Source organism: Mesorhizobium sp. M1182, assembly GCF_040318335.1.
Taxonomy (GTDB): Bacteria; Pseudomonadota; Alphaproteobacteria; order Rhizobiales; family Rhizobiaceae; genus Mesorhizobium.
In genome coordinates, this window is record NZ_JAMYMD010000048.1 from 1 (window position 1) to 40715 (window position 40715).

Consider the following 40715-nt stretch of genomic DNA (forward strand, 5'->3'; position numbering starts at 1 on the left):
CAAGTGCGGCACCAGCAATCGCACCCCGCCAGAGAGCGCTCATCTCATCGTCGTAATATCCAGCAACGCTGATCGGTTCATCATTGTCGTTGTAAGATCCGACCACGCTGATTTGCCGGCGGCGAATCCCGGCAGCCTGAAGCTTGGCCACGGCACGTGCTGCCCGGGCATGGGAATTGAACAGTCTGCTGATTGTTTGCATTTACGCCCAGCCCCGACGCCCGTTCGGAGCGTCGGGCCTCTCCTCCTGGCTTGAACTCTTCCGCCCGGACGCATCTTCGTCGCGCCAAAAGCTCACCACAACGTGAGCCAGCCGGCTACGTTCCTCAGCCGGGGCTTCGGTCCAATCCCAGAGCGTCTCGCTTGGGACCTAAGTCTGACCAGCTTGGGCGTGCTGAGGCCATGCCGAGCGGGGACGGTCGCCGGCTCGAAGAGAGGGTTCAGGATGCTATCGCAGACCCAAAAAGCTCAAAATGGCGATTACGATCACGATCGCGCCGACCAGCCAGATAATGTTGTTCATCATTGCACTCCTTCGCCTCCGGGCGGGGCGCACGCCGGGGCGAAGCCCGCCACGCAAGTAGAATATTAGATACGGCTAAAGGTTCCTCGCGGGGCCTCTCGAAAGAGCCCACCGCACCAGTCGGCACGGCGGGCGACGCAAAGTTTCACCCCGGTGGGGGCAGAAGACGGCGTTGCGTCCAAGGCTCAGCTGATGCTTCTGGACCAGTTGTCAACCTGGCGCTCTGCCTCTTCCTTGGCGATGCCATATCGCTCCTGGATACGCCCCAAGAGCTGGTCCCGGTTGCCCTCGATCCGATCAAGATCATCGTCGGTGAGGTCACCCCACTGCTCTTTCGCCTTGCCTTTGAACTGCGTCCATTTTCCCTTGATTTGATCCCAGTTCATATGTTCCTCCTGGCTTCCTGGGCCGGCACTGAAGCGGAGCGCGGACCGATCGGCATTGCAATGTCGGTGACGAATGAAGATTAGCAGCCGCTAAAAGTTCCGGTGCCGGCGCAAAAAGCCCGCCGTGCCCGTGCCTGACTGTGAGCTGATGTTGATGATGGCCGGAGCTTGATGCTCTTTCGCGGCAATATCTTATGCCGTTGAAGGCGCTGAGCTTCTTGCTGGTTGGCCTTGGCTGGCAAGCCTCGACAGGCTGCCCAGCAGCATTGTTCTGTCCTTGCCGATCATCAGCACTCCGCTGTCGGGCGCCAACAGTGCCGAGAACGGCAGCATCGCCGCGCCGATCGGCGAAGCCTCGGGGCCGAATTGTCCCGAGACGATTTCCGGCGCCACGATGCCGATGGCGCTGATCCTGTTGAACTGGGTCTGCACCTTTGCCAGCAGCTCGAGATGAATCGGCCGCGGCAGGATGCTGTCGAGGACGATCGCCTCGATGTCGATGACGGAGGTGATGGCGATGATCGCCTCGACCAGCGCATTGGCACAATCGTCGATCCATTCGGACAGCGGCTCGCGCGCCCCCGGCGGCAAGGGATCGAGTTCGCGCACGCGCGAGCGACCGTCGCAGATTGAAGGTAGTGGCGAACTCGGCCGGTGTCTGCCAGGCGATTTGGGAATGCGGCCGCGCGGTGTTGTGTAGTCGGCGCGCCACAGGGCGATGCGACGCGTGCCTGAGCCAGCGAAGTAAACAGCGTCTCGTTGAGCAGTTCATCGCGCAGTCGGCCGTTGAAGCTCTCGATGAAGCCATTATCCGGCATGATGTTCTTGGTGCCATCGTTTGTTCGGTACGTCAGGTTCGGTAAGCTTGGCGCATCCGGGCCACGGGGCACCGGGAGCACGCTAGTGCGGGCAGGTCCGTCGTATGCAGATGAACTGCGAGTTCGAGCACATTATCTGGCCGCCCCTACGACTCGCCCGGATGCGCTGCGAGCGCGGATCCGTATTTGTCGTGTTGCCCGCTCGCTCCCTGTTCGTGACCAACGATGGAGGGAGCCGTGCGTATTATCGGCATGGACATACACCGCGTTGTAATGGCATTCGACGCGGTTCTGATCCGCCCAGGAGAGGATGGCGTTCGAGGTGAACTCGCTGCCATTGGCGGGGGCGAGCAAGCAAAGCAGGTAGTCTCGAGAATAGTATTTGCTCGCCGTACCTCCGCGTGGCTCGCCGAACCAGACTTCGCAATCGGCCTGGTCCCAGCCCCAGAGGCACGTCGCCCACGCCGTTGACGCAGAATACGATGTTCGGGTTTGCTGTTTTTTGGGTCTGAGAGTTGTGGGAAGGGCTACGCCGCCCGCGGTATGCGCGACGTGAACGTTGCCCTGGACACCGATACGCTCGTGCCGTTGGCGTCGCTGATAACATCCACCCGGGCCTCGAGCTGCTTCACCAGTGCCTCCACGATGGCTGTTCCCAAGCCGCTATTTGGTGCGCGGCCGGCTGGCTTGCCGGTGCCATTGTCGGAGACCGTCAGTTTCCAGTCGCTGCCATTGGTCTCGTAAGACACCTGGATCAGGGCTGCGGTCTTCTCCCGGGGGAACGCATATTTGATCGCGTTGAGGATAAGTTCGGTGACGATCAGCCCGAAGCTGACCGCCTTCTGCGAGTCGATCCTGCCGGCTTCCGCGGTGACTTTGACGGCGATCGGCTGTGCATCCCCGATCATCGACGAGGCCAGACTGCTGCACAGCTTCGGCAGATAGGAGCCGACGTCGATTTCGTCGATGCCTGCTGAGGTGTGGAGATGGCGCTGCACTTCAGCCACCGACATGACCCGCTGGTGGGCATCTTTCAGATGCTGGCGGGTTTCCTCGGAGGTGACCGAACGGGCCTTCAGCAACAGGATGCTGGCGATAATCTGCAGGCTGTTGGCAACCCGATGCTCCATCTCACGTAGTAGCACATCCTTTTGCCGCAACAGGTCTTCGGTGCGGCCGAGAAGCTCTTCCTTCTCCCGCTCGATGACACGCCGCGCCGTTATGTCGTTGAAGGCGAGAAGGATGGTGACGGCCGAATTGTGGTCGTAAAGTACCTTTCGCGCGTTGAGCAGCATCGTGCGTTTGCCGATGTTGGGGAAATCATACTCGACCTCGAAGCCGTCCATGGCGGTCTTCTCAGGGATGATCGTCTCTAGGAGCAGGCGCAGTGCCGGAATGTCCCACTGGCCGTCGCCTAGCGCATAGAGAAGGGCGCCGTGTGTCTCCTCGGGGTCGACCTTGAAGGTCTGATAGAAAGAGCGGCTGGCCGCCAGCACATGAAACTTTTCGTCGAGGACGAGGAACGGTTCGGCGATCGTGTTGACGATGGCCTGCGACAGCGTCTGCGCGTCCTCGATATTCGCAATTGGGTGGAACAAGGCTCAAGGCCGATCTGGAGGCGCCTTCGCCTCCTCTTCGGCCCTTGTTACACACTTGACGGCTCGTGTCGCGGATTGAATCTAACCGGCGCAGCACGACAACGTGCGAGCCGGACTGTTCGCTGAATCCGGCAAGCGCGCGTAGACCCACTGATGTTGCACGCCAGCTAAATATGCCCAATATCATGGCGGCTGGCAGGGCGAGGTATTCAGTGGCGGCAAATCGTCTAAACGGAATTTACCCATCAGAGCCCGGGCTGGTGGGCATTCCGTTCGCCCCCAATGCCCGTCCGCGCACTTCATTGCCCACCGTCGCTACCATCGTGACGGCGGTTGCGGCGCTGTATTTCGGGCGCGAAGTGTTCCTGCCGATCGCTATTGCGCTGCTTTTGACCTTCGCGCTCGCGCCCGTGGTGTCGGCTCTGAAGCGCGTCGGCATTCCCCGCCTTCCTGCCGTCATCGTCAGTGTGCTCGGTGCATTCGCGGCACTCGCTCTGTTCTCCTTCATTGCCGCGTCGCAGGTCAGCGAACTGGCGCAGAACATCCCGGCCTACCAGACAAATATCCTGACCAAGATCCGCTCGCTCAAGGAAACCGGGGCAGGAGGAGGGATCATTGCCAGATTGAGTCAGGTGATCCAGCGCGTCGGGCAGGAGATCGATCTGCAGGAACCGTCACCGCCCGCCGCCGACGCGCCGAGGCCCGAGCCCGTGCCGGTCGAGATCGTCGCGAGAGAACGGCCACTCGAGATCCTGCAGAACCTCATGGGTCCGTTGATCAGCCCGCTGGCCTCGGCGGTTCTGATCGTCGTTGTCGTCATCTTCATGCTGCTGGAGCGCGAGGATCTGCGCGATCGTTTCATCCGCCTAGTCGGCTATGGTGATCTGCACCGCACCACCCAGGCGCTGCAGGATGCCGGCAAGCGCGTCGGCCAGTATCTGCTGATGCAGCTGGTCCTCAATATCGTCTATGCCATACCGATCGCTATCGGGCTCTGGATTCTGGGCATCCCCAATGCGCTGCTGTGGGGCCTGCTGGCGCTGGCGCTGCGCTTCGTTCCATATATCGGCCCGGTCATCGGGGCGCTCGTACCACTGTTCCTGGCGCTGGCGGTGGCGCCCGGTTGGTCGCTAGTGCTGTGGACCGCCGCCCTCTTCATGGTGATGGAGTTGCTCACCGGAAATGTCATCGAACCCTGGCTTTATGGCGCGCGCACGGGACTCTCGCCATTGGCCATCATCGTTGCGGCGATCTTCTGGACTTGGCTGTGGGGCCCGCTCGGCCTGGTCCTGTCGACGCCCCTCACCGTCTGTCTGGTTGTGCTCGGCAGGCACGTGCCGCAGTTCGAATTCCTCGACGTGCTGTTCGGCAACCAGCCAGTGCTCGAACCGCATGCCCGGCTTTACCAGCGGCTCCTGGCCGGCGATCCGGACGAAGCCACCGACCACGCCGAAGAGATGCTTGAGAAATATCTGGTCGAGTTCTACGACAAGATCGTCATTCCCGCTTTGTTGCTCGGCGAGCAGGATCGTGTCCGCGGCGTCATGGACGACCAGCAGAGACGGCAGATGGCAGCCAGCGCGCTGACGCTGGTGGCAAATCTCGACGACAGCGCACACGAAGAAGCGGTCGAAGAGGATGAGCCGGCTTTCGCCGAGTATGGCAAGACGGATGTGGGAAAGGAAACAGCCGGGGAGGGCAAGGAAGCCGAGGACGAGATCGAACTGCCTAACGGCGTCGGCATGTCAGTGCTGTGTTGCGGCGGGCGCGGCGAGCTTGATGATGCCGCCGCTGCCATGCTGGCGCAGGTGCTCGAAGTTCAAGGCGCGACGGTGTCGACGGCGGGCTTCGCCGATATGGACCCGGCGAGCATTCGCCGGCTCGATCTTGCCGCTGTCGATACCGTCGTTGTCGGCTTCCTCAACCCCGATTCCGTCAAGCACGCCCGCTTCCTGGTGCGCCGGCTGAAGCGCGCCAGGCCGGCGCTCAGGGTTGGCATCGCGTTCTGGTCGGAGGCCGGCAACGACGACAGCCAGGCGGCGGCAGCACTGGCCGGCGACATCAATGCCGATTTCGTTGCCCATAGCATCGTCGATGCAGTGCGCGGCGCGCTGTCAAGCGAGCCGCCGGTAGCGCTCAAGCTCGCAGCCAAGCGTCGCTTGCGCCGGCAGCCGTCCGTCACGAAGAAAGCGCCGCTTGCGGTTGCAAGCTGAGGCCGCGGCGACGACACCGCGGGGCACTCCTGGCGCGCGGGTTATTGATCCCAGCGATGGCCAGCGGTCAGGCAGACAGCTGCTCAACACCAGTACGGCGAACGAAGAACCGACCGCACAGCCAATGACGCCAAGCATCTGGCCATCCAGTTCGAACTCGTCAAGGACAGTACGATAGCAGGCCCAGCCCGCCGATGGACGGGCACGGCCCTCTGTGCGCAACGGCGCACTATGTCGCCGTCCGATCAGCACGCACAAATACGAGCGGCAGGCTTTTCTAGGGTCGGAACAAGAATTGTTCCCAGCGACACGATAAGGTCGAACGGAGCATGAACTTCATGCGGCGTGGCGGAACCGAGCCGGAAATCTGAGCGGCCGGAAGCCTTCTGGCATCTGATGATCTGCATACCAACTGTAGATGTGTAGATGCCGGTCACATTGATGTGTTCCCAGCTCAGCGGCGAGACGCGCTTCAGCAGGTGATCCGGAACCTCGCGATGCATTTTGCCCAAGTGAGTGACGGCCCGTTCGATATAGACCGGATCCCAATGCACGATCGCGCTAACGACGAGGTTGAGGCTGGAGGCGCGGAACGCTTGGCTTCGAATGATCGGTCGCGGGATTTCGCCGCGCTCGTGGAAGAAGACGGCGCACTTCAGTTAATGCGCACCTTCGCCCTTGAGGCCGGCTTGGCAGCGCGGACGTCGCACCGGTCACACACTTGGATTTGAAGGCTAGCGGGACATTAGCAATCAAGCAATTAAACCGGAAGGAGTACGCCAGCCGCAGACTGGCCGAGGAGTCCAGCATAGAGACCCGCGAATCTCGGGTCTTTATACGAATTACGAGATACGAATTACGAGCAAAGTGCAGCGCTCAGAAAAGTACAATGCCGGCGGCGAAGGAAATGTTGCAGTAGCGTGCATCGGAACGAGCAAGTAGCGCCAATTGTCGAGCGCCCGCGCGGCGCGGCAGAAGCTGCCGTGGTCCGCCGCCGCAATGGCGTAACGAAGCTGCGGATGTCGAACGTTATGCTCAAAATTGGCTTTTCGATCGAAGAGGTGGCGTTGCTTTTCGGCCACCGCCCTCTTCAGCCTGAAGTGGCGATCAGCCCAATTATGAGGGGCAGGGACGTAGGCGGCCTCCGGCTTCTCCTCCTGAACCACGGCTGAACGCCGCCTTCAGCATCGGTTCGAACGGCATCTCCTAAAACGAAGCCGTTCAACTCGCGGTCCCGTCCGCCAAAGGAGACGCCCTCATGATCCGCAATTCTTTCATCGCAACCGCGCTTGCCGCTCTTGTCGGCATTGTCGTCGCTGCCCCAGCCATGGCCAACGACGTGAGTATCGAGCAGTATGGCTGGTCTAATTCGGCTGGCGGCGCCCAGAACGGCTTCAAGAACCGTATCCGGGTTTACCAGAACGGCCGCTTCAACAAGGTGATCGGCCAGCAGCGCGGCCGCCACAACCTTTCGGCCATTGGCCAGCAGGGGATCGGCAACCACGGCGCCACCTATCAAAATGGCAACCGCAACGTGGCCGGCATCGCCCAGTTCGGCTCGAACCACACCACCATCTTAACCCAGGACGGCAACGGCAACATTGCTGCCGGCGTGCAGGCGGGCCACGGCTGCGACGCCGATGTCAGCCAGGGTGGCAGTGGCAATGTCGCCGCTTTCGTCCAGGCCTGCCCATAAACACGGCAATGCCGGGCGGCCCGTAGTCCGCGGCCGCGGCCCACGAACGCCAAGGAGACGAATATGCCACACATCGTGAAGCATCCCCGCCGCGTCATGGCCGCGCTCGCCCTGGTTCTGATCCCGGCCGGCGCGCTGGCGGCCATGGCCACCGCCGATCAGTCCCCCGGGCCGGTGCGCTGCGAGATCCGCGCTACGCCGGAAGTCGACATGGTCTCGTTGGAGGCGCTCGCCTATGCCGACAAAAGCGTGAGCGGCACCTACTCGTTCCATGTTGAAAGTGCCGCTCGCACCGGCGGCACCAATATCGAGCAGGACGGCGCCTTCAGCGCAGCGCCCGGCAAGCCAGCTACGCTCGGCGCCGTCACCCTTGACGCGAAGGGCGCCGTCTATGATGCTAGGCTCGAGCTCACGGTCGATGGCAAGAGCATCAGCTGTGCCGAGCGGCTCGGCGGCGCGACCTGATCGCATCGCCAGATTTACGAAAAGGGCGTCGGCAATCGGCGCCCTTTTTCTATGTGCGTCAGGCCGGGAGAAAAAATGACTGAACGACAGCTGAACGAAGGATTCCGGGAGGGTTCAGCCACCAAATGAGAAGGTTGGCCATAGGCTGGGCAGCCGGAAAATGGAGACCAAAGATGACCCGCAATATGTTCAAAACTCTTGCCGCCGTTCTCGTTGCCGGCAGCATCGGCCAGGCGGCGTTGTCCGCACCGGCTTACGCGGGCGGCTGGGTTTCGGCGACATTTGCCCCCGGCAACGCCCGCGACGCCCGCGCTCTGGCGACTGGACTGCGCTTCTATTCGTTGTATCGCGGCCTGCATGGTGCCAGCATTCGTCAGTCCGGACAGCGAAACGCAGCTGGCATCGGACAAAACGGTCGCGGCAATCTGGGCATCATCCAGCAGGAGGGCAATGGCCATTCCGCCACGCTGCAGCAGAACGGCAATGAGAACGCCTACGGTATCTTCCAGTTTGGCCGAAACACCGACGCCAATGTCGCGCAGAACGGCAATGGCAGTGGTGGCGCTACTTTCAGCTATGGCTGGTAGCGGCCGACCGATCGAGACTCGGGCCCAGAGAATCGTTGCGCGTCGCCCAGCGGCTCGCTTGCCTGGCGGCAGTTTCCAATGTGCTGGCGGTCGCACCAATGGGCGCGCGCGGAGTAGGTGCGATCCGAACGCCTGCCAGCTGCTTCCCGCTCTTTTCCGTGAACGACCATGTGAGGTCTAGAACGCGAGGGCGGGCATTCATCGCGCTTTAGGTATCCAGTCCCGGAGCGCCGACTGACAACGCCACGTGGCGCGCTCGCGCGGTCTTATGACGCTTGAGCCGAATCCCATGAACCTTCATAGTTCCATTTTGACTGTTTCATGCACGGCGAGATAGAAGTCTCGCTTTCAATTGCTGGATACCGCCGATCTGAACCGCTTTTTTTAGACGAAATTGTGCCGCAAAGCGGCGCGAGATTCTGTTTTGCAACGTCTGCGGAAGATTTCTGTCTCTGCAGCGTTATTGTTTGTACGGATGGCGGATTGTCATGCTGACGCTCCAGAAATTCCTCTGCCTCTTCCTCCTCGTCGTTTTCGTGGCCGCTTCGGCGACGGGGGCTCACGCCCAGGGTGAAAAACGCCTCGCTTTCGTCATCGGCAATGCCGCCTATCCTTCGGGCACGCTCGTGACGCCGGCCAATGATGCCGGCCTGATCGCACAGACCTTGCAGGCGGCGGGGTTCGATGTGGTCGGCGCCCGCGATGTCGACCAGGAATCGCTGCGTGGCGCGCTGCGCGATTTCCTCGGCAAGGTTTCCGCCGCCGGTTCCGATGCGGTCGTCTTCGTCTATCTCGCCGGCCGTGGCGTGCAGTTTGAAGGCGAGAACTATTTCTTGCCAATCGATGCCCAGATCGCCAATCCAACCGACGTCCCGCTTCAGGGAATGCGGCTCTCAGATGTCTCGAAGTCGCTGGCCGGACTGCCGACCAAGGTCAACATCGTCGTGCTAGATGCGGCGCGGCCGAATGCATTCCCGCAGATGAAACAGCCGCTGGCCGGCGGCCTCGCGCTGGTCGATCCCGATCCGAACATGCTTATCGCATTCAATGCCGCTCCGGGAACCGTCGCGCCAGAGGGCAAGGGACCGTACGGCGCCTACGCCCAGGCGCTGGCCGAGATGATGCGCGAAGGCGGTCTGCCGCTTGACGATGTTTTCGATCGCACGCGCCTTCGCGTCAACGGGGTGACCCAGGGCGCGGAAGTTCCGTGGAACGCCTCAAAGATCACGGCGCCCTTCGTCTTCTTCGACCGCGCTCCGGATGCGCCCGCGCCCAAGGTCTCGGAGGCTGAGTCTCGGGCCAACCGGACCAGGGAGATCCGCGACTTCGACGCCCACGACGCCTATGTTGCGGCCCTCGACCACGACACGCTCCGCGGTTACGAGGATTTCGTCGGCGCTTTCCCACACGATCCAATGGCCAAGCGCGTGCGTGCCATCATCGCTGCGCGGCGCGAAGCGATCACTTGGCGCGAAACCTGGCTCCAGGATACGCCGGAAGCCTACTGGTCGTACCTCAATCGCTATCCGCACGGTCCGCACGCCTGGGATGCCCGCCGGCGGCTGGAGCATTTCGATGCAGCGCTGGAGCCGCCGGAGGATTTCACCGTATACGCCTACGATGTGCCGCCGCCGGAGGAGGAGGAAATCATCTATGTCGATCGGCCCGTACTCTATTTCGGCGATCCCGATTTCCATTTCGAGCCGCCGCCGCCTGTCGCAGTGATCTTCCTGCCGCCGCCTCCGCCGGACTTCATTGTGTTGGCGCCACCACGGCCGGCAGTCGATATTTTCGTGTTGCCGGTGCCCCTCTTCGTGCCGGTGCCGGTATGGGTCAACCCGCCGCGCAACATTGTGCCACCGCGCGATAACATCGTCTTCAACAACATCCACAACACCACCATCATCAACAACAGGACGATCAACAACGAGACCAACGGTGAGGCTGGGCAGGCCAATGGTAACGCGCCGGGCGGCCTTACTACCGCCCAAAAGCTAGGCGCTGCCGAGGGTCTAGGAGCGGCCGCGCTAACGGCAAAAGTGGCGCTGCCGCCGCTGCTGCAGAAGAAGGCTGCACTCTCCAACCGGAACTCTGCCGCCCTGGGCAAGCTCGGCCAGGGGGCTGCGCAAGGCAAGCAGCCTGGAGGCGCAAAGCCGCTATCGAAGACGCTCTCAATGGATCATGCTTTGCCGGGAGCGAATGGCAGGGCGCTGCCGCTCGTCAACGGCAAACCGCCGGTGCTCAACGGGCAGAATTTACCCAACAACAGGTCCAAGAAGCTGCTTAGCGAGCGAGGGATCTTGGGTGGCAGCCAGCAGTCTACGGGAAATGCCGGCGCTGGCGTTACCGGACAGGGGAATGGTCAGCAGAACGGAGCCGGCAATGGGCTGGGCAAGAACGGCAAGTTCCGCAAGCTGCCGACCGTCAACGGTGCACCGGCCGGGCAGAGCCTGAGCGCGCAGGAAAAGTTCAAGAAGAACAACCCAGCTGTCCTCTCCGACCAGGGTGGCGGCAAGCCGAAGAAGCTGACCCGCACGGATCTGTCTGCAGGCCAGGCCGTTGTCGGACCGAGTGATCTGGCGCCGGGCAACGGGAACAAGAAGTTTCGCAAGCTGCCGACCGTCAACGGTGCGCCAGCCCGGCTGGGCCAGAGCGCGCAGGAAAAATTCAAGGAGAACAATCCACCTGACTTTTCCGACCAGGGTGGCGGCAAGCCGAAAAAGCTGACGCGCAAGGACCTGTCCGCAGGCCAGGCCGTTGTCGGACCGAGTGATCTGGCGCCGGGCGACGGGAACAGGAAGTTTCGCAAGCCGCAGAACGGCGGTGGAGGTTCCGCCGGCGCGGAAGTCAACGTCCAGCGGAACTTCAAAGTCAACAAGCCGAACGAGGATCCGCAGCGCCAGCTCAAGCTGCAGGAAAAGTCGAACCTGCAGGTTTTCTCCAAGCCGCAGAAGTCTGAGTTTCACGCGCCGCCAAAGCCCCAAACGCAAGAGCGAGGCCTGCCGCAGAAGCCGGAGTTTCATGCCCAGCCGAAGCCGGAATTCCATGTCCAGCCCAAGCCCCAGATGCAAGAGCGACGACTGCCGAAGCAGCCGCCAGGCAAGAAGCCGTCCTGCGGGCATCCGGGCGAGCCGGCCTGCAGCAAATAGGAGCGCGGAAGCAATCGGGGCGCCGCAGTGGATCGGTGGGGCTCTAGATGGACAGGAAATACGGACAAGGTTCTGTTCGCGTCACGCTCACCCGATGAGCGCCGGGTCGCCGGGCACCTGGTGCATTTCTGTATTCTCTTGATGAAAGCCTTCTGATGACAGCCTTCGCCCTGGAAAAGCGATTCAGGCCGAAGTTGGCGCGACTGGCATAAGTTACGGAGCGAATATTCGGCTTCAGTTCCTATGCCGTTACTGCGGATCGATCGATGTGACGCCAATAGCGGAAGCGTTTCTGTTGCTGCCGGAGATGCAAGATCCAGTGATTTGATGGCTTCGACCTGGTTTTGCGCAGGTTCTTCGTCAATGCGTAGAAATCGATTTCGAAGGAGGCTGCTCATCTGAGACAGCACCAAATGTTCTTGGGCTGCCATTATTGTTTGGATAAGACCACGGCGCGCTATCCATGAAAAAGATCCGGGAGCTCGAGATTTATCATGCACTGCGGAACCTTGCCGACGTGACGCGGTGCCGATCGAAAGCTGGTAGACCTCCTCCATCCGCGCGTGACAGAAGTTCAAAGCGTCGAGAAGTGCGATGATATCTGGTGCGTTCGCTACGAGACCACCGTCAATGTACTCGCTAGGGCCAATCTTCTTCGTCGGAAAAAAAGTCGGCGCCGCCGCGCTTGCGAGTATGGCATCTTCGATGCTCACTGCGCTGGCCGCTTTCCCCGCAATGCCTTTGGAACGGAAGATACTCGTTTCGCCTGTGGAGTAGTTGATGGCCGTGATGATGAGCGCAGGTTCGTAGTCGCTGAGTAGCGTTTCGGCAATGGGCTTGCCGAGCGTCTTACGAATAGCCTCAAGGATTGGAACCGGACTATAGAGTGCCGCGACCACAAGCCGTTTGACCCCAGTGGCGATACCACGAGCGAAGATCGACGGTCCGTAGTCTTTCATTATTGCCGCCAATGTCGTCGCTGGAACGGATGCTGAAAGGCCGGCAGCAAGAAGCGCGCCGATAGAGGTTCCAGAAATGATGTCGAAGCGGTTATTGCACCGAACGTTGAACTTTGACTCGCATGCGGCGAGAAACTCGGCGCCGAAGAGCCCTCGGTAGCCCCACCGCTCAGTGCCAAGATCTGAAATCTATTGGGAGCGGACTGCGCCATTTCACTTGCGAACAAAGTCTTCAGGATTTTCTACCGTGAGCCCCGGGATTTCTGCGTGCCCATCCTGATGGTAGTCCACGTAGACAAATGGGAAATCGCCCCTCCCAACCAACGCTGTTGCGATCTCAACCTTTGTCGCGCTAGGCACATCGAATGGCCGACCGTCGGGGTGTCAATATGTGATCCTCATGTCAAGCAAATCCCCCCAGCGTGCGGCGATCCGATGGTCCATCGCAATGATCCGGTCATCGCGCGCGAAATCTTCGAACAGCCTGCTTGCCTGGTCGATGAAGTCTCTGATCACCGGCACGGGATGCACGGCGGCTTCGGGCTTTGCCCGTGCCGCCGTGAGCGCTTGTTCAAGTTGCCATCTGATGGTCATGGGCGTCACTGCACTGATGCAGATATCGTCTGCATAGATGCCGCGCGAGTCTGCGGATTCTAACCAAAGTTCAGCGGTGAGGTTACGCCTCTTGATCACGTCAAAGATGCACTGGGAGCTCATCAAATAGCGCGACATGAACGACGACTAAAATACACGTCCGCGTCCGCCAACAGTCTCCTCTTGAGACCGAGGCTCAAGACGCATCTTCACAACGCTTGCATCGAGCGGCTTTAGCTGTGCAAGCAATGCACTCGCGGGCCTTCGCCGTGCAGTTTTGCGTTCTGTTCCATCGCGAACTGAGTCAATCAACGAGAGTATGGCATCCGACGATAGGACAAACGCCGCCTGAGGCAAATTGTCGACGCGCCCAGCCCTTGCAATCACCAGAGAACGCCATCACGATGTTGCGCCCATCAGCAAAATACCCGGGGGCGAATTCGACCGGCGATGCCATGCTGATCAGTCCGGTCGCGCCGAACACGATCCCGAAGACGATGCTCTTTGCCCAGAAGGAACGCTCGAGACGGTCACCCAGAAAGGCGAGGAAAAGCACGGCGAGAATGACTACCGCTGCGCTTTCGATCATGTTGATGACTGACATCATCCCGGTAGTCCGTGACATCTGAGCAAGGTCTGGCAGCACCGTAGGTGCCATTGCGTCAACGATTTATTAAGGATCTCGCACTCCCGTTGACGGAACTCCACCCGACAGGTAGGGAAGGAAGATGGTTTCGCCACCGGCAGCTATGGTCCATGCGCCATAGGGACCCACTGCTGTCGCGCCCGCTCGATGTTGCGGCCGGCAATGCGAATGGCCAGAATGAGCAGTTATGAAGCCATAAAGACCGAGACGGCGAAGGTCGACTTCGGTCACTATTTGCCCTTGAAGTTCCCCAGCGGGTAGTGTCTCAGTTTGAAATTTGACGGAATGCAATATGCATTTCCCATTTCGGACCGACCTCCTATATGCTTAGCGGAAAGCATAGGAGCCGATATGACAGACAAGGACAGGGACGAAGCGGTGACCGCCATGTTCGAGGGCATTCTTTCCGCTTTCCACGCGACGGCCCATGAAGGCAATGACCCGTTCGAAAACTGCCAAACGTTCGCCTATGCGGCGCTAGCTTCGTTGGAAGCGTCTGGTTTCAAGGTGGTACGCGATGCCTACCGGACCTAAAGGCCAGAAGCGCCCCGCTGACGTGATCGGCAACGCCGTTCGCGTCATGCGCATTGCGACAGGCGAGGAAGCCGACGACGTTATTGACGACGGCAAAGACCCTGCCGCCAAGGCGCTTGGTGCAAAGGGCGGGAAGAAGCGCGCCGAGAACATGACGCCTGAGCGGCGCGCTGAAATCGCTAAGAAGGCTGCTGCGAAGCGTTGGTCGAAGTAATCACGTCGTCCTCTTCGGCCAGGATTTCCTTGTCCAGTTCCAGCTTGGCTATCAGGCGCTCAATTTCACGGGCGCCAATTTTACCACTAACGATGATCCTGTAAGTCGCATCTCGCGACAAAATTCCATCCTGCAGAATTCGCTCGCCATCCATCAGAATTACTCCTTTGGCCACTGGAGGGGTTTTTGGCCTCTCCGGCTCGCGGGTCTGCTTTTGCCCGGCGTCGGAAAGGCTAACGTCCGCAGCCTCGTCTATTTCTTCATCGACTAGAGGTAAGATAGCAGAATCTGCGAATCCTGCATAGGACATAGTGTCCTTGTAGACCCGAATAACATCATCTGCGGACTGATCGCTGAAGGCCGCCTTGCCCTCGTCGGCGCGGTCAAGGGTCAGATAGTTTTTCAGAACGATATCTGAAACGGCAGGGTCGCTGCCAAATTGATTGCAGATTTCAGTGTGGATTGCTGGCGCCATCGCCGCGCGCCGGATTGCTTCTTTTCGTTTTTCCGATTCTGGGTCGGCATCTCGAATTATTCGGATGGCAATATCTGAAAGGCTGAACTTGCGCTTTGGCCCAGAACCCTCATCCCGAGCCAAGCCATAGTGCAACAGCGCGGCGGCGGTTGCCCACAAACCGCTGCTCTTCTCTTTATAGCCCCACGCCTCTGCAAGAACTCCCACACCGGCTGGGTGATGCATGGCCTTCGCATAGACCTGCTTCGCGCGCTCTATGGCCTTCGCGAGATCAATGGATGGATAAGGCGGGCTACGAAAACGCGGTTTGCCGTTTTGAACTTCCTCGTCGGACATGGTTGCGCACTCCTTCTGCCTCTCTCTTAGCATCCATATCTTACGGAGCGCAAGATATAGCGTACCTCTCTACCTGATTTTTTTCTTGCGCCGGTGAAGAAAGGGCCTATGCTGCCCTAAGAATCAAAATTGGAGCGTTCGATGTTCAGAAGAGACAAGGGCCCCTGCTTCGAGCCGACCGGCGGTCGGGGCCCTTCCAAATAGGAAAGCCGCTGCGTCCGGATCAGGGAAGCGCAGCGGCTCTAGGTCGGCAACATCGGGCGGGCGGCTTTCGGGCCGTCCGCTTCGCGCTCGTAGCTCAGTTGGATAGAGCTGGAGTTTCGTAGCTTCCCGGTCGCAGGTTCGAGTCCTGTCGAGCGCTCCACCAAATCACTACGGCTGTCGCTGCTTAACATAGTGACAGCCGTTTGTGAATCAAGGATTGATGTGAAATTTCATGCTTGACACTAAGCATAAAAGTTCAGATATTAGGGGCATGAACAAGCTGCCCCTCAAAACCCGTGTCCAGATCCTTACGATGCTTTGCGAGGGGTCGAGCATGCGCTCGATCTCTCGCGTTGCCGACGTGTCGATCAACACCGTTTCGAAGCTGCTTGTCGATGCCGGTAAGTTCTGCGCCGATCTGCACGACCGCGAAGTCCGCAACGTGAAGGCCAAGCGCGTTCAATGTGATGAAATCTGGAGTTTCACCGGCGCGAAGCAAAAGAACGTCGCGGCTATGAAGAACCACGTTGACGGAGCTGGCGACACTTGGACCTGGACCGCTCTCGACAGCGACAGCAAGATTATCATTTCCTGGCTGGTCGGCGGTCGCGACGGCGAATATGCGCTGGCCTTCATGGATGACGTTAAGGACCGTCTTGCCAACCGCGTCCAGCTTACCACTGACGGCCACCGCGCCTATCTCAATGCGGTCGAGGAAGCCTTTGGAGCCGACATCGACTACGTGATGCTGGTCAAGATGTATGGCGAGCCGGAAGGCAAGGCAGTGCCACAGGAACGCCGCTACAGCCCCGCCGTCTGTACTGGCGCGAGGAAGACTCGTATTGAAGGCTCTCCCGATCTGGCGCACGTCAGCACGTCGCACGTTGAACGCCAGAACCTCACCATGCGCATGCAGATGCGCCGCTTTACACGCCTCACCAATGCCTTCTCAAAGAAGTTTGAAAACCATGTCCACATGGTCGCGCTGTACACGGTCTGGTACAACTTCATCCGCATCCACAAGACTTTGAAAATGTCGCCTGCGATGGCGGCTGGACTTTCGCAAACTCTCTGGTCAATGGACGACATTTGCGACAGGATGGATGCTGTTGCGCCAAAGCCGGGAAAGCGCGGACCATACCGGAAGAACGTACGGGCCTAAAACGACTGACCCCGGGAGCATATCTCAGGAAGCAGATGCTTCGAGACAGAGGCCGACCCGGGGTTTACGAGGGGTACATATATAGAACTTGGCGTTAAGGACAAGTGAACAATTTGCGAACGGATGCAATAAACGAGTCATTGGTTAAGACCCTGAGTCTCAGTCGGCTTAAGAAATATCTTGCCGCATGTGGCGACGATCTCTCAGCCGCTCTATCCAATTACGAGCGCAACGCACGGCTCTCAGAGGCTTTCTATACGCCTTTGTAGTGCGTGGAAATATGCTTGCGGAACACGATCCATTTCCGAATGTCGGAAGTTTATGGGTCTGATTGGATGACAAACGGCGGACCGCCGTTGTCCGAAGCTTCCAAGGTTATGATTGGCGAGGCTGTTGCCGAGCTACAGAAAGAGGCCGACTGGCCTTCTAACGATGCGATTGTATCAGAACTTAAATACGCCTTTTGGGTTGGGCTCCTCGGTCCAGGTTATGACGATAACATCTGGCGAAAGACTCTCTTCGCTGGCTTTGCGGTGGGCAGGAGGCGAGGTCGTGAGCCTGTGCACCAACGCTTTAACGTTATCCGTCGCTTCCGAAATAGGATCGCGCACCATGAACCGATTTTCCATCGCGACTTGCCCCAGCTTCATAGTGAGATGCTCGAAGCAATCGGCTGGATGTGCGCTGACACATGCGCGTGGACGGCTCATGTCAGCCGCCTTCTGACTGTTCACGCTGAATCCTAAAATTTCAAACTGAGACACTACCCCCCAGCGCGAGAGTTTGCAAGCGTTGGAAATGCTCGCTACGCTGGCCGACTGATGCCCAGTCGTCTCATTTCCCGATAAACGGTCGATCGGCCGAGACCCAATTGCCGCGCAGCTTCAGCCGGCGATACCTCGGCCTTGATCAGCTTGATTCAGGTCGAGCGGTTGTCGCCCAGGTCGTTTCCCTTTCGCCCGTGCAGCTACCACCCCGTCTTTCGTGCATTCCGAGATCAGCCGTCGTTCGAAATGAGCGATGGCGCCGAACACGTGGAAGATCAACTCGCCGGCGCCGAGGACGTATCGATCTTCTCCTCAAGGCTGAGAAGGTCGATCTGTCGCCCCCGCAGCATCTTCACCGTTTCCAGCAGCTCCGCCAGCGAGCGTCCGAGCCGGTCGAGCCGCACGACGGCCAGGGTGTCGCCAGCGCGGGCATAATCTAGTAGCTCGGCCAAGCCCGGCCGGTCCATGCTCCTGCCGGAATTGACGTCGGAGAAGACCTTGATGGCGCCGGCTTGCTCAAGCCGCATGCTCTGGCCGGGCGAGATGCGGGAGCGGCTGTGGAAGCGCTTCCGGGAACATGCCGGGCCACCGCCCAAGGACATGCCAAAAGGTATCACGCCCGCAGCGTTGGGGGTTTATCGCACTGCCCCTTGGGCGGCTAATTTGTGCTTTTCGAAGATCGCTACCTTCTGCGGATAAGTGATCCGCACCTTGGCGTTGCACCCGTTGCATCTGAAGTGCGCGATCGTTCTTAGCGCAGAGCCCTTCCTTACCGCCGGATGCGAGCAATCCGGACAATCGAATGTGAGGGCAACATCAGACAAGTCTTGGGCTAAACCCATTTCCATCCCCTTCACAAGCGCTGTGGCTACACTTTGGCGGGCGTCAATGGCCAATACAGATGCGAATCCGGCTATGCCAAAGTAGGGCTAACAATTCGCCTCCCAACGCCGCCAAGCTAGTGGGCCGTCTCTGAGCCCTTTGAGGGACGAAAAGACCTAACGTCCTCCAGCAGTTCGCGCTCGTTGGTAGTAATGTTTCGGAAGACTGCGACAATTGCCACCGCTAAGGCCTCGGCGTCCCGGCTTAAAGGGTCGATGAGATCATCTGCGCAAACCTGATCAAACACACTTTCACAAATAGCCAGATCAATATGGCTGAGGCAGGTGCGAGCGAAACGCGGACGCAGCATCTGTGCGAACCTTTCAGGGCCCGCTGCCCGTGGTTGCGGCGGGCCTCTTTTTGCTGATGAACCGCTGGGGCGTTTGTTGAAATGAGGTGACTCGCTGACCGGTACTTTCAATAATCCTAAAATCAGCGCGCACTCGCGAGCTCTAGACGTCCAGCTTTGTTCTGGGACATGAAATCCTTGCCGGAATTCCGCCGCCTCTTTCGGAGTTCGCATGCAACCAAATTTACTGTATTGATCAAGAATTGTCCTGCGACGAGCTTCGCTGTCGAGCTTTGCGGTCATTTCGGTGGACTCCTCAACTAATTTCACGACGACCGATTCTATACGTACCAAGTTGAAGAGTGTCGTTAGCTTCCCATCCAGAAACTTATCTCGGAATGCATTTCTTCCGTAAACCAGCTTGATCGCCGTTTCAGTCGACTCGAGTTCACCAGCCTTGCCAGATCCTGAAGTACATCACATGATTGAGAGGGGCATGGGGCATAGCCGATTCGGATATGGCACCACGCGATGGACACTAAGAGGAGAGACGAGGCCCCTGCGAGGCAGCCGCGGGACCTCGATCGGCGTCGTTGGCCACGCGAAGGTCAGTCCCACAATGAGGACGCTTCGTCGCTCGCGTCGGTGTCTGAACCTCTGTCCTTTTCAACGCTCGAACTAGCGCCAAAGGATCAATTAGCCGCTTGGCAGGCGCATATGGCGCCGCTGATAGAGGTCAGGTTGCCGGATGACAAATCGCTGAACGATGGCTTTCCCGCGGACCACACGGCTTGGAATCTCGGTGGCATGCTGATCGTTCAACAGCGCGCACCGGCACATAGTTATATGCGTTCTGCCGCGAAGCTTCGGTCCAGCTCGATCGATCACTGGTATATCGCCTTTCCACGTACTGGCCGGTCGTGGACGGAGGTCGATCGCCGCGTAGCGGAGAACCAGCCGGGCAAATTGGAGATCAGATCGCTTGGCTACCCGTTTCGCGGGAGGACAACGGACTCCGAAAGTCTCTTTCTCTATTTGCCGCGCGATTTGTTCGCCGATGCGGCGGCAACCCTGGACGCCAAGAACAATTCAATTCTGTCCGGCAACTTTGCCAACCTCTTGCTCGACTACGTCAATGGCATAGAAGCAAGACTGCGCAGCCTCACGGCTGACGATCTGCCCCGCATCGTGCACGCAACACGCAGCATGATTATTGCCTGCCTCGGGCCTCCGGCGGAACAGGCTGCGGCCGTCGAACAATTGACGGGTGTCGCGCTAATGGAGCGAGCGCGTCGATACGTCCACCACAATCTGGATGCGGCTCATTTGACACCGGATTCGATGTGCCGGGCGCTCGGCGTCTCGCGCTCTCGTCTCTATCAGTTGTTCGAACCAAGCGGTGGTGTTCTCCATTACATACAAAGTCGCCGCCTTCTGGCAGCCCATGTTGCGCTAAGCGATCCGGCGGACAGCCGGCGCATTGTTGAAATTGCTGAAGCCTTCGGGTTTAGTTCAGCGGCTAATTTCAGCCGGGCATTCAGCAAGGAATTCGGTTACAGCCCCCGCGAAGGCCGCAGCACTGTGGTGTTGCCGCGCCCCGCCAACTCTGTTTCGCTTGCCGGACAGGAGAAAGCCTCTTCCTTTGAAGGTTGGCTCAAAGCGCTCGGAAGCTGAGTACAGGATCGGCGATGCTGATGGGGCGGGCCCAAAACAGGCTTGCCGGGGCGGGGAAGACCACGCCGCACGAATATCTTCGTGTCGCGTCCACCGCGCCATCAATCACATAGCTGATTCCTGCCAATTCGCGATTTATTAACGAACTGTGACTGTTCGACGTTACCGATAATTTGTCGCCAGTCACGACGGAGCATACATTGCAACTGCGCTGCATGCGGCACTTGTTAAGACTGCGAGTGGAAAGTTTGCTAAGGTTGACAGTTATGCTATTCCTAGATTGGGGGCGCGAATTTGCACCGCCTATGGAGGTGGCTCTTGCGCCCACAGGCATCAGGCGTCGGCACGGAGAGTGAGGGGCCTTCCTCGAGCGATGCTCCACGTGCCGGCGATGGGATACTCGCTGACCTTTTGGCGAACACGACCGAACTTTTGTCAATCTATGACCGCGACTTCCGCCTGACGCACTACGCAACCAGGCTCAAGGGCGTGTACGGAGGCGCGGTGGCGCTGGGCGCCGCCGTATGGGAGATCTACCCGAGCTTTCTCAATGCGAGGTATCGCGACGATTTCCTTCGTGTGTTCCAGGGCGGCTCTCCGGCAAGCATCGACTTGCCGTCATCATCAGGCGAAGCGCCCCGGTCCGTTTTCGTCTTCCCCACTGCAAATGGTGTGGGAATCATCGAATCAAGGGAACGCGGCGGGCGGAGCGCGGCGGAAGAGCAGGAGCATGTAGTTCTGCTCCATCAGGCAACGCACGACGTGCTGACCGGACTGCAGAATCGGCGGCGATTCGGTGAACGGCTGCAGCAAGCACTGGCGGCCATCGGCGGACCAAAGCCGAAAGCCGCCCTGCTGCAAATCGACCTCGACGATTTTAAAGCGGTCAACGACACGCTCGGTCATGGAGCAGGCGATACGCTTCTTCAACTCGCGGCAGGTCGAATCCGCGACGCGCTGCAGGACGGCGAATCTGCGTATCGGTATGCCGGCGATGAGTTCGCTGTCATCCAATTGGGAAAGGATCAGCCCGCGGAAGCCGAGCGCCTCGCTGGATCGCTTGTCGATGCGTTCAAGGAACCGTTTGTCATCAACGGCATTCCCGTCTTCGTCGGCTCGAGTATCGGAATTGCTTTCGGGCCGGAGCACGGGACCGACGGCGAGCAGTTGATGAAAGCCGCCGACATTGCTCTTTACGCAGCCAAGACGGATGGACGCGGTTGCGCTCGAACGTTCAACCGTTCGATGCTGCTCTTGCTCGAGCAACGCGAGAATCTGAGGCGCAGCCTTCGAACCGCGCTGGAGCGCGGCGAGCTTTATCTTGAGTATCAGCCGCTCATTCGACCTCCCGCGTCGGTGATCGGATTCGAAGCGTTACTGCGGTGGCGGCACCCCGAGGTCGGAATCATTCCACCCAGCGTGTTCATACCGATCGCCGAGGCGGACGGTCTGATGGACGAGATTGGACGATGGGTGCTCGAGGAAGCCTGTCGCCAGGCATTGACGTGGCCTTCCTCGCTGACGGTCGCAGTGAACGTGTCGCCGGCTCAGTTCCTTAGCGGTTCGCTAACGGATACGGTTGCTCAAATCATCGACTCAGTTGGAATCCGGGCTGACCGACTTGAACTCGAGATAACCGAGCAGGTTCTTCTTGAGAAGACGATCGATAATATCGACACCTTAAATACTCTGAACGTCTTGGGAATACGAATTTCGCTCGACGATTTTGGGACATACTATTCATCATTAAGTTACCTTAAGAATTTCCCCTTCGATACTTTGAAGATCGATCAGTACTTTATTGCGGACTTGGAGACCGATCTCAAAAGCCAAACGATCGTGCGATCGATCATGAATCTGGCGCACGGCCTGGGAATAAATGTCACTGCCGAGGGGGTGGAGACGTCGGCACAGGCACGGTGGCTGATCAAGGAGAATTGCGATTGCCTGCAAGGCAACTTCCTGGGAAAGCCGCTTGGAGCCGAGGCCATCAGCGAATTCATCAAGCGGTCCCCGCTGAGGGTGGTACGAGCGAGGGAGGCAAATCGAGCGCTCTAGCGCCTTGCACCTTTGTTAACGGTGAAGTCGAGATTTGTAGAACGATCGAGGCAGATACCGTGCATAGCTTCGAGTGGGTGCGAGACTGACTCATCAAGCGCGCGGTGAAATTTTTCTTCGCGGAGGCCCGCGAGGCCTCAATACTGATGGAACAAGTGAGATGCCGATGGGACCCGTTCATCATGATCTGACTGGCGAGCCGACTTTTGAGCCGATGATCCAGATCGACTTGGAGATCAAAGCTTTTGTCTCCGCTTGGAAACATTGCGATTATGTCTCGACATACATGGCCCGGATGATCAGTCAAAACAGGTCAGACTCGGTCCATCATGCAAATCTCTTTTCCTCTGCCTTCAACGAATTGCTGGAAGTCGCCTTTCGTACGCGCCATGCCGAAGGCGAACTGGCATGCAGGGTGTCTCGCCATGGCGCGACGGATAGGATCGAGTTGACAATTCCTTGTGTGCCGGAGGAGCGCCAATTCTACGAAGAAGCCGTATCGCAAGTTGCTGGAATAGAGGCCAGAGAACGATACCTCAATTCCTTGTCTGGGGATCTCGCGCCTAGCCGCGAGGTCGTACTCCTGGAACTGGCTGTCGACTACAACGCGACACTCTGGACCGAGGAGGCCGACGGCGATGCAATCAAGCTTGTCGTGGATCTTCCGCTCGAGGGCTTTCAAAATTGAACCCTTACGACCTTCTCCCGCGCTTCAAGGCGCAATACGACGCGAACAACCAGGAGTTCTCCATATCGGGAGTGGTCCGGCCTCAGGCGATCGATGAGCTTGGGCCCGCGATAGCATTGCTTCGCGATGCGATTGGCCGTGTGCGCGGCGTTCTCTACGTCAATGTCAGGCGCCTGACGCAGATGAACAACGCTGCGTTTCACACCTTATCGAGGATCATCATCGACGCTTGTCGCGCTCGACCCGATCTCAAATTCGTGGTCATCACATCAAGCGTCGTCGGATGGACCTCGCGAAAATTCGGTCGCCTGAGCGGAATAGAACCGAACATAACGGTCAAGGAGTATGACACCGAATTCTATCCGGGGCAGGGCTTCCTTGAGGAAGGAGGGTTCGTACCGATCCTGCGCACTCAGACAAAGATGACTTGGCGCCACGAGCGCGCAATCTTGCCGCGACACGGCATGCGGCCCGGCATCGTCATGGCCGACATCTGTTGCGGGATCGGTGATTTCGCCGTGCTCGCGCAGAAGGAGTTCCAGCCATCGCGGATCGTCGCCCTCGACCACTCCATGTCAAGCCTGAACTATGCTCGACAAGTGATGCGGGAGTTCGATATCCGGGGCATCGAGTACACCTATGGCGATGCGTCGGAGATGCTGCTCGACGAAGCGCAGTTCGACTTGGTCACTTGCCGACATTCGCTTCAAATCTTCAATCGACCTGAACTCATCCTCAAGGAGCTCTACCGCATATGCAAGCCAGGCGGTCGGGTCTATATCACCAACGAGAAGAATTCGCATTGCCTCGGCGAGCCGCGCGCCGAAAGCATTCGCTGGACCTACGACGAGGTGGCGAAGCTGTTCGGGCATTTCGAGATGGACGTCGAGTTTGGGCCCAAGAGTCGGCGATACCTGGTGGAAGCCGGATTCGAAGACATCCTTGTGGAGACCTTCATGGTCACTAACCTGGACGGCGATCCGCAGGACTTCGCCGACGTCATTGCGGCCTGGGCGGATGTCTATGCCGGGGAGATGGCGAGCAGACGCGGTGACGGACCGGAGTTCGTCGCACGGTTCCGGCAGGGCTTCCAGGATCACATTTTCGCTGCACTACACCCCAAGGGTTATGCGGGTTGGCCGATCTGGGTCGCATCGGGGCGACGGCCACAATGAAAGCCGATAACGAGCCTACACCGCGCTTCGGCCTGCGCTCCTTTCGAGCGAAATTCGTATTGGTCGTTGGCGGCGCCGTACTGTTCGACCTCCTGCTGAGCGGTGGTCTGGCGCTTTGGAACGTTCAAAAGCTGTCGCGCGACGCCACCTCGGAAGTCGGTGAGGGCCTGACGAACGCAAACCAGGAATACATTCGTTCCTATGCCGAGTCGACAGCGTTGAGCGTTGACCTGCTGCTCGATCGGGTTCACGGGGACGTCAAGGCGCTCGCTGGCGTGCTGCAGGCCCAGATCGACGATCCGAGGAGGCAGCAACAGGTCGGCGCCACGCTTTCGCATGAGGCGCCCGGCTCCGTGAAGGTTGTCTACAACGCGCAGGGCGATTGGGCGCAGAATCTGCCGGGCGCGCCTTCCGTGGTAAGCGTCTGGGGCTACCTGCTGGGCGCCGACCACAGTCCGCTGCCCAGCGTTCGGCAGGAAATAGAAAACAGTACTCTGATCGATCTCGTCGCGCCGACTCTCATGGCCAGCGGGTCGTCCAAACTGCAGATGTACTATATTGGTCCAAAGGAACGGCCGATCTTCCGGACGGTACCGTATACGGATCAGGCACAGACCTTCGACCGACTCTATCCAGGTCACAACAAGGCGGAATTCTGGGAGTTCTTCTTTCCGGGAATCTATGGTTCATGGCAGCAATGGGCCAGGGATCCCGCCTCACGTCCGGTCCCTGACGATATTACCCAGACGGCGCCTTACACCGATGCAATCACGGGAAAGTTGATCGTCAGCTTTTTCCACCCGCTTTGGACGCGCGATCGCACCGGTATCGCCGGTACGACGGGAGCAGATATCACTCTCGATCAGCTCGCGAAAGTCGTCGAAAGGGTGAAGATCGCTGAAACCGGATTCGGCTTCCTCACGATGTCGACTGGCAACGTGGTGGCGATCAATCCGTCGGGCCAGGCGATCATCGGCCTGACTTCATCGAGCGATGCGGGCACGCAGGGCGTCACCGGCTTGGAAAGGTCTCTGCGGGGAAGTACGCAGCCGGCTATCGCGTCACTACCTCTAGACAAGAACAATGACGGTGTCATTCAGCATATCATGCTCGACAATAAGGGCGAACACGTTCCCTATATTGTTGTCCTCAAGAGATTGAAGCCGACCAACTTGTGGAGTTCGGGACCGATCAAGTCCGAAACGATGTCGGTCGGGATCGTCGTTCCCGAACGGGAGATCTATGCATCCCTGTTCGCCGCGCAGGAGAGTATTTCTCGCGCAACCAATCGTATCCTGCTGTTTCAGATCGCGGCGATCGCCGTTTCGCTTCTGATTGTTTTTGCGGCCGTGCTCGGAATTTCGAAACGGATCACCGCGGGCCTCAGGGCACTTGCCAGCGCCGCCCAGCGGCTCCAGTCCAAAGATTATTCAGTCCGCGTGAACATTCCGACGCGCGACGAGGTTGGAGCGGCAGGAATCGCTTTCAACCGGATGGCCGAGCAGATCAGCTTTCACACGGAAAACCTCGAGCAACTCGTCGACGAACGAACCAGGGAACTCGGGGACGCCAATCAGGAGATTTCCGCACTCAACGAAAAGCTGCAGGACGAGAACGTCCGCCTTGGCGCCGAACTCGCGGTCGCCAGGCAGATACAGATGATGGTCCTGCCGAAACAATTCGAACTCGAAGCGATTCCGGGGCTGGAGATCGCGGCCTATATGCGGCCGGCCGACGAGGTCGGCGGTGACTATTATGACGTCCTGCAGAACGGGTCACGGGTCAAGATCGGCATCGGCGACGTGACCGGTCATGGTCTCGAGAGCGGCGTGCTGATGCTGATGGTCCAATCTGTTGCACGCGCGCTGCAGGAGACCAGCGAGGCGGATCCGCACCAGTTTCTGGATCGGCTGAACAGAGCGATCTACAAGAACATCGAGCGGACGAACACCGGAAAGCATCTCTCGCTGGCCTTCCTTGACTTCGAGGATGAGCGGGTAACGCTATCCGGCCAGCATGAGGACGTTCTCGTCGTGCGTGCGGACGGGGACGTCGAACGCATCGATACGATGGATCTGGGTCTGCCGGTTGGCCTGGAGAATGACATCTCGAAGTTCATTGCCACGCGCGACATCCTGTTCGGCAGTGGCGACGTGATCGTGCTGCACACTGACGGTGTGACCGAGGCGGAAGACCAAGACAGAAGGCTGTTCGGGTTCGAGCGCCTCTGCCAGAGCGCACGAAGACGTCAAGGCGGGAGCGCCGAGGAAATCAAAACCGGGATCATCGAGGATCTCATGGCCCATATCGGGATCCAGAAGATCCACGACGACATCACCCTCGTGATCATAAGGCACACATAGCCATGACAACGCTGTTCGGGACCCCTGACGTTGCAATCGGGATGAAGGAGAGCGTCAGTCGCGTGCGGCTGTTCGACGGACCTCTCGACTTGAGTTGGCGTCATTGTGCCACGACCTCGGACTTCATCGCCGATCTTTTCGCATTGCGCTTCCGGTCGTCCCGCAATGACTACATGGAAGTGCGGCACAGCATTGGATATCTGGTCAACGAACTCATCGAAAATGCCGTCAAGTTTCGCGCACCGGGTGAGATCTTGATCGAGGCGTCGATGGATTCGGAGTGCTTCAAGCTGAAAGTGTCGAATGACGTCGATGGTGAAGATGCGTCTGAGTTCCAAAGTCTCCTGGCGGACATCACGGTTGGCGACCCCATGGACCTGCTGATACAGCGAATTGAAGCCAATGCCGCCAACCCCGACGTAGGAGGCTCCGGACTTGGATTGCTGACGTTGATGAGTGACTACGGCGCACGCCTGGCTTGGATATTCAGCGCCGCCGACGAAAGCGATCGGATCTGCGTGGAGACATATGCCTCCATTCCGATCTCGCAAATTCACAACTAGAAGAAACGAAGCCAGGCTATGGAAATCAAGACAGACGACTATCGTGTGTGGACTGAAGGAAGCGAAATTTTCTTCGACGGTGCAATGCGGCTTGCCAGTTCCGAGGCCGGTGCGCCTATCACGGCTTTGGCGACCAGTGTTCTTGCCTCGAAACCCGCTTCCATTACGCTCAATCTGAAGGACCTTCACTTTCTCAACTCTTCCGGCATCAACCTGCTGGCGAAATTTACCATCGAGGTGCGCAAGCATCCCGATGTTCGACTCGTCGTGCGTGGAACGCCCGACATACCCTGGCAGTCGAAATCATTGCCGAATCTGAAGAAGCTGCATCCCGCTGTGGTGCTTTTGATGGACTGACCAGGTCCCGAAATTTGCCAAGGGACTGCGTGGGCTTGCGGCAACCCGAGATAGTATAGGTCAGCCGGGACGATGCGGGAGCTCCGCACCGATAGTGAGAAGGTGCAGGAGCGCGGCGCCTACAGCGAATATGTACACCAGGATAAGTATTTGGATGCCAAGCTAACGACAATCCGGCCTCGTGCGCAGATGCTCGCAATGGCTCGGCGGGGGCTCGGCACAGGCGGCAGGCGTCCAAGTTGGGGGGATGTCGGGCTGTCTGTGCCGATCAGCCGCCGCGCGATCAAAGGTGGCGTCATTGAGTAAGCGTGCCAAGGTGAACGGCGGCCAGCTGGAGTTCATTCCGCCGCAGATCCCGACTCGGGTCACGGAGCCGCCCGAAGATGAGGGATGGCTTCAGGAGGTCAACCTTGACGGCTACCGAACGCAGATCATCATCGATAAAGGCGGCGTGCGTCTATACAGCAAGAACGGCCGTGACTGGGCCACGAAATACTGGCCCATCGCGCTGGCGGCCGAACTGCCATGCCGGGCTGCCATTATCGACGGCGAGGTCATTGTTCCAGGCGAGCAGGGCGCTCCCCATTGACCTGCGCAGGAAGCTGCGATCTGGCTCGAACCGAGCCGGCTGGTGTTCGTCGCGTTCGATATCCTCCATCTCGACGGTCGCAATCTAACCTCCTTGCCCCTGCTGCAGCGCAAGCAGGCGCTGTGGCAGCTCGTTGAGCACGGCCCCGGCAAGATCCAGTACAGCGAGCATTTCGAGAGCAGTGCGCTAGCGATCTTTCGGGCCATCGAGAAGGTGGGCTCGAGAGCGTAGGCGGTCAAGTCGGCCGACCGACATGCTGCGCGTTCCAGTCACCACCGCCCTGAGGCTCAAAATTGGGCCGTGTATGGACGGCTCTCCGTTGGCAAGGGTTCTATTTGAGCGCTCTGCAGTTGCTGGCTGGTGCGCCATGTGTCCGACCTGTAGGTGCGGCTCTTAATATGCCACAGGCAGGCTGATGATCGCGCCCGGCGGGCAGACCGCACACGATCCCAAGGGCAACAACGATGGGAAAGCGGCTCGGAATTTCAAACTGACCCACGACCGCTAATCTGAATCGAACCCAGCCTTCTTCCGCCGCGGACATCGGGAACGGGTCGCGTTTCGACAAAAATGTCTTGTTGGTAACGCAAATTGAAAGCAGACCCCGGTAGATCGCGCTACGGTGAAGCGAGATTGTGAGCTTGGCTAATTTGTCTTGGAGACCCGAAAATGCCACAGGCAAAGCGGATCCTGGTGACTGGAGGCGCGGGCTTTTTGGGATCGTTCTTGTGCGAGCGACTGCTTGGTGAAGGTCACGAAGTTGCCTGTGTCGATAATTTCTTCACCGGAAGCCGAAGAAACGTCTCCAATTTGCTCGACAATCATTCCTTCGAAATCATTCGCCATGACGTGACGTTTCCACTCTACGTTGAAGTTGATGAGATCTACAATCTTGCCTGTCCTGCGAGCCCCGTTCACTACCAGTTCGATCCGGTTCAGACGACCAAGACCAGCGTCCACGGGGCGATCAACATGCTAGGGCTCGCCAAACGGGTTCGCGCGAAGATCCTTCAGGCGTCGACGTCCGAAGTTTACGGCGACCCTGACGTTCACCCGCAGATCGAGGATTATTGGGGCAGGGTAAACCCAATAGGACCCCGTTCTTGTTACGACGAGGGCAAACGATGTGCTGAAACCCTCTTTTTCGACTATCGGCGACAGCACGGTCTGCGGATCAAGATAGCGCGCATCTTCAACACATATGGCCCTAGGATGCGTCCGGACGACGGCCGCGTCATTTCCAACTTCATCGTCCAAGCCCTGCTGAACGAACCGATCACGGTGTACGGCACTGGCCAGCAGACACGTTCATTTTGCTATGTCGACGACCTCATCGACGGTCTGGTTCGCATGATGCAGACGGCTGACGATCTTACTGGTCCGATCAATCTCGGCAATCCGGTCGAATTCACGATGCTAGAACTCGCCAATCTGGTGATCGAACTTACTGGAAGCCGGTCGTCGATCAGTTTTTTGACTTTGCCCGTTGACGACCCTAGACAGCGACAGCCCGATATCGGGAGCGCCTTGCGCGAACTCAATTGGGAGCCAAGAACCGCATTGCGGGACGGCCTTGTCAAGACCATTGCCTATTTTGAAGGCCTGGTTTCGTCGGGCTATGTACGGCCGGCCGCTGCCGAATGAAGACCGTCTTGGTCACCGGCGGGGCCGGCTATATCGGATCACACTGTTGCAAGGCATTCGCCGAATCGGGTTGGTCGGTGATCACGTATGATAATCTCTCGCGCGGTTGGCGCGACGCGGTTAAATGGGGACCGATTGTCGAAGGCGACATTTCCGACGCCGAGGCCGTGTCGGCGGCTCTACGACAATATCGGCCTGATGTGGTGGCGCATTTCGCCGCCTACGCCTATGTGGGCGAGTCAGTCGAAAATCCCGGACTCTACTACCGAAACAACAGTTTCGGGTCGCTGGTGTTACTCGAGGAGATGTTGAAGGTCGGCGTGGGCAAGCTGATCTTTTCCAGCACATGCGCATCGTATGGAGTTCCGGTTCGCTCTCCGATTGACGAAACGCATCCGCAGTCGCCCATCAATCCCTATGGATGGTCGAAATTTATCATAGAACGGATGGTGGATAATCTCTCCAATGCCCATGGCCTCGACGCGGTCGTGCTCCGGTATTTCAACGCGGCCGGATGCGATCCCGACGGCGAGGTCGGCGAGCGGCATGAACCGGAAACACACGTCATACCCCTCGCTATTGAGGCGGCTGTCAGGCGGGACCGGATTTTTACCATCAATGGCATCGACTTCGATACCCGCGATGGAACCGCGGTGCGGGACTATGTCCATGTCACCGATCTCGCACGTGCTCACGTCCTGGCAGGGGAGAAGCTGCTGCGCGACAAGGGTGTCCACGTCTACAATCTCGGGACTGGAGCTGGAACGACGGTGAAGGAGCTGGTGGATGCGGTCAGCCGGGCATCGGGATCGCGCCTTCCTGCGGTTTACGGTCCGCGCAGGGCAGGTGACCCGCCAGCGCTTGTGGCCGCGGCCGACAAGGCGCAGCGGGAACTTGGCTGGGTGCCTGAGCAATCCGGAATAGACAGGATCGTCGAGACGGCGCTGGCCTGGTACCGTAGCCGATTATGACAGGTCCGCCACGCTGCCGTGGCCGAGAGAGCAGCAAAGACCGGCCGACCAGCTCTCGATTCACTGTCGGCGCCGGACGGAGTCGATGGAGAGGCTCCGGGTTTGGACGCGCGTCAGCGTTGAGGGCAACTGAAGAAAAATAGAGCAGGGCCATCATCCTTTGTCCTCAGCGTCAGAGGCACATACGATTTCGTGCTGGCGACCTTGGTATTGAGGAACAACGACGGAGGCAGGTCCTTGGCTGTTGACTCTGCCGTTCTCTATCCAAATGACGTTGCCTGCATCACGCGCCGTTTCTATGCGGTGCGTGATCAGCAAAATTGTCCTTTTGCCAAGCTGCCTGTCAATCGCACGCCGTACTTGATCCTCGAGCGCGGTATCGAGTGCGTTCATGGCCTCATCCAGGATCAGGAAGTCCGGATTGCGCAATACAGCTCGTGCCAGGCCAATGCGCTGTCGCTGGCCGCCGGAAAATCGCAGCCCCTCCTGCCCGATCCAGGTATCGTAGCGATCGGGGAGGTCTTCGACGAATGACGCGACGCCGGCACTGCGGGCAGCCACAATGATCTCTTCTTGGGACGCGTCGGCTTTGGCCATGCGGATGTTGTCTGCCACCGTGCCCTCGACGAGGTCGACGTCCTGACCCGTTACTGCGATCTTGGACAGCCAGTCGTCCCGCCTGATGTCCTGCAGCCGGGTGCCGTCAATCTTGATGTCGCCAGAGGTCGGTTCGTACAGCCGTAAGAGGAGGTTCACGATCGTCGTCTTGCCAGCGCCACTTGCGCCGATCAGCGCCGTGGTTTCTCCGGCTGGTATATCGAACGACAGGTCCGTGAGCACCGGCGCATTTTGATCATAGCCAAAGCTCACGTGCTCGAAAACGATACTCGCGTTCAAATTCCCGAGTGCGATGGTGCCTTGCGATGGATATTCCTTGTCCTCGGACTGGACCATCTCCAACACCGAGCGCAGTTGCGGCTGCATCTGCGCCAGAAACAGCAGGTTGCTCTCGAACTCCTGCGTATGCGGCTGCAGCCGATAGAGGAGGGCGACAGCGGCCAGCGTTACCTCGAAGCTGATATGCCACCACCCGGAGACCAGGACGATTGAGCCCAACATTCCCAGATAGCCGATCTCGGTCGCTGGGCCGATCCAGGACGAAAGGCGAATCAGGGACAGCGATGCGTCGCGCGCGGCCGCCGACGATTGCACGAAGCGACGCTGATGTAGCGCCTCCTGTCCGTAGGCGCGAATGGTGCGCAACGCCTGGAGTGTCATGAGCATATGCTCGCCGAGCGATTGATGGATTTTCTTCACCCGATGTCCCAGGTCCCGCGCGGGTCGCGAAAAGATGCGCAAGATCGCCGAGATCGCGATTGAGCCAAGGGCTGCGATCACCAGGATCTTCCAGGAGATCGTGAAGAGAAAGACGGCGAACACGAAAATAGAGCAGCTGTTGATGATGAGTCGGGTCACTGCACCATACGCTTGCGCCACCAGCCACGATTCGGTCCCGAGCACCTCCATCAGTTGCGATTGCTCGTGCTGTTGGATGGATCCGAACGCGACTGTGAGATATTGTTCGTGGACGAGGTTGCGCACGCGCTCGCTGATCCGTTCGCCGATGCTGGAGCTTATCAACGAATACAGCAGCGCCAGCGCTCCACGAGCGAAGATGAGTAGGAGGATCGCGAAGGCGAGCCGGGTAGGACTACCGAGCCAGGCGACTGCCAGGCCCAGCGCTCGGCCCTGAAGGCCATTTCCAGCATCCGTGATTCGGCTGGACACCAAATAGAGGAACAGCAAGATCAGGGTGATGCCGAGCGTCTCGGCCAAGGATGACAGAAAGCCAAGAGCGAGCAGAGCGGGCGTCGCCCAGCGCGGCTTGCCCACGATGCGAAGCAGGTGCGAAAGATCGCGCAACGAAGCACGGACCGCACCGCGGCGAATGCCTTCTTTCGCGGCGCTCATTCCAGTTCCCCGGTTGGGAAGCGTACGATCACCTGCGGGCGGACAGGCAGGCGGCCGCGGACCAACTTCGTTGCGGCGCGTTTGGCCAAATGCGCCCCGATCCGGGGCAAATCCACGGCGATTACCCGCATGGCGATCGCGGGATGACGGCGAAGCAGCAGTGACAGGATCGGAAGCACAAAGCGCGGGTGCCTCTGACGCAAAGTCCGCTCCAGGAGCCACGCCGAATAGAAATGCAGGCCTTCACGCAGCGTGGTTGCCGCATCCGGGTGGCGGCCGAGCATCTCGTCCACCACCAGCATCCAGGACCGCAGCATGCGGGTCATGTTGCTCGACATATTTCCCGGTAGATAGCGATATCCCACCAGCGGCTCTTCGACGACTTCGAAGTGGTAGGTTTCGGCAACGCGACAATAGAAGAGGATATCTTCACAACCCTGCGCGCCGGCCTCGCGCAGCCCAGCCTCGAAACCATCGGCGTCTATCAGGGCCTGCCGGTGTACCAAGGCTGCGCTGCCATTGCCAACGAAATTGCCGTGGAAAAGGCGCTCAAGCACATCGCCCCGCCAGTTTGGCCGATGCTGATCATCCGTTACCGCACTCTGAGCATCGATGACTCGATACCAGCAGTAGACGAGCCCCACTTTCTCGCCTGCCCGATCGAACGCGGCCAATTGCCGCTCAATCTTGGTCGGCGCCCAGAGATCGTCGGCATCGACGAATGCGATCAGATCGGATTGCGCCGCTTGCCAACCCGTATTGCGGGCGGCGGCCACGCCGGCGTTAGCCTGCCGGATCAGCCGCACGCGAGGGTCGACCTCCATGTGGTGTCGGGCGATGGTGACAGTCTGGTCGCGCGAGCCGTCGTCGACGACAATAATCTCGAGCGCGCGGTGAGACTGGGACCGAACGCTGCGGAGCGTCTCGTCGATTGTATCTTGCGCATTGTGAGCGGGGATAATGACGCTGACGAGTTTGCCGTTCATTCGAGCACCGCCTCTACCATGGCGACAAAGTCATCGAGCGAACGGTCCCCACGCACCTCGATGCGTGGAAGGTCGATTGGATCGCAATCGAGGTCCGCCGGCCCGTGTCTGCCGCCGAAGCCGATTCGATAGCCGCATTCCTTGGCCAGCCTGCCCAGCCGTCGGTCCGTGACGGAGAAAGGCGCCGCGAATGCCGTCGTTGGCCTCCCGGTCCACCGCTCGACGAACATACGCGAGCGCAGCAACTCAGCGGCCAGCTCGGAGCTCGAAAGGCCATCGATGGCGCGATGCGTCGCCAGATGGCTCCCAAAGAAGGCACCTTCGCCGGCAAGGCGTCGCACGGTCTCGGCGTCCATGAGTGGTGCCGGGGGACCGCTGTCGGCATCCCATTGTGCACGTTCACCCACGAAGTCCGTTACCAGGAAGACTTCGGCCGTCAGGTCGTTGGCCCGCAGGATTGGCCAGGCATGGTCGGCAAAGTTCTGCAAGCCGTCATCGAAGGTGATGAGCACCGGACGGCCCACGAAAGGGTGACGGTTGGCAATGAACCATTCGAGCTGCTCTGACATGATCGCGTGAAAGCCATTGGCGCGCAGCCATGCCATTTGGCTGGCGAATGCGGCGGGCGCGAGCCGAAAACGGGCGAGTGCGGCCGGACCTTCATCGGAGACGCCGTGGTACATGAGAACGGGAATGCGCTGCCGCCGCTCGCTACGCGCAACCTCACCGCGCAGCGCCCGTGCCCCGCCCCAGACGATGTTTCGCGCGACGTCCGTCTCGATGGCCGCGCGGATGGGGAGGTGGTCGAGCGTCGGATCCGCCGCAAATTCTGCCGGGGACAGGCGGCGAAAGCGGTCGATGCGATAGAGATCGGTCTGGATCGATCGCTCAAGGACGAGGCCTTCGGTCGCGGCCAGCGTCTCCGAAATTAGTCGCGCGCCGAACTTGTGGTCCCAATCGAAGCCTGTCCGTTCCATATTGTCACGAAGCACGAAGGCGTGCGCGCTGATGAAACTGCCGCCGGGCGCCAACGCCTCGACGATCTTTGAGGCGACGCGCCGCAACTCGTCGAGATTGTCCAGGAAATAGAGCACTTCCGAGCAGATGATCAAATCCATCCCGTCTGGCAGTGCATCCGCAAGAAAATCCAGTACCCTGAATTCGATATTCAACTGGTGTCTGCAGCGCGCGCGCGCCCGCTCGATGGCAATAGCGGAGATATCGGTCGCGATCAAATGGCCCACGCGCGGCGCCAGCTGCCGCGTGAAATGGCCCTCCGCGCAGGCCAGCTCAAGCGCCCGTCCGATGGGACCGGCAGGCAGAATTTCGAGCTGCCGCTCATATTTTTCCTGCTCATAGGGCGAACCGTAGTTCCAGGGATCCTCGATCGCAAAATGGCGATTCCAGAAAGATGTGCGGTCATTGTCGCGCCCATCCGCGGCCCGTGCACGGCGCGGCGCTGCAAAAGGCTCTTTAGTTTCGGCGCTCGACCGAACCAGCGCCTGCGCTTCCGCGGCCAATCCCGCGAGTTTGCCGAAATGGCTGTCCTGATCAGACCGGCGTCGCGCCATGGACAACAATGCCTCGGCTGCAGACATGTTTGACTTGTCGGCACCGGCGCCCTTTTGCGGTGCATCTACAGGCGATCGCCTCGCAAGCCGCGCGACACGCTTCCAGAAGCGGGACGCCATGCGGCTATGGCCGGAGAGATTGCCTAGAAGCCGCTCAGGGGGCACGAAAGCCAGGATCAATTCAATCCAATGACGCCTTGTCACTCTCCCGAGTACACCGAACTGCACGAGAGCTTCGATCTGCCCTTCCATCATTAGGTAGACATAAAATTGATCGATCCCCTCCGGAAGTTCGGTCGAGCCCGGATGCCGAACATCGACGCGTATCCCCAGCGTTCGCGCCAGCCTGCGCGGTGCGGCAAGATCATCGAAGTCGAGGAGCATTTGGTCAAGATGATATTGTACGCGGCGGCCGGCGGCAGGGTCGCTCCAGAGATTGCTGAGTTCAATCACCAAGTCGGTGAGGGGGCCACCGAACCTGTCCCATCTGGCGGCCAATTGCTGCGGCGTCGATAGACTTCCTACCATCAGGCCGTCGAAGACCACCTTAGCGATCTCAGGCGCCCATTCGTATCTGGCCGGGAGCGCGCGCAGGATCCGCGAGGGGATCGAGCCGCCGCCGCTGCCGCAATCCGACGCAGCGTTCCACAAGGCGAACCACGCGAGTGCTTCGCAAGCGGCGCGGCCGTCCAACGGGTTCGCTCCCTTGGCGTGTGCAGACGCTGGGTGTTTGACTCTGGGGTCGGCAGAAAAGCCGCGGGTAATCACGATCTCCGCATCTGATATCATCTGCGTCGAATTTCGGGTGAGCGAATTGGGGCTCGCCCGATAGAAGGCGAGCGGCTCGTCGACCATCACCCAACGGTTCCCGAGACGTGCGACGCGCTGCCACAAATCCCAGTCCTCGCAGGTGGCCAGCGACACATCGAAGCCGCCTAACTCGACGATCGTCGCCCGGTCGATCAGCAGCGCGTGAGTACGGATGGCGCACCGGCGCGCGAATGTTTCGAAGGGTTGGATCGCAACCTCGGGGGCGATGCTCGACGGGGTGAGTGCGCCATCGGGCATCACGCGCCGAGAACCGCAATAAGCGGCCACTGCATCGGGAGCGGTTTTCAATGCGGCCAGCATTTTGGCAAGGAAGCTGGCGTCTACCCAATCGTCGGCATCCAGGAACATTAGCCAGCGTCCGCGCGCTGACGAGATCCCCTGATTGCGCGCGCCGGCGGCGCTATGGGCAGAGGAATTCACCGTGCGAAATCGAGCATCGCGCCCAACATAACTGGCGATGATTGCGGCAGTACGATCATTCGAGTCATCGTCGACGATGATCGCCTCCCAATCAGTAATGTCTTGATTGATGAGACAATCGAGTGCTTGTGCCAGCGTCAGCTCCGCGTTCCGGGCAGGCACCACGATTGAAACCGAGGGATTGTCCGCCACGTCGTCCTTACACGCGCTTGGTTCGGAGGTAGAACAGGATTCCTGAAGCATAGCCGGCGATTTCATGCCAAATGAATCGATCCTCAGCGCTCCTGCATCCAAGCAGCCTTCTGCGGACCCTGCCGAGGTACCAGAGTGGCTTCCATTTGAAAGCCTGTTTCAAATTCGCCTTCACGCCAGTCCGCTCATGCTGGACGAGCAACGCGGCCGAGTGACCGCGCATGTAGAAATAGATTTGCTTGGCCAGGCCTTCCATAGTCCGCCTGTGGAAATGGAATGCGACGGAGGTTGGCTGGTAACGGCAGTCATATCCATTGGCAAGCAGCCGATACCAATATTCAGAGTCGCCCGAACATCCAGCCTGGCCGACGTCAAGGCGCTCGTCAAACAGCCCCGCGCGGTCAAACACGTCGCGCCGGAAGGCCATGCTTGCACCGGCACCGATTTTCCATGCCGGGAACACTTCGTGCCTGCTAGAGGCAAAGTCGGCCGCGCGGAACAATTGCGGCCTGTAGCCTTGCCCGAAGCTCCAGAACGTCTCGAAATAGCGCTGTGCTTCGGTGGCAAGTTCTGCTGGCAGTACAAGGCCTGTCACCGCGCCGGTCGAAGGCCTGTCGAACGCCGTGATCAGCTGCTCAAGCCACTGCGGGTGAAGCAGGACGTCATCGTCAGTGTAGGCGACGATTTCCGCGGATGCACGCTGGGCGCCCCGGTTGCGAGCGATGTCCAGACCAGGTCGATCCTCGCGGACGTAGATTGCGCCGGCAGCGAGTGCTACCTCGCGCGTTTCGCTACCTGTCGATGCGTTATCGACAACGATGATCTCTGCCGGCGGGACACTTTGCTGGGGAAGCGAGGAGAGGCAGCGCCGCAATTCTTTCGGCCTGTCGCGTGTGCATATGACCACGCTGGCGCTCGGCAGAACCGGTGGAGTAAGCGTTGGACCTGCAGCGGCCGTGATCGGCATAGTGCGGCACTCACCGTCGCTCCCTCTGAGCAAATGCCCGACCGGAAGCCCGCCGCGCCACAACACGATCATTCCAGAATCGCAATCCTCGGGACTGACTTGGGTATCCAAATCCACGTGGCGGATACCTGCGCAGCCATCCGGGCCAAACAGCTTGTACAGTTCTGCGCTCAACAAATTTGCGCGCCGACTCGGCATGTCGGACATCTTCACCAGCTCAATTCGCTATAGAGAGGCCGAAATTCGCTCTTGTCGTTTCGCATTCGTCTCACGCGCATCTTGAGCCATCGAGGAACCAGTCGGGCCCTGCAATATTCTTCCAGCATATTGGGCAGGCGGGAGATCGCAACGCCCGGCTCCGTCACAAAAAGCCTCCTCAGCAGCTCGCCGGCCGCGAAAAACCGTCCCTCAATGAAAGCTCTTGTGGCAAGCCAATGGATCATGTCGACCAAGTGGGCATCGAAATCGCGCCCGAATGACGGATACTTTTCACGAAATTCGGCAAGGACAATTTCACACGAGCGAAGCATCTGCATGACATCGCTTGACATGTTGAGGTTCGTCATTCGGTAGCCGACAAGGTGCTGAGGGACGAGCCGGAACTCATAAGTTTCCGCAATGTTGAGGCACATTAGAAGATCCTCGCAGCCTTGTGCGTTCCTGGCCCGCAAGGACGGATCGAACTGTCCCGCTCGCTCGAATGCGGAGCGACGTACGAGTAGCGAACTTCCGTTACCGACAAAATTTTGTCTGCATAGGCGCTGGAGTACATGACCTTCGGCGTCGGGCCGATGGCGCAGCGAGAATACTCGACCATCCTGGTCGATATGCGCGAACCAACAATAGGCCAAGCCCGCCGAAGAGCCACCTTCCTGCAAGGCGCGCAACTGTAGTGCGATCTTGGAAGGGGCCCAAAGATCGTCGGCGTCGACAAACGCCAGAAACTCCGCGCTGGTGGAAGCCGCACCGCTGTTGCGAGCGTTCGCCACGCCGCCATTCGAATTTGCTATGAGGCGTATACGGTGATCTTTCTTGGCATATGAGGCCACGATTGATGCGGACTCGTCCGTCGATCCGTCGTCTACCACGATAATGTCCAATGCCTGGTAATTCTGACGGCAGATGCTAATCAGGGTAGAACCAATGGTTCGCTCGGCATTAAACATCGGGACCACGACGCCTACCGTGGGTTTGTCCTGGATCATCGGCGACTTCGTTTTCTCCTTAGGGTTGGCAAAAACGGCTAGCGACCATACGTGTCAGTACTCCTCTTCAAGATCGGGGCGAATTCGCGGCAAAATCAGCTCGGGCGTTCCTATTCGCCTGACTAAAGCCTGTGACCGCGACAAAATCATGTCGCCGAAAGACGCGACATCCATCGCATCTTGAGAAATACGAATTCGCCGTAGCCCTACGCCGAGACGCGCCACAGCGGCATCAAATGCGAAAACCTGATCGTGACCGCGCAGAAGCGCTACGCCTTGCAGGCGGGCGGCCGCCGTCACTCCAGGATCGCGCCGTTGCTCTGGCGCAAGGGCGCGGCGAGGTGCGGACGCGATCTCACTGACATCGCCATCCCACGATGCCATCTCTCCCGGATGTGCGAGGACGGGCTGCTCGTGAACGTCGGCTATGGCCGGTATCGAGCCGCCGCGCTGCGGCCTGACCTTCAGGCCGCGCTGAACTCGCTGTAGGATGGCGCCGCTTCGATGACCTCGCCATTCCGGCCCTCGCAGACGGCGTGGATCGGACGTAAGCCGCCGAGGCGAGGGACTGCTCGGGAAGGCGGTTACGGCGGCTATCGTGCCGTCGTTCCGAATGCCGCTTCACCGTCGCGCCTCCAGGAACAATTTGATGCACGCTCCGCACCGCGCCGGGCGCGCACCGTGCAGGAAACGAAGCGGGCACGGGGGTCCTCGCGCTAGCCAGTTATCCGATCCCCCGCTACAGAAATTCCTACCAAACGTTCCTGAGCCCACCATTCCACACGAAATCGTCGGTTGATCTCTTATTAGTTCCCGACAAAATACAGAAGTTGGGTCGATACAATCATGGTTGAAGTCGAGAGAACAATGCAGAGGTCAGAAGCTGCCCGCAGTTTCCTTCGAAAGCTGCTCACTTTATCATCAGAACGAACGCTGTCGGATGAGCAAAACTTGCTTAGGGGACTTCATCGGTCCGCAAAGAGTGACCCCATGGTAACCCATTGGTTCTCCCCTCCGGTTCCCGTCAGGACTGAAGGTCCCGGCCTGACACACCACGTCAACAACGCAGTGGCAGCAGCCAATGAACTCCTGAAGTGGACCAACCGTGGCCCTCACTGGAACCTCGCGGTGCGCGTTTGCGTGACTGTTATTGCCGACGAGATGGAACCCGAGGAGGCCCGCAAGGCATTCCTGGCTGCCGCCGAGGAGGAGGGGAAGCTGATTAGGGCTGGTGGCTGACGGCCAATTACTTCAACATCCGCTCAGCCTCAGGAATTCCACCAAATGCTCCCCGACCGGAGGCTGGCTGCAGAAGACGTCGTTCGCTAAATTCCACCCATGGCAATCCTCTGGTTCTCACCCCCTGTGTACGTTAAGACGGAACATAAAGGCTTCCGCTACGCGGTCCACCACGTTCAGGCTGCGGCTGAGGAACTCGTCTTGTGGACCAAGCGTGGCTCTAGGTGGCAAGAGGCGGTGCGCGTCTGTGTGGATGCCTTGAGCGGTAAGGTGTCCCCAATGCAGGCCCGCCACGCGTTCGAGCAGGCTGCCGAGGAGGAGGGCATGCTTTTTCCTGATTAGCAGGTCGTGTGGCTCTTCGCGCGAGCCAAAGTCGATCACCAGCTCAGACATCCTTCCAAACATTCTCACCCCCTCTAATTATCCCTCAATGGCAACCCATTGGTTCGTCCCTCCGGTGTTCGTGAAGACTGAAACCGGCGACAGGCGTGGCTGCAACAATGCCAAGGCAGCCCTTGAGCAGCTCAAGACGTGGACTCGGAGAGGACCTCGCTGGCAAAAGGCGGTGACCCTCTGCCTTTCAGATCTGGAGGGCGATCCGATTGACCCTCAGGTGGTACGAAAGGCCTTCGAGGCTGCCGCTAAGGAAGCCAAGATGTATCTCCCCCCGTGAGGGCTTTGCATGAAGGGTGTGCTTAACCTGATTGGCCTACTGGGCGTCTTTTGAAGGCGTCTAAGGCCTCGCCCTGTCGCC

36 protein-coding genes, 1 tRNA gene and 6 pseudogenes are annotated in these 40715 nt (G+C 59.3%); 22 read left to right on the plus strand and 21 right to left on the minus strand.

Annotated features, from left to right (window positions below; translation table 11 throughout):
• From NKH33_RS30625 to NKH33_RS30645, 5 genes and pseudogenes are all read right to left on the minus strand, one after another.
• A pseudogene (locus NKH33_RS30625) lies at window positions 1–202 on the minus strand (hypothetical protein); the annotation flags it as partial.
• 506 nt (window positions 203–708) lie between these two features.
• Entirely contained in the window at window positions 709–909 is a 201-nt protein-coding gene (locus NKH33_RS30630) for a CsbD family protein (RefSeq protein WP_023719429.1), read from the minus strand.
• A gap of 192 nt (window positions 910–1101) precedes the next feature.
• Window positions 1102–1518 (minus strand): hypothetical protein, encoded by a 417-nt coding sequence (locus tag NKH33_RS30635; protein WP_352542337.1) that lies wholly within the window; start codon window positions 1516–1518, stop codon window positions 1102–1104.
• Window positions 1519–1543: 25 nt separating this feature from the next.
• A pseudogene (locus NKH33_RS30640) lies at window positions 1544–1718 on the minus strand (integrase core domain-containing protein); the annotation flags it as partial.
• Between the two features lie 536 nt (window positions 1719–2254).
• Window positions 2255–3325, minus strand: coding sequence for a sensor histidine kinase (locus tag NKH33_RS30645; RefSeq protein ID WP_352542273.1), 1071 nt, complete (start codon window positions 3323–3325; stop codon window positions 2255–2257).
• Window positions 3326–3537: 212 nt separating this feature from the next.
• Between NKH33_RS30645 and NKH33_RS30650 the strand changes: the two genes are divergently transcribed.
• A complete protein-coding gene (locus NKH33_RS30650) occupies window positions 3538–5538 on the plus strand; it encodes an AI-2E family transporter (RefSeq protein WP_352923100.1) in 2001 nt (666 codons plus the stop codon).
• Window positions 5539–5874: 336 nt separating this feature from the next.
• On the opposite strand, the pseudogene NKH33_RS30655 reads toward NKH33_RS30650, so the two are convergent.
• Both NKH33_RS30655 and NKH33_RS30660 read right to left on the minus strand, forming a co-directional pair.
• A pseudogene (locus tag NKH33_RS30655) lies at window positions 5875–6251 on the minus strand (Tn3 family transposase); the annotation flags it as partial.
• A gap of 129 nt (window positions 6252–6380) precedes the next feature.
• Entirely contained in the window at window positions 6381–6620 is a 240-nt protein-coding gene (locus NKH33_RS30660; protein WP_352542271.1) for a hypothetical protein, read from the minus strand.
• Between the two features lie 176 nt (window positions 6621–6796).
• Between NKH33_RS30660 and NKH33_RS30665 the strand changes: the two genes are divergently transcribed.
• From NKH33_RS30665 to NKH33_RS30680, 4 genes are all read left to right on the plus strand, one after another.
• Complete coding sequence (locus tag NKH33_RS30665) at window positions 6797–7234, plus strand: curlin (protein ID WP_352923102.1); 438 nt, start codon at window positions 6797–6799, stop codon at window positions 7232–7234.
• A gap of 63 nt (window positions 7235–7297) precedes the next feature.
• The gene (csgH, locus tag NKH33_RS30670; RefSeq protein WP_352923104.1) at window positions 7298–7699 is read left to right on the plus strand and encodes a curli-like amyloid fiber formation chaperone CsgH; all 402 of its coding nucleotides are present in this window, start codon (window positions 7298–7300) and stop codon (window positions 7697–7699) included.
• Window positions 7700–7872: 173 nt separating this feature from the next.
• Window positions 7873–8286, plus strand: a complete 414-nt coding sequence (locus NKH33_RS30675) for a curlin (RefSeq protein ID WP_352542268.1) — start codon at window positions 7873–7875, stop codon at window positions 8284–8286.
• Window positions 8287–8774: 488 nt separating this feature from the next.
• Window positions 8775–11435 (plus strand): caspase family protein, encoded by a 2661-nt coding sequence (locus tag NKH33_RS30680; RefSeq protein ID WP_352923106.1) that lies wholly within the window; start codon window positions 8775–8777, stop codon window positions 11433–11435.
• A 272-nt stretch (window positions 11436–11707) separates the two neighbouring features.
• Here NKH33_RS30680 and NKH33_RS30685 read toward each other — a convergent pair.
• The 3 genes and pseudogenes from NKH33_RS30685 to NKH33_RS30695 form a co-directional block, all read right to left on the minus strand.
• A pseudogene (locus NKH33_RS30685) lies at window positions 11708–12583 on the minus strand (CBASS cGAMP-activated phospholipase); the annotation flags it as partial.
• A 195-nt stretch (window positions 12584–12778) separates the two neighbouring features.
• On the minus strand, window positions 12779–13126 hold the full coding sequence (locus NKH33_RS30690; RefSeq protein WP_352542266.1) for a PIN domain-containing protein: 348 nt from the start codon (window positions 13124–13126) through the stop codon (window positions 12779–12781).
• Window positions 13127–13292: 166 nt separating this feature from the next.
• Window positions 13293–13595, minus strand: coding sequence for a LytS/YhcK type 5TM receptor domain-containing protein (locus NKH33_RS30695; RefSeq protein ID WP_352923108.1), 303 nt, complete (start codon window positions 13593–13595; stop codon window positions 13293–13295).
• Between the two features lie 390 nt (window positions 13596–13985).
• On the opposite strand from NKH33_RS30695, the gene NKH33_RS30700 reads away from it, so the two are divergent.
• Together NKH33_RS30700 and NKH33_RS30705 are read left to right on the plus strand one after the other, a co-directional pair.
• Window positions 13986–14168: a hypothetical protein gene (locus tag NKH33_RS30700; RefSeq protein WP_352923110.1), complete on the plus strand. Its 183-nt coding sequence runs from the start codon at window positions 13986–13988 to the stop codon at window positions 14166–14168.
• A 22-nt stretch (window positions 14169–14190) separates the two neighbouring features.
• A complete protein-coding gene (locus tag NKH33_RS30705; RefSeq protein ID WP_352923112.1) occupies window positions 14191–14382 on the plus strand; it encodes an RNA-binding protein in 192 nt (63 codons plus the stop codon).
• Here NKH33_RS30705 and NKH33_RS30710 read toward each other — a convergent pair.
• On the minus strand, window positions 14348–15193 hold the full coding sequence (locus NKH33_RS30710) for a hypothetical protein (protein ID WP_352923114.1): 846 nt from the start codon (window positions 15191–15193) through the stop codon (window positions 14348–14350). The genes NKH33_RS30705 and NKH33_RS30710 overlap by 35 nt on opposite strands.
• A 287-nt stretch (window positions 15194–15480) precedes the next feature.
• Here NKH33_RS30710 and NKH33_RS30715 point away from each other — a divergent pair.
• Both NKH33_RS30715 and NKH33_RS30720 read left to right on the plus strand, forming a co-directional pair.
• Window positions 15481–15557, plus strand: a tRNA-Thr gene (locus tag NKH33_RS30715).
• Window positions 15558–15668: 111 nt separating this feature from the next.
• A complete protein-coding gene (locus NKH33_RS30720) occupies window positions 15669–16559 on the plus strand; it encodes an IS1 family transposase (protein WP_352923116.1) in 891 nt (296 codons plus the stop codon).
• Window positions 16560–17002: 443 nt separating this feature from the next.
• Here the strand turns inward: NKH33_RS30720 and NKH33_RS30725 are convergent, their stop codons facing one another.
• The 4 genes and pseudogenes from NKH33_RS30725 to NKH33_RS30735 form a co-directional block, all read right to left on the minus strand.
• On the minus strand, window positions 17003–17293 hold the full coding sequence (locus tag NKH33_RS30725) for a hypothetical protein (protein ID WP_352923118.1): 291 nt from the start codon (window positions 17291–17293) through the stop codon (window positions 17003–17005).
• Window positions 17294–17364: 71 nt separating this feature from the next.
• The gene (locus tag NKH33_RS33340; protein ID WP_502906675.1) at window positions 17365–17478 is read right to left on the minus strand and encodes a helix-turn-helix domain-containing protein; all 114 of its coding nucleotides are present in this window, start codon (window positions 17476–17478) and stop codon (window positions 17365–17367) included.
• A pseudogene (locus tag NKH33_RS30730) lies at window positions 17444–17928 on the minus strand (recombinase family protein). Before NKH33_RS30730 ends, NKH33_RS33340 begins: the two are co-directional and overlap by 35 nt.
• 356 nt (window positions 17929–18284) lie before the next feature.
• Window positions 18285–18800 (minus strand): hypothetical protein, encoded by a 516-nt coding sequence (locus tag NKH33_RS30735; protein WP_352816283.1) that lies wholly within the window; start codon window positions 18798–18800, stop codon window positions 18285–18287.
• 228 nt (window positions 18801–19028) lie between these two features.
• On the opposite strand from NKH33_RS30735, the gene NKH33_RS30740 reads away from it, so the two are divergent.
• From NKH33_RS30740 to galE, 10 genes and pseudogenes are all read left to right on the plus strand, one after another.
• Window positions 19029–20171 (plus strand): helix-turn-helix domain-containing protein, encoded by a 1143-nt coding sequence (locus NKH33_RS30740; RefSeq protein WP_502904338.1) that lies wholly within the window; start codon window positions 19029–19031, stop codon window positions 20169–20171.
• 411 nt (window positions 20172–20582) lie between these two features.
• The gene (locus NKH33_RS30745) at window positions 20583–22229 is read left to right on the plus strand and encodes a putative bifunctional diguanylate cyclase/phosphodiesterase (protein WP_352923121.1); all 1647 of its coding nucleotides are present in this window, start codon (window positions 20583–20585) and stop codon (window positions 22227–22229) included.
• Window positions 22230–22395: 166 nt separating this feature from the next.
• Complete coding sequence (locus tag NKH33_RS30750; RefSeq protein ID WP_502906676.1) at window positions 22396–22917, plus strand: ubiquinone biosynthesis methyltransferase UbiE; 522 nt, start codon at window positions 22396–22398, stop codon at window positions 22915–22917.
• Window positions 22914–24092, plus strand: a complete 1179-nt coding sequence (locus tag NKH33_RS30755; protein WP_352542260.1) for a methyltransferase domain-containing protein — start codon at window positions 22914–22916, stop codon at window positions 24090–24092. Before NKH33_RS30750 ends, NKH33_RS30755 begins: the two co-directional genes overlap by 4 nt.
• Window positions 24089–26455, plus strand: a complete 2367-nt coding sequence (locus NKH33_RS30760) for a SpoIIE family protein phosphatase (RefSeq protein WP_352923125.1) — start codon at window positions 24089–24091, stop codon at window positions 26453–26455. Before NKH33_RS30755 ends, NKH33_RS30760 begins: the two co-directional genes overlap by 4 nt.
• A 2-nt stretch (window positions 26456–26457) precedes the next feature.
• A complete protein-coding gene (locus tag NKH33_RS30765) occupies window positions 26458–27018 on the plus strand; it encodes a slr1658 superfamily regulator (RefSeq protein ID WP_352542258.1) in 561 nt (186 codons plus the stop codon).
• An 18-nt stretch (window positions 27019–27036) separates the two neighbouring features.
• Complete coding sequence (locus NKH33_RS30770; RefSeq protein ID WP_352542257.1) at window positions 27037–27375, plus strand: slr1659 superfamily regulator; 339 nt, start codon at window positions 27037–27039, stop codon at window positions 27373–27375.
• A gap of 316 nt (window positions 27376–27691) precedes the next feature.
• Window positions 27692–28195 (plus strand): annotated as a pseudogene (locus NKH33_RS30775) (ATP-dependent DNA ligase).
• Between the two features lie 438 nt (window positions 28196–28633).
• On the plus strand, window positions 28634–29608 hold the full coding sequence (locus NKH33_RS30780) for a UDP-glucuronic acid decarboxylase family protein (RefSeq protein ID WP_352923130.1): 975 nt from the start codon (window positions 28634–28636) through the stop codon (window positions 29606–29608).
• Window positions 29605–30579, plus strand: coding sequence for a UDP-glucose 4-epimerase GalE (gene galE / locus NKH33_RS30785; protein ID WP_352923133.1), 975 nt, complete (start codon window positions 29605–29607; stop codon window positions 30577–30579). Before NKH33_RS30780 ends, galE begins: the two co-directional genes overlap by 4 nt.
• 153 nt (window positions 30580–30732) lie before the next feature.
• Here the strand turns inward: galE and NKH33_RS30790 are convergent, their stop codons facing one another.
• Genes NKH33_RS30790 through NKH33_RS30815 form a run of 6 tightly spaced genes read right to left on the minus strand, consistent with a single transcriptional unit; the run spans window position 30733 to window position 39106 of the window.
• On the minus strand, window positions 30733–32550 hold the full coding sequence (locus NKH33_RS30790; RefSeq protein WP_352542849.1) for an ABC transporter ATP-binding protein: 1818 nt from the start codon (window positions 32548–32550) through the stop codon (window positions 30733–30735).
• The gene (locus NKH33_RS30795; protein WP_352542850.1) at window positions 32547–33536 is read right to left on the minus strand and encodes a glycosyltransferase family 2 protein; all 990 of its coding nucleotides are present in this window, start codon (window positions 33534–33536) and stop codon (window positions 32547–32549) included. Before NKH33_RS30795 ends, NKH33_RS30790 begins: the two co-directional genes overlap by 4 nt.
• The gene (locus NKH33_RS30800) at window positions 33533–36550 is read right to left on the minus strand and encodes a trifunctional glycosyltransferase/class I SAM-dependent methyltransferase/polysaccharide deacetylase (protein WP_352923136.1); all 3018 of its coding nucleotides are present in this window, start codon (window positions 36548–36550) and stop codon (window positions 33533–33535) included. Before NKH33_RS30800 ends, NKH33_RS30795 begins: the two co-directional genes overlap by 4 nt.
• A gap of 7 nt (window positions 36551–36557) precedes the next feature.
• Complete coding sequence (locus tag NKH33_RS30805) at window positions 36558–37724, minus strand: glycosyltransferase family 2 protein (protein WP_352542858.1); 1167 nt, start codon at window positions 37722–37724, stop codon at window positions 36558–36560.
• A gap of 2 nt (window positions 37725–37726) precedes the next feature.
• The gene (locus NKH33_RS30810; RefSeq protein WP_352816298.1) at window positions 37727–38722 is read right to left on the minus strand and encodes a glycosyltransferase family 2 protein; all 996 of its coding nucleotides are present in this window, start codon (window positions 38720–38722) and stop codon (window positions 37727–37729) included.
• 54 nt (window positions 38723–38776) lie between these two features.
• Complete coding sequence (locus NKH33_RS30815) at window positions 38777–39106, minus strand: hypothetical protein (RefSeq protein WP_352816300.1); 330 nt, start codon at window positions 39104–39106, stop codon at window positions 38777–38779.
• Between the two features lie 606 nt (window positions 39107–39712).
• Here NKH33_RS30815 and NKH33_RS30820 point away from each other — a divergent pair.
• The 3 genes from NKH33_RS30820 to NKH33_RS30830 all read left to right on the plus strand — a co-directional run bounded on the left by NKH33_RS30820 (window position 39713) and on the right by NKH33_RS30830 (window position 40634).
• Entirely contained in the window at window positions 39713–39961 is a 249-nt protein-coding gene (locus NKH33_RS30820; protein ID WP_352816302.1) for a DUF982 domain-containing protein, read from the plus strand.
• 99 nt (window positions 39962–40060) lie between these two features.
• The gene (locus tag NKH33_RS30825) at window positions 40061–40303 is read left to right on the plus strand and encodes a DUF982 domain-containing protein (RefSeq protein WP_352542855.1); all 243 of its coding nucleotides are present in this window, start codon (window positions 40061–40063) and stop codon (window positions 40301–40303) included.
• Between the two features lie 88 nt (window positions 40304–40391).
• On the plus strand, window positions 40392–40634 hold the full coding sequence (locus NKH33_RS30830) for a DUF982 domain-containing protein (RefSeq protein WP_352542856.1): 243 nt from the start codon (window positions 40392–40394) through the stop codon (window positions 40632–40634).
• Window positions 40635–40715: the final 81 nt, after the last annotated feature.

Bases quoted from the DNA above. Each gene is read 5' to 3' on its own strand.
- NKH33_RS30630 (WP_023719429.1), bottom strand. From the start codon at position 909: ATGAACTGGGATCAAATCAAGGGAAAATGGACGCAGTTCAAAGGCAAG.
- NKH33_RS30665 (WP_352923102.1), top strand. From the start codon at position 6,797: ATGATCCGCAATTCTTTCATCGCAACCGCGCTTGCCGCTCTTGTCGGC.
- csgH (WP_352923104.1), top strand. From the start codon at position 7,298: ATGCCACACATCGTGAAGCATCCCCGCCGCGTCATGGCCGCGCTCGCC.
- NKH33_RS30675 (WP_352542268.1), top strand. From the start codon at position 7,873: ATGACCCGCAATATGTTCAAAACTCTTGCCGCCGTTCTCGTTGCCGGC.
- NKH33_RS30680 (WP_352923106.1), top strand. From the start codon at position 8,775: ATGCTGACGCTCCAGAAATTCCTCTGCCTCTTCCTCCTCGTCGTTTTC.
- NKH33_RS30690 (WP_352542266.1), bottom strand. From the start codon at position 13,126: ATGTCGCGCTATTTGATGAGCTCCCAGTGCATCTTTGACGTGATCAAG.
- NKH33_RS30695 (WP_352923108.1), bottom strand. From the start codon at position 13,595: ATGATGTCAGTCATCAACATGATCGAAAGCGCAGCGGTAGTCATTCTC.
- NKH33_RS30700 (WP_352923110.1), top strand. From the start codon at position 13,986: ATGACAGACAAGGACAGGGACGAAGCGGTGACCGCCATGTTCGAGGGC.
- NKH33_RS30710 (WP_352923114.1), bottom strand. From the start codon at position 15,193: ATGTCCGACGAGGAAGTTCAAAACGGCAAACCGCGTTTTCGTAGCCCG.
- NKH33_RS30720 (WP_352923116.1), top strand. From the start codon at position 15,669: ATGAACAAGCTGCCCCTCAAAACCCGTGTCCAGATCCTTACGATGCTT.
- NKH33_RS30735 (WP_352816283.1), bottom strand. From the start codon at position 18,800: ATGACCGCAAAGCTCGACAGCGAAGCTCGTCGCAGGACAATTCTTGAT.
- NKH33_RS30740 (WP_502904338.1), top strand. From the start codon at position 19,029: ATGGACACTAAGAGGAGAGACGAGGCCCCTGCGAGGCAGCCGCGGGAC.
- NKH33_RS30750 (WP_502906676.1), top strand. From the start codon at position 22,396: ATGGGACCCGTTCATCATGATCTGACTGGCGAGCCGACTTTTGAGCCG.
- NKH33_RS30760 (WP_352923125.1), top strand. From the start codon at position 24,089: ATGAAAGCCGATAACGAGCCTACACCGCGCTTCGGCCTGCGCTCCTTT.
- NKH33_RS30765 (WP_352542258.1), top strand. From the start codon at position 26,458: ATGACAACGCTGTTCGGGACCCCTGACGTTGCAATCGGGATGAAGGAG.
- NKH33_RS30770 (WP_352542257.1), top strand. From the start codon at position 27,037: ATGGAAATCAAGACAGACGACTATCGTGTGTGGACTGAAGGAAGCGAA.
- NKH33_RS30780 (WP_352923130.1), top strand. From the start codon at position 28,634: ATGCCACAGGCAAAGCGGATCCTGGTGACTGGAGGCGCGGGCTTTTTG.
- galE (WP_352923133.1), top strand. From the start codon at position 29,605: ATGAAGACCGTCTTGGTCACCGGCGGGGCCGGCTATATCGGATCACAC.
- NKH33_RS30790 (WP_352542849.1), bottom strand. From the start codon at position 32,550: ATGAGCGCCGCGAAAGAAGGCATTCGCCGCGGTGCGGTCCGTGCTTCG.
- NKH33_RS30795 (WP_352542850.1), bottom strand. From the start codon at position 33,536: ATGAACGGCAAACTCGTCAGCGTCATTATCCCCGCTCACAATGCGCAA.
- NKH33_RS30805 (WP_352542858.1), bottom strand. From the start codon at position 37,724: ATGTCCGACATGCCGAGTCGGCGCGCAAATTTGTTGAGCGCAGAACTG.
- NKH33_RS30810 (WP_352816298.1), bottom strand. From the start codon at position 38,722: ATGATCCAGGACAAACCCACGGTAGGCGTCGTGGTCCCGATGTTTAAT.
- NKH33_RS30815 (WP_352816300.1), bottom strand. From the start codon at position 39,106: ATGGCATCGTGGGATGGCGATGTCAGTGAGATCGCGTCCGCACCTCGC.
- NKH33_RS30820 (WP_352816302.1), top strand. From the start codon at position 39,713: ATGGTAACCCATTGGTTCTCCCCTCCGGTTCCCGTCAGGACTGAAGGT.
- NKH33_RS30825 (WP_352542855.1), top strand. From the start codon at position 40,061: ATGGCAATCCTCTGGTTCTCACCCCCTGTGTACGTTAAGACGGAACAT.
- NKH33_RS30830 (WP_352542856.1), top strand. From the start codon at position 40,392: ATGGCAACCCATTGGTTCGTCCCTCCGGTGTTCGTGAAGACTGAAACC.